The 57,671-nt window shown below is 66.8% G+C and carries 46 protein-coding genes and 1 riboswitch (1 of these 47 running past the window's edge); of the genes, 17 read left to right on the top strand and 29 right to left on the bottom strand.

Annotated features, from left to right (window positions below; translation table 11 throughout):
• Positions 1-214: 214 nt before the first annotated feature.
• Both ABIA73_RS12600 and ABIA73_RS12605 read right to left on the bottom strand, forming a co-directional pair.
• Positions 215-1,357 carry a DUF3103 family protein gene (locus ABIA73_RS12600; RefSeq protein WP_354275873.1) on the bottom strand — a complete coding sequence of 381 codons (1,143 nt, stop codon included), beginning with the start codon at positions 1,355-1,357 and terminating at the stop codon, positions 215-217.
• A 173-nt stretch (positions 1,358-1,530) separates the two neighbouring features.
• On the bottom strand, positions 1,531-2,781 hold the full coding sequence (locus ABIA73_RS12605; protein ID WP_354275874.1) for a DUF819 family protein: 1,251 nt from the start codon (positions 2,779-2,781) through the stop codon (positions 1,531-1,533).
• Between the two features lie 156 nt (positions 2,782-2,937).
• Here ABIA73_RS12605 and ABIA73_RS12610 point away from each other — a divergent pair, with 156 nt between their 5' ends.
• The gene (locus tag ABIA73_RS12610) at positions 2,938-3,327 is read left to right on the top strand and encodes a VOC family protein (RefSeq protein ID WP_025877085.1); all 390 of its coding nucleotides are present in this window, start codon (positions 2,938-2,940) and stop codon (positions 3,325-3,327) included.
• A gap of 87 nt (positions 3,328-3,414) precedes the next feature.
• Here the strand turns inward: ABIA73_RS12610 and ABIA73_RS12615 are convergent, their stop codons facing one another.
• Together ABIA73_RS12615 and ABIA73_RS12620 are read right to left on the bottom strand one after the other, a co-directional pair.
• The gene (locus ABIA73_RS12615; protein WP_354275875.1) at positions 3,415-4,695 is read right to left on the bottom strand and encodes a sensor histidine kinase; all 1,281 of its coding nucleotides are present in this window, start codon (positions 4,693-4,695) and stop codon (positions 3,415-3,417) included.
• The gene (locus tag ABIA73_RS12620; protein ID WP_025877081.1) at positions 4,685-5,395 is read right to left on the bottom strand and encodes a response regulator transcription factor; all 711 of its coding nucleotides are present in this window, start codon (positions 5,393-5,395) and stop codon (positions 4,685-4,687) included. The genes ABIA73_RS12615 and ABIA73_RS12620 overlap by 11 nt, the downstream gene beginning before the upstream one ends.
• A 132-nt stretch (positions 5,396-5,527) precedes the next feature.
• Here ABIA73_RS12620 and ABIA73_RS12625 point away from each other — a divergent pair, with 132 nt between their 5' ends.
• The 4 genes from ABIA73_RS12625 to ABIA73_RS12640 all read left to right on the top strand — a co-directional run bounded on the left by ABIA73_RS12625 (position 5,528) and on the right by ABIA73_RS12640 (position 12,244).
• Positions 5,528-7,231 carry an ArnT family glycosyltransferase gene (locus ABIA73_RS12625; protein WP_354275876.1) on the top strand — a complete coding sequence of 568 codons (1,704 nt, stop codon included), beginning with the start codon at positions 5,528-5,530 and terminating at the stop codon, positions 7,229-7,231.
• Between the two features lie 112 nt (positions 7,232-7,343).
• A complete protein-coding gene (locus ABIA73_RS12630; protein ID WP_431602308.1) occupies positions 7,344-8,096 on the top strand; it encodes a phosphatase PAP2 family protein in 753 nt (250 codons plus the stop codon).
• On the top strand, positions 8,093-9,742 hold the full coding sequence (locus ABIA73_RS12635) for a phosphoethanolamine transferase (protein ID WP_218787831.1): 1,650 nt from the start codon (positions 8,093-8,095) through the stop codon (positions 9,740-9,742). Before ABIA73_RS12630 ends, ABIA73_RS12635 begins: the two co-directional genes overlap by 4 nt.
• A gap of 537 nt (positions 9,743-10,279) precedes the next feature.
• Positions 10,280-12,244 carry a M2 family metallopeptidase gene (locus tag ABIA73_RS12640; protein WP_032976622.1) on the top strand — a complete coding sequence of 655 codons (1,965 nt, stop codon included), beginning with the start codon at positions 10,280-10,282 and terminating at the stop codon, positions 12,242-12,244.
• Between the two features lie 121 nt (positions 12,245-12,365).
• On the opposite strand, the gene ABIA73_RS12645 is transcribed toward ABIA73_RS12640, so the two are convergent.
• The 3 genes from ABIA73_RS12645 to ABIA73_RS12655 all read right to left on the bottom strand — a co-directional run bounded on the left by ABIA73_RS12645 (position 12,366) and on the right by ABIA73_RS12655 (position 15,100).
• Complete coding sequence (locus ABIA73_RS12645; protein WP_025877073.1) at positions 12,366-12,758, bottom strand: hypothetical protein; 393 nt, start codon at positions 12,756-12,758, stop codon at positions 12,366-12,368.
• Positions 12,759-12,835: 77 nt separating this feature from the next.
• A complete protein-coding gene (locus tag ABIA73_RS12650) occupies positions 12,836-13,732 on the bottom strand; it encodes a siderophore-interacting protein (protein WP_354275877.1) in 897 nt (298 codons plus the stop codon).
• 141 nt (positions 13,733-13,873) lie between these two features.
• Positions 13,874-15,100, bottom strand: coding sequence for a multidrug effflux MFS transporter (locus tag ABIA73_RS12655; RefSeq protein ID WP_025877069.1), 1,227 nt, complete (start codon positions 15,098-15,100; stop codon positions 13,874-13,876).
• A gap of 299 nt (positions 15,101-15,399) precedes the next feature.
• A riboswitch (glycine riboswitch) is annotated at positions 15,400-15,502 on the top strand.
• A gap of 61 nt (positions 15,503-15,563) precedes the next feature.
• Here ABIA73_RS12655 and gcvP point away from each other — a divergent pair.
• Complete coding sequence (gene gcvP / locus ABIA73_RS12660) at positions 15,564-18,431, top strand: aminomethyl-transferring glycine dehydrogenase (protein ID WP_354275878.1); 2,868 nt, start codon at positions 15,564-15,566, stop codon at positions 18,429-18,431.
• A 100-nt stretch (positions 18,432-18,531) separates the two neighbouring features.
• Here gcvP and ABIA73_RS12665 read toward each other — a convergent pair whose 3' ends face one another.
• From ABIA73_RS12665 to ABIA73_RS12675, 3 genes are all read right to left on the bottom strand, one after another.
• Entirely contained in the window at positions 18,532-18,942 is a 411-nt protein-coding gene (locus ABIA73_RS12665) for a VOC family protein (RefSeq protein WP_025877065.1), read from the bottom strand.
• 105 nt (positions 18,943-19,047) lie between these two features.
• Positions 19,048-20,418, bottom strand: coding sequence for an amino acid permease (locus ABIA73_RS12670; protein WP_032951979.1), 1,371 nt, complete (start codon positions 20,416-20,418; stop codon positions 19,048-19,050).
• An 81-nt stretch (positions 20,419-20,499) separates the two neighbouring features.
• The gene (locus ABIA73_RS12675) at positions 20,500-21,222 is read right to left on the bottom strand and encodes an AraC family transcriptional regulator (protein WP_025877061.1); all 723 of its coding nucleotides are present in this window, start codon (positions 21,220-21,222) and stop codon (positions 20,500-20,502) included.
• A 118-nt stretch (positions 21,223-21,340) separates the two neighbouring features.
• On the opposite strand from ABIA73_RS12675, the gene ABIA73_RS12680 reads away from it, so the two are divergent.
• On the top strand, positions 21,341-23,437 hold the full coding sequence (locus ABIA73_RS12680) for a catalase (RefSeq protein ID WP_354275879.1): 2,097 nt from the start codon (positions 21,341-21,343) through the stop codon (positions 23,435-23,437).
• Positions 23,438-23,458: 21 nt separating this feature from the next.
• A complete protein-coding gene (locus tag ABIA73_RS12685; RefSeq protein WP_279208812.1) occupies positions 23,459-23,935 on the top strand; it encodes a hypothetical protein in 477 nt (158 codons plus the stop codon).
• Here ABIA73_RS12685 and ABIA73_RS12690 read toward each other — a convergent pair.
• Positions 23,932-24,666 (bottom strand): alpha/beta fold hydrolase, encoded by a 735-nt coding sequence (locus tag ABIA73_RS12690; RefSeq protein ID WP_256993980.1) that lies wholly within the window; start codon positions 24,664-24,666, stop codon positions 23,932-23,934. The two genes, ABIA73_RS12685 and ABIA73_RS12690, sit on opposite strands and share 4 nt — an antisense overlap.
• 151 nt (positions 24,667-24,817) lie before the next feature.
• Between ABIA73_RS12690 and ABIA73_RS12695 the strand changes: the two genes are divergently transcribed.
• Positions 24,818-25,357 (top strand): hypothetical protein, encoded by a 540-nt coding sequence (locus ABIA73_RS12695; RefSeq protein WP_032976617.1) that lies wholly within the window; start codon positions 24,818-24,820, stop codon positions 25,355-25,357.
• A gap of 14 nt (positions 25,358-25,371) precedes the next feature.
• Positions 25,372-25,662, top strand: coding sequence for a hypothetical protein (locus tag ABIA73_RS12700; protein WP_032951973.1), 291 nt, complete (start codon positions 25,372-25,374; stop codon positions 25,660-25,662).
• Between the two features lie 84 nt (positions 25,663-25,746).
• Here ABIA73_RS12700 and ABIA73_RS12705 read toward each other — a convergent pair whose 3' ends face one another.
• Complete coding sequence (locus ABIA73_RS12705) at positions 25,747-27,873, bottom strand: methyl-accepting chemotaxis protein (RefSeq protein WP_279208813.1); 2,127 nt, start codon at positions 27,871-27,873, stop codon at positions 25,747-25,749.
• Positions 27,874-28,107: 234 nt separating this feature from the next.
• Here ABIA73_RS12705 and ABIA73_RS12710 point away from each other — a divergent pair, with 234 nt between their 5' ends.
• Both ABIA73_RS12710 and ABIA73_RS12715 read left to right on the top strand, forming a co-directional pair.
• Positions 28,108-29,073, top strand: a complete 966-nt coding sequence (locus ABIA73_RS12710) for a L,D-transpeptidase family protein (protein ID WP_279208814.1) — start codon at positions 28,108-28,110, stop codon at positions 29,071-29,073.
• Positions 29,074-29,077: 4 nt separating this feature from the next.
• Positions 29,078-29,734, top strand: coding sequence for a M23 family metallopeptidase (locus tag ABIA73_RS12715; protein WP_059064810.1), 657 nt, complete (start codon positions 29,078-29,080; stop codon positions 29,732-29,734).
• 30 nt (positions 29,735-29,764) lie between these two features.
• Here ABIA73_RS12715 and ABIA73_RS12720 read toward each other — a convergent pair whose 3' ends face one another.
• The 5 genes from ABIA73_RS12720 to hflK all read right to left on the bottom strand — a co-directional run bounded on the left by ABIA73_RS12720 (position 29,765) and on the right by hflK (position 34,402).
• Positions 29,765-30,421 (bottom strand): hypothetical protein, encoded by a 657-nt coding sequence (locus tag ABIA73_RS12720; RefSeq protein WP_032951972.1) that lies wholly within the window; start codon positions 30,419-30,421, stop codon positions 29,765-29,767.
• A 144-nt stretch (positions 30,422-30,565) separates the two neighbouring features.
• Complete coding sequence (locus ABIA73_RS12725; RefSeq protein ID WP_025877044.1) at positions 30,566-31,858, bottom strand: adenylosuccinate synthase; 1,293 nt, start codon at positions 31,856-31,858, stop codon at positions 30,566-30,568.
• Between the two features lie 294 nt (positions 31,859-32,152).
• Positions 32,153-32,338, bottom strand: a complete 186-nt coding sequence (locus ABIA73_RS12730; protein WP_025877042.1) for a DUF2065 domain-containing protein — start codon at positions 32,336-32,338, stop codon at positions 32,153-32,155.
• Positions 32,339-32,405: 67 nt separating this feature from the next.
• Positions 32,406-33,269: a protease modulator HflC gene (gene hflC / locus ABIA73_RS12735; protein WP_025877040.1), complete on the bottom strand. Its 864-nt coding sequence runs from the start codon at positions 33,267-33,269 to the stop codon at positions 32,406-32,408.
• Positions 33,266-34,402: an FtsH protease activity modulator HflK gene (hflK, locus tag ABIA73_RS12740; RefSeq protein ID WP_025877038.1), complete on the bottom strand. Its 1,137-nt coding sequence runs from the start codon at positions 34,400-34,402 to the stop codon at positions 33,266-33,268. The genes hflC and hflK overlap by 4 nt, the downstream gene beginning before the upstream one ends.
• Before the next feature lie 152 nt (positions 34,403-34,554).
• Here hflK and ABIA73_RS12745 point away from each other — a divergent pair, with 152 nt between their 5' ends.
• On the top strand, positions 34,555-35,550 hold the full coding sequence (locus tag ABIA73_RS12745) for a YhdH/YhfP family quinone oxidoreductase (protein WP_032976611.1): 996 nt from the start codon (positions 34,555-34,557) through the stop codon (positions 35,548-35,550).
• Between the two features lie 88 nt (positions 35,551-35,638).
• Positions 35,639-36,010, top strand: a complete 372-nt coding sequence (gene pilH / locus ABIA73_RS12750) for a twitching motility response regulator PilH (RefSeq protein ID WP_005410644.1) — start codon at positions 35,639-35,641, stop codon at positions 36,008-36,010.
• Positions 36,011-36,380: 370 nt separating this feature from the next.
• Here the strand turns inward: pilH and ABIA73_RS12755 are convergent, their stop codons facing one another.
• Positions 36,381-37,271 carry a DnaJ C-terminal domain-containing protein gene (locus tag ABIA73_RS12755; RefSeq protein ID WP_025877033.1) on the bottom strand — a complete coding sequence of 297 codons (891 nt, stop codon included), beginning with the start codon at positions 37,269-37,271 and terminating at the stop codon, positions 36,381-36,383.
• Positions 37,272-37,530: 259 nt separating this feature from the next.
• On the opposite strand from ABIA73_RS12755, the gene ABIA73_RS12760 reads away from it, so the two are divergent.
• Both ABIA73_RS12760 and ABIA73_RS12765 read left to right on the top strand, forming a co-directional pair.
• Positions 37,531-38,013 (top strand): peroxiredoxin, encoded by a 483-nt coding sequence (locus tag ABIA73_RS12760; RefSeq protein WP_025877032.1) that lies wholly within the window; start codon positions 37,531-37,533, stop codon positions 38,011-38,013.
• Between the two features lie 30 nt (positions 38,014-38,043).
• A complete protein-coding gene (locus ABIA73_RS12765; protein ID WP_033831761.1) occupies positions 38,044-38,625 on the top strand; it encodes a ferritin-like domain-containing protein in 582 nt (193 codons plus the stop codon).
• Between the two features lie 487 nt (positions 38,626-39,112).
• Here the strand turns inward: ABIA73_RS12765 and pbpC are convergent, their stop codons facing one another.
• The 9 genes from pbpC to prpB all read right to left on the bottom strand — a co-directional run bounded on the left by pbpC (position 39,113) and on the right by prpB (position 54,975).
• A complete protein-coding gene (gene pbpC / locus ABIA73_RS12770) occupies positions 39,113-41,497 on the bottom strand; it encodes a penicillin-binding protein 1C (RefSeq protein WP_025877026.1) in 2,385 nt (794 codons plus the stop codon).
• Between the two features lie 49 nt (positions 41,498-41,546).
• Positions 41,547-46,454 (bottom strand): alpha-2-macroglobulin family protein, encoded by a 4,908-nt coding sequence (locus ABIA73_RS12775; RefSeq protein ID WP_354275880.1) that lies wholly within the window; start codon positions 46,452-46,454, stop codon positions 41,547-41,549.
• 175 nt (positions 46,455-46,629) lie between these two features.
• Positions 46,630-48,090 carry a bifunctional 2-methylcitrate dehydratase/aconitate hydratase gene (locus tag ABIA73_RS12780; protein WP_088100562.1) on the bottom strand — a complete coding sequence of 487 codons (1,461 nt, stop codon included), beginning with the start codon at positions 48,088-48,090 and terminating at the stop codon, positions 46,630-46,632.
• A gap of 186 nt (positions 48,091-48,276) precedes the next feature.
• Positions 48,277-49,455: a 2-methylaconitate cis-trans isomerase PrpF gene (prpF, locus tag ABIA73_RS12785; protein ID WP_313446585.1), complete on the bottom strand. Its 1,179-nt coding sequence runs from the start codon at positions 49,453-49,455 to the stop codon at positions 48,277-48,279.
• Between the two features lie 3 nt (positions 49,456-49,458).
• A complete protein-coding gene (locus ABIA73_RS12790) occupies positions 49,459-49,821 on the bottom strand; it encodes a type II toxin-antitoxin system RelE/ParE family toxin (RefSeq protein ID WP_313283736.1) in 363 nt (120 codons plus the stop codon).
• Entirely contained in the window at positions 49,818-50,060 is a 243-nt protein-coding gene (locus ABIA73_RS12795) for a type II toxin-antitoxin system ParD family antitoxin (protein ID WP_032976603.1), read from the bottom strand. The genes ABIA73_RS12790 and ABIA73_RS12795 overlap by 4 nt, the downstream gene beginning before the upstream one ends.
• Positions 50,061-50,160: 100 nt before the next feature.
• Entirely contained in the window at positions 50,161-52,779 is a 2,619-nt protein-coding gene (acnD, locus tag ABIA73_RS12800) for a Fe/S-dependent 2-methylisocitrate dehydratase AcnD (RefSeq protein ID WP_315830646.1), read from the bottom strand.
• 109 nt (positions 52,780-52,888) lie between these two features.
• Positions 52,889-54,046 carry a bifunctional 2-methylcitrate synthase/citrate synthase gene (gene prpC, locus ABIA73_RS12805; protein ID WP_354275881.1) on the bottom strand — a complete coding sequence of 386 codons (1,158 nt, stop codon included), beginning with the start codon at positions 54,044-54,046 and terminating at the stop codon, positions 52,889-52,891.
• A gap of 35 nt (positions 54,047-54,081) precedes the next feature.
• The gene (gene prpB / locus ABIA73_RS12810) at positions 54,082-54,975 is read right to left on the bottom strand and encodes a methylisocitrate lyase (protein ID WP_025877008.1); all 894 of its coding nucleotides are present in this window, start codon (positions 54,973-54,975) and stop codon (positions 54,082-54,084) included.
• 153 nt (positions 54,976-55,128) lie between these two features.
• On the opposite strand from prpB, the gene prpR reads away from it, so the two are divergent.
• Positions 55,129-56,712 (top strand): propionate catabolism operon regulatory protein PrpR, encoded by a 1,584-nt coding sequence (gene prpR / locus ABIA73_RS12815; protein ID WP_263929619.1) that lies wholly within the window; start codon positions 55,129-55,131, stop codon positions 56,710-56,712.
• 99 nt (positions 56,713-56,811) lie between these two features.
• On the opposite strand, the gene ABIA73_RS12820 is transcribed toward prpR, so the two are convergent.
• Entirely contained in the window at positions 56,812-57,276 is a 465-nt protein-coding gene (locus tag ABIA73_RS12820) for a DoxX family protein (RefSeq protein ID WP_093818655.1), read from the bottom strand.
• 140 nt (positions 57,277-57,416) lie between these two features.
• Positions 57,417-57,671 carry the 3' portion of a YqfO family protein gene (locus ABIA73_RS12825; RefSeq protein WP_354275882.1) on the bottom strand. The gene runs 138 nt beyond the window's last position, so the window shows 255 of its 393 coding nt (coding positions 139-393); the start codon falls outside the window, past its right edge — the gene reads right to left on this strand; its stop codon occupies positions 57,417-57,419.

Consider the following 57,671-nt stretch of genomic DNA (forward strand, 5'->3'; position numbering starts at 1 on the left):
GTGTGGGCTTGCAGGACACGCCGTAAACCCGTCCATGGGGGCTCGATGGCGCCATCCATGGCGCCAACGGTCCTGCAAGCCCACACCGCCCCACCTTTGACAGATTTCCGGTGACGGTGCGAATCATCCGGGGCCTGATCCGTTTTCCCTGGAGAACGGATCAGGCCCCTTTCTGTTCGTGGATGTCGGCGGTTGCGGGCGCCGCCCGGCGGGACTACTCCGTGAGGGTGATCGGGGTCAGGGTGACCTTGGCGTTGTTGGCCGCTCCCATCCGGTCCTGGTAGGCCTGGCCGCGCTGCAACAGGTAGTAGCTGTCGATATAGTCGATGTCGTTGGCAAACCACGACGTGGGCATGGCCTTGAGGATCGCGCCTGCGATGTCGGCGATGACGGCATACTCAGGGGCGAAGGCGCCCAGTGCGGCTTTGACGCCGTTGCTCAGCGCCACCAGCAGCTCCTGGTAATTGGTATCGCCGTCATCTTCGAACAGCTGCACGTTGGCGGCGTTGAAGCGATAGTTGCCCCAGATGATCAGCGGTTGCTGCGGGGTGTAGTCGGTACCGTCGTAGTCCAGGTACGGCATGTCGACGGTGACCATCTCCGGTGCGGTGGCGCCCACCTGCAGACCGGAAACAACAGCGAACACCTCGGCTGCCCCCAGCGCCCAGGGCTCCTGGTCGTCCGCCAAGCGGATGCGGTCCAGGCGGGTGATATCCAGCGACGCCTGCGTGCCGTCAGCCGACAGCTGGATGCGTTCGGGCGATTGCAGGCCGCGGGCCTTCAGCCCCGCATTGACCAGGGCCATGCCCTCCTGCACGGCACGCCGCGTGTCGACGTCGACGATCAGCACCGGAAAGTCCGGGGCCCGTTTCGCATCCAGTACATGCGCGCGGCCCTGCGCGTCGTAGGCGGTGATCGTGGTCCAGTCGCGATCATTGCCACGCGGCAGACTGGCCACCCACAGCGGATGCGCATTGATGGCCGCCAGCGAGTGCCCCTCGGGCACGTACGCACGCAGCTGCAGCAGCCCCTGCCCCTGTGCCGGGAGCCCCTTGCGCTGGCGCAGCTGGCGATCGCCAGCAGCCAGCGATGCACTGGCCAGCGTATGCGCCTGCGGATCGAAACGGCCCATCAACGATTGCACCGGCACGCCCTGCTCCGGCGCCGCATGCAGCGAGCTGCGCACTGCATCGGCGAACCCTGGCTGGGCGATCAGTGCCGCCACCTCGCGCGCACCGGCATCGGTCAGCATCTGCACATCGGCGCCGCCGGCCCTCACCGGTCCCTGCGCGAAGGCCCCCGTGCTGGCCAGCAACAGCACCAGTGCGGAAACCCGAAACCTCCATTGCTTCGTCATCGACGGCCCCATCGAACGTCGCCGGCAACGCCGGCAGGAGCTTCCCACGCTACGACGCACGCGCCATACGTTCCGGTATGTGCCGCACAGTTCCGGCAGTGTCCCGCGAAAAGCAGCCGAGCGTGGGCTCGGCTCTACCCGTTCCTGATTTCCGTCGCTGGCCGCGAGAGGGCTCAGCCGTTGGCCATCCACTTCAGGATCAGCCCGGTCACATACGCCAGGCCGGTACCGGTGGCATAACCGACCGTACCGAGCAGCACGCCCACCGGCGCCAGCGTCGGATGGAATGCTGCCGCCACCACCGGTGCCGAGGCGGCGGCGCCGATGTTGCCCTGCGAACCGATCGCGAAGAAGAACAGCGGCGCACGCACCAGCTTGGCAACGATCCACAGCACAAGCACGTGGGTGGCCATCCAGATGGCCCCCAGCAGGAAGAGCCACGGACGATCCAGCAGCGACAACAGGTTCATCTGCATGCCGATGCAGGCGATCAGGAAATACAGGAACACGGTACCCAGGCGCGAGGCGCCTGCCGCTTCCAACCGGCGTGCACGGGTGAAGCTGAGCGTCAGGCCCATCGCGGTGGACAGCAGGATCACCCATACAAACTGGCTGTCGAGGCTGAACTGGCTGGCCCAGCTGACATTGGCCTTGAACCAGCCCGACAGCGGTGCGGCGATGGCATGGGCCAGGCCGACGCCGCCCAGTGCCACGCCGACGATCACCATCAGGTCGGTCATGCTGGGGATGCGCGCGTTCTGTGCCTCGTAGGCGCTGATGCGCGCCTTCATCTCATCGATGGCGCGGGTGTCGGCACCGTTGCGTGCATCGATCTGCTGGGCGCGGTTGGCCATGAACAACAGGATCGCCATCCACAGGCTGGCGCAGGCCACGTCGACCACCGCGAACTGGCCGAAGGTGGTGGCATCGGTGCCGAACACTTCGCGCATGGCGACCATGTTGGCGCCACCGCCGATCCAGCTGCCAGCCAACGCGGCCATCCCGGCCCAGGTGTCGCCAGCCACGGTTTCCGGATGGATCAGCTTCATCACCTGGAAGGAGACGATGGCGCCGAGCATGATGCCGGCGGTGCCGGCGCAGAACACCAGCAGCAGCTTCGGCCCCAGCTTGGCGATGCCCTTCAGGTCGATCGACAGGGTCAGCAGGACCAGCGCCGCCGGCAACAGCACATCGCGGGCGACCGGGTTGTACAGCGAGGTGTTGTGGCCATCGATGACACCGACGGTGTTGTAGATGGCGGGGATGAAATAGCACAGCAGCAGTGCTGGTACCCAGGCGAAGATCTTCTTCAGCAGGGGCGTCGGGCCACTGGCAGCCCAGAAGATCAAGGCGAGGGTGGCGGCGATCAGACCAAGGCCAACGATGTCGTTGCTGATCAGGGCAGTAGCGGGTTCGGTCGGCATGGGATCCTCTGTCGATCGAAAGAGCGGAAAAGAAAAGCGCCGCATAAGCGGCGCGGGTCGAAATTAACATAGTCTTCACGCAGGGTCATGCTGCGCTGCTTGCGGCAGCGCGTGGGCCTGCCGAGAATCGCTGCATTCCCTACTGGAGCCTGCCCCATGCAACTCGGCGCTTTTTCAGTCAGCCTGGCGGTGAAGGACCTGGCCACCTCACGTGCGTTCTACGAAGCGCTGGGGTTCTCGGTGACCGGTGGTGATGCGGCGCAGAACTGGCTGGTACTGCGCAACAACGGCATCGTGGTCGGCCTGTTCCAGGGCATGTTCGAGGGCAACCTGCTCACCTTCAATCCCGGCTGGGACCAGCACAAGCAGGAACTGGCATCCTTCCAGGACGTGCGTGAGGTACAGGCCGAGCTGGACGCCAAGGGCATCGCGCTCACGGCGCGTGCCGATCCCGATGGCGAAGGTCCGGCCTATCTGCAGCTGACCGATCCCGATGGCAACGTGATCCTGATCGACCAGCACGTGGCGCGGCCAACGGGGCGGTGACACGGCCAGCGTGCCAACCAGGGTTGGCACCTACCGGAACGCACGCGGCCATTGCCTGGTAGGCGTCGACCTTGGTCGACGGACAGGTCAGCCTGGCCGCGATGTACCAAAGTCGAGCGAGGCCAGGGTGCCGCGCGGTTGGCAGGGCTGCAGCTGCAGGGTCCAGCCCAGGTGCTCGCACAGCCGCGCGATCAGTTCCAGGCCGATGCCGCCGCGGTCGCCGCGCTCACCGCGGGCCATCCGCGCGTGGATCGCTGCGATCTCCTCCGGGCTCATGCCATGGCCGGGGTCCTGCAGGGTCAACACCGCTGCCGAGGTCAGGCGCAGCTCGATATGACCGCGGCCGCTGTTCTCGATGGCATTGCGCAGCAGGTTGCCGATCGCTGCCTGCACCACCGCCAGCGGCGCGACGATGTCGACCGGCGCGGCCTGGATGCCGATGCTCAGGTCCTTGTCACCCAGCAGGTGGCGATGGTCGTCGACGATCTCAGGCAGCAGCTGGTCCAGCGCGATGCGCTCGGCACGGGCAGCCAGGCGAGCGGGATCACGCGCCAGCACCAGCAACAGCTCGATCAGCTGCTCAACGCCCTGCGCGGTACGCAGCACGCGCTGCATCTGCTGTCGTGCGCGCTCAGGCAGGCCGGGCTGCTCCAGCGCCAGTTCGGCGGCACCGGTCATCACGGCGATCGGCGTGCGCAGTTCATGGCTTGCGGTACTGATGAACACCCGCTCGCGCTCGACGAACTGCTCGTTGCGATCAAGGTAATCGTTCAGCGCATCGGCGATGGTGTGCAGCTCGGAACTGCCGCGCGGATCGACGTCAATGCGCTGGCCCTGCACGCCGGGCCGCAGTACACCGATGTGCTGGGCCAGCAGGCTCAAGGGGCGCACCATGCGCTCCATGCCGAAGGAGGCCATCAACACGGTGACGAAGATCATGATGATGCCGGCCAGCATCACCCAGCGCGTTGCGAATTGTTCAAGATCGTGGAAATCGGAGATGTCCAGGGCCAGCGCAACCCGCCCCAGCGAGCCGGTATCGCGCACCATCACCGCCGTCTCGCGCTCGCCGATCATCACCCCGTCATGCAACCCCGGATGCAGGGTGCGCAGGCTGGCGGGCATGTTGGCTTCATTGAAGCGGAACAGGCTCAGCGTGTCCGAGTCCTGCCAGCGATAGTGCGGCTCGTGCTCGGTGTGCTCGACGATGCTGTCCAGTTCGGAATTGAGCAGCGCGCGCCACGCCGCGTGCTCGGCGTGTTCGTGCACGTAGTTGCCCACACTGAACACCGCCAGCGAAATCAGCGCCAGGTAGCCCAGCAGCCACCACACCACCCGCCGATACAGCGGCCCGGGTTTACGCGCCATCGTCATCGTTCCGTGCGTCTGCGCCTGCGGTGGACGCCAGCCGGTAGCCCACCCGTGGCAGGGTGTGGATCAGCTTGTCGGCAAAGGGGCCATCCACGCTGCGGCGCAGTTCGTACACATGCGAGCGCAGCAGGTCGCCGTCCGGTGGTTCGTCACCCCACAGGGCGAATTCCAGCTGCTGCCGGGTGACCGCGCCCGGGCTGGCGCGCATCAGCACTTCCAGCAGCTTGCGGCAGGCCGGGTACAGGTGCAGCACCTGGCCGGCGCGCTGAGCCTCCAGGCTGGCCAGGTCCAGCACCAGGTCGCCCACCTGCAGGCGCTTGCGCGGATTGCGACCCTGAGCGCGCAGCAGCAGCGCCTCCAGGCGCACTTCCAGTTCCGGCAATGCGAATGGCTTGGTCAGGTAATCATCTGCGCCGGCGCGGAAGCCGGCGATCTTGTCCGGCAGTTCGTCGCGCGCGGTCAGCATGATCACCGGCACTTCCGAGGCGTGCTCGGAGCGCAACCGCCGCAGCACCTCCGGGCCTTCCATGCGCGGCAGCATCCAGTCCAGGATCACCGCGTCATACGGGTGGCTGCCGGCCAGGTGCAGGCCGGTGATGCCATCCGGGGCCACGTCGAGCACATGCCCGCGCGACTCGAAATAGTCGAACAGGTTGGCCACCAACTGGCGGTTGTCCTCGATCACCAACAAGCGCATGCACGAAACATCCACGGAAGTTCATGCCATGGTAGCGCTGCGGATGTCGGAATGCGGTCGCCATGCCGGCCGCTCCGACGGCTTTCCCACGTGCCCCTCATCAGAATGGCCGTTTTGCTCCCGGAGCCTGCCGTGCCCGTTGCCCTGCCCCGCCGTTGGCACCTGCCGCTGCTGTGGTTGTTGATCGTGATGGCGCTGGCGGCCGGGCTTGGCATGCGCCAGCCGCAGCCACCGGACGAACCACGCTTCGTGCTGGCCGCACGTGCCATGGTGGAGAGCGGCGAGTGGCTACTGCCACACCGGGGCAGCGAGCTGTACGCCGAGAAGCCGCCGGTGTTCATGTGGCTGCAGGCCGCCGCCCACCAGGTGGTCGGCAGCTGGCAGTGGTCGTTCCTGCTGCCGTCGCTGCTGGCCGCGCTGCTCAGCCTGTGGCTGGTGTCTGACCTGGCACGCCGTCTATGGTCGCCACGGCATTCGTTGTACGCGCTTGGCGCACTGTTCTGCACCCTGCAGTTCGGCTTGATGGCCAAGCGCGCGCAGATCGACATGGTGCTGGTGGGCTTGACCACGCTGGCCCTGTGGGGCCTGCTGCGCCACCTCTGCGAGCGCCGCAACCTGCCGGCCCTGTGGCTGGCGGGCTTCGCCGCCGGCGTCGGCACGGTGACCAAGGGGGTGGGCTTCCTGCCCTTGCTGATGGTGCTGCCCTGGCTGGGCTGGCGGCTGTACCAGCGCCGTCGCGGCCAGCCGGTGGACGGCCCCCACCCCGCCAGCCTGCTGTGGCTGATTCCGGCCTTCCTGCTGGGCACGGCGGTGTGGCTGGCACCGCTGGGCTGGGCGCTGCTGCATGAACCCAGTGCATCACTGCAGTCGTACGCCCACGAGCTGTTGTTCAAGCAGACCGGCACCCGCTATGCCAACGCCTGGCACCATCGCCAGCCGGTCTGGTACTACCTGCAGGTGATCGCCACGCTGTGGCTGCCGGGTGCGCTGCTGCTGCCGCTGATGGTCAAACCGTGGTGGCGCCGGCTGCGTCGCGGCGACCAGCGCCAGTGGCTGCTGCTGGGCTGGGCCGCGCTGGTCCTGCTGTTCTTCACTGCCAGCCCGGGCAAGCGCGAGGTGTACGTGCTGCCGATGCTGCCGGCGATGGCACTGGCGGTGGCGCCGCTGTTGCCCGGCCTGCTGCGTCGCCTGTGCGTGCGTCGCTATCTGTTCGGCTACAGCCTGCTGCTGATGCTGGCCACCGGCGCGCTTGGCGTGATGATGCTGACCGACAGCCCCTGGGCGCAGGCGCAGCTGGCCCGGCGGGCGATGCCCGACACCCTGCTGCCCGTGTTCGGCGATGGCCTGCTGACCTTCGCCATCGCCGTGGCGACGCTGGCGGTGTGGCTGCGGATACGACGCGCGGCCACGCTGGTACTGCTCACCCACGGTCTGCTGTGGATGCTGTACGGACTGGTGCTGATACCGGCGCTGGACCCCTACGCCTCGGCGTCGGCGGTGATGCGCCGGGTGGGCACACGGATCGGCCCCGATGCGGAGCTGGCGCTGGTGGCCTGGCGCGAACAGAACCTGCTGCAGGCCGACCGGCCGGTGCGCGAGTTCGGCTTCAAGCGGCCGTGGGCAGAGCAGTGGCACGACGCCGGTCCATGGTTGGCCGAGGCGCCGGACAAGCGCTGGTTGCTGGTGCTGGACAAGGCCATGAGCCCCTGTGTCGATCCGGCCCAGGTCATCGAGATCGGTGTTGCCAATCGCAATCGTTGGCAGTTGCTTCCGGGCACCGCCTGGGATGCGGCCTGCCATGCCGAGCGTGCAGGCGCCAACGACGAAGAAGACTGAATGATGATTCGCACCGCGCATGGATTAACCCGGCGCAAACGCGTGTACGACCCTTCTCCGACATGCCAGTGACGAGCATGGCCGCGGATCCCCGTAACGGCCCCTTCCCTGCATGCCCGCTCGCCCTCTTGTCCCGGCAGTCTCCTTTGCGCCCTCGCTGCTGGCGTCGCGTTTTGCCGCTACCCATCTTTGGCTGCCTTCTGTCATCGGCATTGCGTTGTTCACCGTGTTGATGGGCCTGGGTGGCGACCAGTGGCTGGCCGACCATCTGTTCCGGCTGGAAGGCGGCCGCTGGGCGCTGCAGGATGCATGGCTGACGCGTTCGGTGGTGCACAAGGCCGGCAAGTGGCTGAGCACCGCTGCGGCACTGGTGGCGATGCTGCTGTGCTTCCACCACTGGCGCCGCGGCCGCGATCGCACGCTGCGTTGGGCGCTGCTGTATGTGGTGGTGGCCGTGGCACTCGGCACCGGGCTGATCTCGCTGCTGAAGTCGCTGGTGCCGATGGACTGCCCGTGGGATCTGCTGCGCTATGGCGGACACGACCCGTTCGTCGGTCTTCTCAGCAGCCGCCCGACCGGCATGGCCGCCCGCGCCTGCTTCCCCGCCGGCCACGCAAGCGCGGGATACGCATGGATGTGCCTGTACTTCTTCGCGCTGCTGTGGCGCCCCGCCTGGCGTTGGGCCGGGCTGTGGATCGGCCTCGGCAGCGGCCTGGTGTTCGGCATCGGCCAACAGCTGCGCGGCGCCCACTTCCTTTCGCATGACGTTGCCACCGCCTTGATCTGTTGGCTGCTGTCGCTGGGCCTGTATCTGGTGGTCCGCCGCCAGCTGGATCGCTCGACCCGCCAGGAGGCGGTTGCATGAACGCATCGGTCCAACGTTCCTTGCGGCTGCCGACACTGGCCAGCATCCGCGCATGGCGGCCACAGCTGTCCACCGAAGCACTGATCGTGCTGACCAGCCTGTTCTTCGCTGTGGCCGGCAATGGCCTGTTCTGGCACAGCGCCATGGCCAGCCATCCGGGCAGCCTGCGCTATGCGCTTTCACTGTTGTTGCTGCTGCTGGGTGCGCACGGTGTGCTGCTGGGCATCCTGGTGTGGCGCTGGAATGCCAAGGTGGTGATCAGCGTGCTGCTGCTGGTCACCGCGTTTGCCGCGCACTACATGAGCCGTTACCACATCTATCTGGACGCGGACATGCTGCGCAACGTGCTGGCTACCGACCCCAAGGAAAGCCGCGAACTGATGACGGTGTCGCTGCTGTGGCCGGTCCTGCTGCTGGCTGTGTTGCCGATGGTGGTGCTGTGGCGCGTTGACCTGCGCCGCCGCAGCTGGGGCCGCAGCCTGCTGTGGCGCATCGGCTTCCTGCTGGTCGCTGCGGTCACCGCACTCGGTGGCGCGCTGGTGTCCTTCCAGGATGTGTCGGCGCTGATGCGCAACCAGCGCGAAGTGCGCTACCTGGCCACGCCGGCCAATGTGCTGCTGGGGCTGCCGCGTGCCCTGCGCGGCGACAACCCGGTGCAACGCGCGCCGAAGCTGCCGATCGGTACCGATGCCAAGGCGACCCCGCGCGCAGCGACCAGCAAGCCACGCCTGCTGGTGATCGTGATGGGCGAAACGGTGCGTGCGCAGAACTGGGGCCTGAATGGTGGCCGCAATACCACGCCGGAGCTGGCCCAGGCGGCGGTGGTCAATTTCCCGGACATGCACTCCTGCGGCACCAGCACCGAGGTTTCGCTGCCCTGCCTGTTCTCGCCATGGGGACGCCACGAGTACGACGAGAAGAAGATCCGTGCGCACCAGTCGCTGCTGCATGTACTGAACCGCGCGGGCATCGTGCCGCTGTGGCGCGACAACCAGTCCGGCTGCAAGGGCGTATGCGAGGGCCTGGACTTCCAGTCGCTGTCGGACGCGACCACGCCGGGGCTGTGTGCCGATGGCCGTTGCATGGACGAGATCCTGCTGCAGGACCTGGCGACGCAGGTGCGTGCGCGCCCGGGTGATCGGGTGGTGGTGCTGCACCAGCTGGGCAACCATGGCCCGGCCTATTTCGAGCGCTACCCGGCCGCCTTCCGTCGCTTCACCCCGACCTGTGACACCCAGGACATTGGTCGCTGCTCGCGCGAAGAGATCACCAACAGTTACGACAACGCCGTGCTGTACACCGATCACTTCCTGAGCAAGACCATCGGCACGCTGCAGGGCCTGCAGGACTACGACACGGCGATGATCTACCTGTCCGACCACGGTGAATCGCTGGGCGAAAAGGGCCTGTACCTGCACGGTGTGCCGTACGCGATCGCACCGGCCGAGCAGACCCGGGTGCCGATGACGATGTGGTTCTCGCCGGGCTTCGCCAGCAGCCGTGGACTGGACCTGCAGTGCGTGCGCAAGCGCTCGGCCAGCTACACCGACCACGACAACCTGTTCCCGTCGGTGCTGGGGCTGATGCAGGTGAAGACCTCGCTGTACGAACGCGATCGCGACCTGTTCGCCAACTGCGAGAGTTAGGGTTGTTCGGCAGGGCTTGCAGCCCTGCACCTGCTGCAAGCAACAGCAACAGCCGAAGCAAACGCAGAAGCGGGTTTCCTGAGGGATGGCGGGGTGGGTCCGGTGGCGGGAGACGCCGTAAACCCGTCCATGGGGGCTTGGCCGCGGCATCCATGCCGCGGACACTCCCGCCACCGGACCCACCCCGCCTTCGACAGATTTCCGCTGCTGTTGGTGGGTGCCGACCGTTGGTCGGCACGGGGTCGGATCCGAATTTGAGTCTCGATTTCTGACAGATCTCATCCACGCATGGCGTGGATCTACTGCCATCACCGAATTGCGTCTGGGGCAGAGCCCCCTGAGTCAGGGGGCGGCCGCGAAGCGGCGGGGGTCTGGGAGCTGGTAAGTGGGGCCCACGTTTCGCGCAGCGAAGCGTGGGAGCGACAGCGCGCATGCGATGTCGCGGTCCCCGGGCGCCGCCCGGCCGACTTCCGCCACTTGCGGTGGCAACGCCTGCCCACTAGCCTTCGGCGGTCGTTCACCACCCAAGGATCGCCCGTGAAACACCGTCATCTCCTGCTGGCCTCGGCAATCGCCGCCGCCACGCTGGCCCTGGCCGCCTGCAAGAAGGAAGCCGCCCCAGGCACCGAGACCGCCAGCAGCAGCGCAGCGGCCGGCGAAACCGCTGACCAGTTCGTGGCCCGCATCAATGCCGAATTCAAGGCGGCCTACCCGGAGATGACCTCGGCGCAGTGGCTGTCCTCCACCTACATCAACAGCGATTCAGAGCGCATCGCGGCCAAGGCCAACGAGCGTTCGCTGACCCAGCTCAACAGCTGGATCGAGCAGGCCGGCAAGTTCGATGGCAAGCCGATGAGCGAAGACAGCAAGCGCGCGATCCACCTGCTGAAGCTGATGTCGTCGATGCCGGCACCGCGCGACCCGGCCAAGCTGGCCGAACTGACCCAGATCGCCACCCGCATGGAAGGCAGCTACGGCGCAGGCAAGTACTGCACCGACGCCAACGATCCCAACTCCTGCCGCCAGCTGGGCGAACTGGAGCAGGTGCTGGCGCGCAGCCGCGACTATGACCAGCAGCTCGATGCCTGGCAGGGCTGGCACAGTACCACCAAGAGCATGCGCGGTGATTACCAGAAGTTCGTCGGCCTGGTGAATGAAGGTGCCAAGGGCATGGGCTTCACCGATGCCGGACAGATGTGGCGCAGTGGCTATGACATGCCGCCGGAGCAGATCGGACCGGAAACCGATCGCCTGTGGGAGCAGGTCAAGCCGATGTACGAGCAGCTGCACTGCTACGCGCGCGGCAAGCTGGACAAGACCTATGGCAAGGACAAGGCCGAGGTGGGCAACGGCCTGATCGCCGCGCACCTGATGGGCAACATGTGGCAGCAGGACTGGTCCAACCTGTGGGACCAGCTGGAACCGTACCCGGGCGCCGGCAGCCTGGACATCACTGCAGCGCTGGAAAAGCAGTACCAGACCAACCTGAGCGCGGCGCTGGCCAAGGCCGGCAAGGATGCGAACGTGGCCGCGCAGTACAAGGCGCAGCGCGAGGCCGAACTGCGCACCGCCAAGCAGATGACCGAGCGTGCACAGGACTTCTACGTATCGCTGGGCATGCCGTCGTTGCCGCAGTCGTACTGGGACAAGACCCAGTTCATCAAGCCCGATGACCGCGACGTGGTCTGCCACGCCAGTGCGTGGGACATGAACATGGAAGGCGATGTGCGCACCAAGATGTGCATCAAGCCCAACGAAGAGAACTTCACCACCATCTACCACGAGCTGGGCCACATCTATTACGACCTGGCCTACAACCCGCTGCCGCCGCTGTTCCAGGGCGGTGCCAACGATGGCTTCCATGAAGCGATCGGCGACACCATCGTGCTGGCGATGACGCCGAAGTACCTCAGCTCGATCGGGCTGGTCGACGCGCCGACCGAGAGCCGCGAAGCGGTCATCAACAACCAGATGCGCATGGCGCTGTCAGGTGTGTCGTTCCTGCCGTTCGGCCTGATGATCGACCGCTGGCGCTGGGGCGTGTTCGATGGTTCGATCACCCCGGACAACTACAACAAGGCATGGTGGGACCTGAAGGCCAAGTACCAGGGCGTGGCCCCGGCCAGCGCCCGTGGCGAGGAATTCTTCGACCCGGGTGCCAAGTACCACGTGCCGGGCAACACCCCGTATACCCGCTACTTCCTGGCGCGCATCCTGCAGTTCCAGTTCTACAAGGGCCTGTGCGATGCCGCCGGCTTCAAGGGCCCGCTGCACGAGTGCACCTTCTACGGCAACAAGGAAGCCGGCCAGAAGTACTGGGCGATGCTGAGCAAGGGTGCCAGCCAGCCGTGGCAGGCCACGCTGAAGGAACTGACCGGCTCGGACAAGCTCGATGCCGGCCCGATGATCGAGTACTTCAGCCCGGTCAATGCCTGGTTGAAGCAGCAGAACGAAGGCCAGATGTGCGGCTGGCAGGCCAACGCGGCACCGGCGGCGAAATGAAAAAAGGGCGGATCCGCGAGGATCCGCCCTTTTCCGTTTCGGTAGCGCCGGGCCATGCCCGGCGAGCGCAGCGGCGTAATGAAAAGCCGCCGGGCATGGCCCGGCGCTACCGCGATGACGATCAGTTGCTCTTCTTCGCCGCCAGCTGCGCGGCCAGCGCGGCCTTGAATTCCTCGAAGGTCTGCCCCTTCTCGTTGGCTTCGGCCTGCGCCGCATCGCGCAGCGCATCCGAATAGATCAGGCGCACCGGCGTGCCCTGCCGTTCGTGCAGTTCACCGGCCTGCATGATCAGCGCCAGTACCTGGGCCGCACTCTCGCTTTGGCCGGCGATGCGGCCATCCATGCCCAGCACCCATTCGCCATCGCGACGGACGATGCCGGCCAGCAGCGTGCGCTGCGTGTCGCGCAGCTCGGCGTGCGGCTCGACGGGCGAGGCGGTGGCGGCGGCCTTGTTGGCAGCCTGCTGTTCCTGGCGACGGCGCTGGTCGCGGCGGGATTTGGAAGAGGTCGACATCAGTGGGGCTTGCATTGCGGGGGCGCAAGGATAACCCACACCCCCTGCATGCCGGTTCACGCCCGTGCGGTAGCGGCTCAGTCCAGTACCCGCCCCTGCCGCCAGTACCCCATGAAGGTGATCGCGCGGCGATCCAGGCCGCAGTCCTTCAGCAGGTGCCGGCGGATCGCCATCACCGCGCCGGCCTCGCCCGCTACCCAGGCATACAGCGCGCCGTCCGCGTTGGCGTCAGCCTGCTCCCACAGGATCTGCGCATCAACGTCGATGTCGTCCAGCTCGGCAGCCCCGGCGACGGTCGCGGCCGCCGCCAGCCGCGCCTGTACTGCCTGCAGCAGCCGCTGCCCATGGGCCTGCTGCCCGCGTGGCAACCACACCATTTCGGCCGTGGCCGGGGCCTTCAACGGCACCGCATCACCGGCCTGGGCGATCTCCAGCAGGGCCAGCGTGCGCGGCGGATCGGCCAGCCCGGCCAGTTCCTCGAGGATGCCGGCCACCGCCGGCAATGCGGTCTCATCGGCCACCAGCAGCACCTGGCCTACCCCGGCTGGCGGCTTCCATTCCCAGCCCTCGCTGCTGTCCGCACAGTCGGCATCGGGGGCCAGCAGCACCACGCGGTCGCCCGGCCGTGCATGCGTGGCCCAGCGCGAGGCCGGTCCGGTCTGGCCATGCAGCACGAAGTCGATGTCGACCTCGCACTCGCCGGCACGCAGCTGGCGGAGGGTAAAGGTGCGCATCGGCGGCCGCGCCTCATCGGGCAGTGCCCGGTAGCGGGCATACCAGTCTTCGCCGCTGGGCACGTCCGGCGCGTCCTGGCCGGGCAAGGGGAAAAACACCTTGATTCGCTGGTCCGGGCCTTCGGTCTTCATGTGCGCCACGTCGGCGCCGGTGAACACCATGCGGTCCAGGGAAGGAGAAAGAACGCGGCGCTCCTTCAGCGCCACCTCGAACAGGCGGTAGGTCTGCTGCGCAGCCATGCGGGTACCTCATGCGACGACATCGGAATGGCTGGCTGTCGTGCACCCACGAACCGGCTCGCTGGAAACCCCAGCCTAATCCCTGCCCGCAGCGCCGCAACGGATCCGCGCGTGATGACGCGCCCTACCCCTGCACGACGCTCAATGCGCCGTGCTGGCTGCCTCTGATGCGCGCTCGCGCTGGTGCTCCCAGTACCAGAACACGAAGCCGGCCGCGAAGAAGCCCGCCTGTCCCAGTGCCAGGTGCAGCGGGTTGTTGTGCAGCAGCGGCGATACCACGCCGGCCACCACGGTGCTGATCATCAGCTGCACGAACGCCTGCAGCGACGACGCCAGGCCGCGCTGCAGCGGATACATGTCCAGCACCGCCAGCGCCAGGATCGGGAAGATCAGCGCCATGCCCATGCCGCCAAGGAAGATCGGCATCACCGCCCACGGCAGCGCGAACTGCGGCGCCAGGGTGACGTAGCCGATGTTCAACACGGCAGAGACCGCACACAGGGTGAAACCGAGCGCGACCTGCCGGGTCGGTGTGCTGTGCCCGGCCATGCGCCCGGACAGGAACGAACCGGTGGTCATGCCGCCGATGGTGGGAATGAACAACCACGCAAAGCCACCTTCACCCAGATGCAGGTGCTGCATCACGATGGCCGGCGCCGAGGAGATGTACAGGAAGATGCCGCCGAACCCGATGCTGCCGGCCAGGGCCAGGCGCAGGAACCGCGGGTTGAAGCCGATGCGCACGTAATCGCGCAGCAACGTGCGTGGCGACAGGGCGATCCGCGCCTCCACCGGATGGGTTTCCGGCAGGAAGCGCGCGGTGGCCGCCAGCAGCACCAGCGCGAATACCACCAGGAACCAGAAGATCAGCGGCCAGCCGGCACCGCTGAGCAGGATCCAGCCACCGATGATCGGCGCGATGGCCGGGGCGATACCGAACAGCATCGACACCTGGCTCATCAGCCGCTGCGCGTCGTGGCCGTGGTACAGATCGCGGATCACCGCGCGGCCGACGATCATGCCCACGCCGGCGGACAGGCCCTGCAGTGCGCGGAACGCCAGCAGCGTGGTCAGGTCGGTAGACAACGCACAGCCCACCGAGGCGCCGACGAAGATCACCAGGCCGCCGAGGATCACCCGCTTGCGTCCCCACGCATCGGACAGCGGGCCATGGGCCAGGCTCATCAGGCCGTAGAACAGCAGGTAGACGCTGATGGTCTGCTGCACCGCCACTTCGTCCACCGCCAGGCGCTGGGCCAGCTGCGGAAACGCGGGAAAGATGGTGTCGATCGAGAACGGACCGAACATGGCCAGGCCAGCGAGCAACAGGGCCATGCGGCGGGTGGAAGGAGCAACGGCGGCGGTCATCGGGCAAGCGTCCGGCAGGGCCATGCATGACACGCACGGCGGGCGCCGATCCCCTGCAGCAGGGACGGCGCCAGATGAATACGAGAATCCCACCATCATAGGTGGGGAATGCGCGCGATGCCATGCACGGATGCACAGAACGCACGCCCGGGCCATCGGCCATTCAGCCCCGTGAGGCCAGCCCGGGCCACCGTCAGGCGGCGGCAACGAGCTATAATCGGCGGGCAACACGGTGGGAGAAGCAGGTCACCGCTGCCGAAGGCGCAACGCCCGTAATCGCTCAGGCCCGATACCACCCGTAACAGAACTCTGGAGAGACCGGTTAGATCCGGCGCCGAAGGGGCACGAAGCTGCGGTTTTCCGCGCTTTTAAACTCTCAGGCAAAAGGACAGAGGGGCGCCCGCAGACCGCCGACCGGCGGCTTGTGCCCGTGCGTGTGCCCTTTCCTGACGGATCCTTCGCCATGTCCCAGAACACCCCTTCCCTGCGTGAGCTCGAGCACCATTCGGCGTTCGTCGAGCGCCACATCGGCCCCAACGATGCCGAGATCGCGCAGATGCTCGGCGTCATCGGCCACGCCTCGCTGGATGCGATGACCGATGCCATCGTGCCGGCCAAGATCAAGTCGCCGGCACCGCTGGCGCTGCCGGAGTCGATCACCGAAGTGCAGGCGCTGGCGAAGATCCGCGCGATCGCCGACAAGAACACCGTGCTGCGCAGCTTCATCGGCCATGGCTACTACGGTACCCACACGCCGAACGTGATCCTGCGCAACATCCTGGAAAACCCGGCCTGGTACACCGCCTACACCCCGTACCAGGCGGAAATCTCGCAGGGCCGCATGGAAGCGCTGATCAACTTCCAGACCCTGTGCGCCGACCTGACCGGCATGGAAATCGCCAACGCCTCGCTGCTGGACGAAGCCACGGCCGCCGCTGAAGCGATGACCCTGGCCAAGCGCTCGGCCAAGTCGAAGTCGGACACCTTCTTCGTGCACGACGCCGTGCACCCGCAGACGCTGGAACTGCTGCGCACCCGCGCCGAGCCCATGGGCATCGTGCTGCGCGTGGGCACCCCGGCCGAAGCGCTGGAAGCGGAAGCCTTCGGCCTGCTGCTGCAGTACCCGGACACCTTCGGCCAGGTGGGCGACTACAAGGCGCTGGTCGATGCCGTGCACGCGCGCGGCGGCCTGGTGGCCGTGGCCACCGACCTGCTGGCACTGACCCTGCTGGCCGCCCCGGGCGAATGGGGTGCGGACATCGTGGTCGGCAACAGCCAGCGTTTCGGCGTGCCGTTCGGCTTCGGTGGCCCGCATGCTGCGTTCATGGCCTGCCGTGACGCCTACAAGCGTTCGATGCCGGGCCGCCTGATCGGCGTCTCGATCGACGCACAGGGCAACCCGGCCTACCGCCTGACCCTGCAGACCCGCGAACAGCACATCCGCCGCGAGAAGGCCACCTCCAACATCTGCACCGCACAGGTGCTGCTGGCGGTGATGGCCTCGATGTATGCCGTCTACCACGGTCCGGAAGGCCTGACCCGCATCGCCCGCCGCACCCATCGCCTGGCCGCCATCCTGGCCAGCGCGCTGCGCACTGCCGGTGTGCAGGTCGGTGCCGACTTCTTCGACACGCTGCACGTCACCGGTGTCGACGCCGACGCGATCCATGCCAAGGCCCGTGCCGCCGGCTACAACCTGCGTGCGATCGACAGCAGTTCGGTCGGCATCAGCCTGGACGAGACCGCCACCCGCGCCGACATCGTCGCCGTAGGCGCGCTGTTCGGTGCCACCGTTGATGTGGACGCGCTCGATGCCAGCACCGCCGATGCGCTGCCGGCCGGCCTGCTGCGCCAGTCCGCGTTCCTGACCCACCCGGTGTTCAACACCCACCACAGCGAGCACGAACTGCTGCGCTACCTGCGTTCGCTGGCCGACAAGGACCTGGCGATGGACCGCACGATGATCCCGCTGGGCTCGTGCACCATGAAGCTCAACGCCACCGCCGAAATGATCCCGGTGACCTGGCCGGAGTTCTCGCAGATCCACCCGCTGGTGCCGGCCGAGCAGGCGCTGGGCTACAAGGAACTGATCGATTCGCTGGAAGCGATGCTGGTCGAGTGCACCGGCTACGACGCCGTCAGCCTGCAGCCGAACTCCGGTGCGCAGGGCGAGTACGCCGGCCTGCTGGCGATCCGCGCCTACCACCGCTCGCGTGGCGAAGATCACCGTGACATCTGCCTGATCCCGGATTCGGCGCATGGCACCAACCCGGCCTCGGCGCAGATGTGCGGCATGAAGGTCGTGGTCACCAAGACCGATGCCAACGGCAACGTCGACGTCGAAGACATCCGCCTCAATGCCGAGAAGTACAGCGACCGCCTGGCCGCGATCATGATGACCTACCCGTCCACGCACGGCGTGTTCGAGGAAGAGGTGGTGGAGATCTGCGAGATCATCCACAAGCATGGCGGCCAGGTGTACACCGACGGTGCCAACATGAACGCCCTGGTCGGCGTGGCCAAGCCGGGCAAGTGGGGTTCGGACGTTTCACACCTGAACCTGCACAAGACCTTCTGCATCCCGCACGGCGGCGGCGGCCCGGGCGTTGGCCCGTGTGCGGTCAAGTCGCACCTTGCCCCGTTCCTGCCGGGCAAGCTGGGTGACAACGGTCCGGTCGGCATGGTCAGCGCCGCCAGCTTCGGCAGCGCCTCGATTCTCCCGATCAGCTGGATGTACATCGCGATGATGGGCACCGAGGGCCTGCGCAAGGCCACCCAGGTCGCCCAGCTCAACGCCAACTACATCGCCAAGCGCCTGGCCCCGCACTTCAAGACCCTGTACACCGGTCGCAACGGCCTGGTCGCGCACGAGTGCATCCTGGACGTGCGTCCGCTGGAGAAGACCAGCGGCATCGGTGCCGAAGACGTGGCCAAGCGCCTGATCGACTTCGGCTTCCATGCCCCGACCCTGAGCTTCCCGGTGGCCGGCACGCTGATGGTCGAACCGACCGAAAGCGAATCGCTGCACGAGCTGGACCGCTTCATCGACGCGATGATCCAGATCCGCGAAGAGATCACCGCGATCGAAGACGGCCGCCTGGACCGCGAGGACAACCCGCTGAAGAACGCCCCGCACACGGCCACGGCCGTGACCGCCAGCGAGTGGACCCACGCCTACCCGCGCGAGCTGGCCGCCTTCCCGCTGCCGAGCCTGAAGCTGCAGAAGTACTGGCCGCCGGTAGCCCGCGTCGACAACGTGTACGGCGACAAGAACGTGATGTGTGCCTGCATCCCGGTCGATGCCTACAAGGATGATGAAGTCGAGGCGTAAGCCATCGCGGCATCGGAAATGAGAACGGCCCGCGCAAGCGGGCCGTTTTTGTTTTCCCGTAGCGCCGGGCCATGCCCGGCGAGCGCAGCGGCAGAACGCGTCACGGGTCGGGCATCTGCCCCAGGCTCAACTGCCACGACACGCCGAAGCGGTCCTGCACCCAGCCGTAGCGGCTGCTGAAATCCTGCTCGCCCACCGGCATCAGCCAGTGCCCGCCGTCACCCAGCACGCGCGCGGCACGCTCGAATGATTCGGCGCCGGAACACTCGACGAACAGCGACATCGAGGGCGTGAAGGTGAAGTCGTGCACATCCAGGCTGTCAAAGCACAGGTAGTGGGTGCCGCCGAGCAGGAAAATGGCCTGGCGGACCTGCCCGGGCACGCCCGCGCCCGCCCCGTCCGGGTGGCGCTGCAGGGCCAGCAGGCGGAATTCGGCGAAGGCTTCGGCGTACAGGGCCAGCGCCGCTTCGGCCTGGCCGGTGAACATCAGGAAGGGACGGCTGCGCAGCATGCGGTGCTCCCGTTCGTCGGGCCGGTGATGGCCCACCCGATCAGGATGGCACGCGGAATGTGGGCGCGGCGTATCGGTAGCGCCGGGCCATGCCCGGCGGCCCCATCACGCCTCGCGCATGCGCCGGGCGATGGCGCTGCTGGCCGCGATGGTCGCCGTCAGCGCCACCATCGACAGGAACTGCAGGCGCGTATGCGCTTCACTCAGCAGCAGGCCGAAGATCAGCGCCAGGATCGCCAGCGCACAGACGGTCAGCCACGGGAAGCCTGCCATGCGGAACGGCAGGCGCGTGCCCAGGCGGTCGGCGCGACGGCGCAGCACCAGCTGCGAGACCAGCGACAACGTCCACACCAGCAGGCAGGTGGAGCCGACGATGTTCAGCAGCACCGGCAACACCTTGTCCGGGAACAGCAGTTCCATGATGGTGGCAGCAAAGCCGAACAGGACGCTGGCCAGCACCGCGATCACCGGCACCTGGCGCGGATCGGTCCAGCCCAGCACGGCCGGTGCTTCGCGGCGTTGCGCCAGCGAATACATCATGCGCGAGGCGCCGTAGAGGTTGGCATTGAGCGCTGACAGCAGGGCGATCACCGCGATCAGGGTGATGGCGGTGGCCGCGCCCGGAATATTGGCGACATCGAGAACCGCGGCAAACGGCGACTTCAGCGCTTCGCTGGTCCACGGCACCACGGCGATGATCACGCTCAGCGAACCGATGTAGAACACCAGGATGCGCCAGGCCACGGTGCGGATGGCACGGGCGATGCTGCGCTCGGGGTCTTCGGTCTCCGCCGCAGCGACGGCCACGATTTCGGTGCCACCGAAGGCGAACACCACCACCAGCAGCGCCGCGCCGATGCCGGCCAAGCCCTTCGGTGCGAAGCCACCGTGCTCGGTGAAGTTGCTCAGGCCCGGCGAGGCCACCTGCGGCAGCCAGCCCATCAGCAGCGCCACGCCCACGGCAATGAAGGCCAGGATCGCCGCCACCTTGAGGATGGCGAACCAGAATTCGAACTCGCCGAAGTTCTTCACCCCGAGCAGGTTGATCGCGGTGAAGAACAGCATGAAGGCCAATGCCGCCATCGGTACCGGCACCACCGGCCAGACCGTGGCCAGCAACCCGGCCGCACCCACTGCCTCGGCGGCAATCACGATGACCAGCTGCACCCACCACAGCCAGCCCACGGTGGCACCGGCGGTGGCGCCCATGGCATCGGCCGCATACACCGAGAACGCACCGCTGGTCGGCTTGGCCGCGGCCATTTCACCCAGCGCGTTCATCACGATGATCACCAGCGCACCGGCCACCAGGTAGGACACCAGCACCGCCGGGCCGGCCGCCTGCACGCCCACGCCGGAGCCGAGGAACAGGCCGGCGCCGATGGCGCTGCCCAGCCCCATCATGATCAGCTGGCGTGGCTTGAGCGAATGGCCGAGGCGGGAGGGCGAAGCGGTCGTATCGGGGGTGGCGGGCATCGGCAGGGCTGGCGGCGGCTACAAGGGCGACACCTTACCGTGTCCAGCCGCCGCGGGGATAGGCACAGCGCAGCAGGAAACTCAGGCCGGTACCGGCTCGCCGACATTGCCGCCGATACGGGCGCGGTAGGCGCGCGGGGAGAAACCGGTTTCAGCCTTGAACTTGCGGGTGAACGCGCTCTGGTCGCTGAAACCGCAGGCCTGGCCGATGCAGGCAATGCTCTCGTTGCCATGCAGCAGGTGCATGGCCATCTGGATCCGCAGCCGGGTCAGCACCTGCTGCGGCGTCATCTGGAACACCTTGCGGAAGCTGCGCTCCAGCTTGGACAACGAGAACCCGGTGATGTCCAGCAGCGTCTGCATCCGCACGTTCTCGGCGTAGTGCGTATTGAGGTGGGCCAAGGCCAGACGGAGCTGCTCGTACTGGGTCCCCAGGCTGTCCTTCTGGCCGAGGTCGCGGGAAATGCCGATCAGCCCCTCGACCTGCCCGTCCACCAGCAGCGGGCGTTTGCAGGTCAGGCACCAGCCCGGTTCGCGGTTGGCGAACAGGTGCAGCTCCATCAGGTTCTCGATCACCTCGCCGGACAGCACGCGTGCGTCCTGGTCGACATAGTCCGCACTCAGGCCGGTGGGGTAGATCTCGGCCGCGGTGCGTCCGATCACGTCCTTGCGCGCACGCAGGCCCAGCCGTCGCAGCATGGTCTGGTTGACGTAGGTGTAGCGGCCCTGGCGGTCCTTCATGAAGAACAGCACGTCCGGAATGGCGTCGAACAGGGCTTCGATGTCGGCGGGTTCGACTCGCATGCGGCAAGCATACCCGAGCCGCCGATTTGTCTGCGCGTTCACTCCTACGGGACCGTGCATTAACGCCGGCGGCGCCACTGTCTGGAGTCTGCCCCCTACCCGCTCCAGGAGATCCTCCATGGCCGCCAGCAAGCCGACCGGCAAGCGCGCTCCCGCCACCACCTCCGCCGACCGTGACAGCCGCGGCCAGGGCGATGAACTGCATCAGCTCGCAGGAGGCGCCCATCTGGTACTGACCAGCAACCAGGGCATTCCGGTTGCAGACAACCAGAACTCCCTGCGCCAGGGACCGCGTGGACCCACCCTGCTGGAAGACTTCCTGCTGCGCGAGAAGATCACCCACTTCGACCACGAGCGTATTCCCGAGCGCATCGTCCACGCGCGCGGTTCGGCCGCCCACGGCTTCTTCGAACTGACCCGCTCGCTGGGCAAGGTGACCCGGGCGAAGATCCTCACCGAGGTCGGGGTTAAGACGCCGGTGTTTACCCGCTTCTCCACGGTTGCCGGCGGCGCCGGCTCGGTCGACACCCCGCGCGACGTGCGCGGCTTCGCGGTGAAGTTCTACACCAGGGAAGGCAACTGGGACCTGGTCGGCAACAACATTCCGGTGTTCTTCATCCAGGACGCGATCAAGTTCCCCGACCTGATCCATGCGGTGAAGATGGAACCAGACCGCGCCTTCCCGCAGGCGGCCAGCGCACACGACACGTTCTGGGATTTCGTCTCGCTGATGCCCGAATCGATGCACATGATCATGTGGGCGATGAGCGATCGCACGATTCCGCGCTCGCTGCGCACCATCGAAGGCTTCGGCATCCACAGCTTCCGCCTGCTGGATGAGGAAGGGAACTCCACCTTCGTCAAGTTCCACTGGCGGCCGAAGCTGGGGCTGCAGTCCACCGTCTGGGACGAGGCGCTGAAGCTGCAGGCCGCCGACAACGATTTCCACCGCCGCGACCTATTCGAGGCGATCCAGCGCGGCGATTTCCCAGAGTGGGAGCTGGCCGTGCAGCTGTTCACCGAAGAACAGGCCGATGGCTTCCCGTTCGACCACCTGGACCCGACCAAGATCATCCCCGAGTCGCTGGTGCCGCTGCAGGTGATCGGACGCATGGTGCTGGACCGCTGGCCGGACAATTTCTTCGCCGAAACCGAGCAGGTCGCCTTCTGCCCGGCCAACGTGCCGCCGGGCATCGATTTCAGCAACGACCCGCTGCTGCAGGGGCGGCTGTTCTCCTATCTGGATACCCAGCTGATCCGCCTGGGCGGACCGAACTTCAACCAGATTCCGATCAACGCACCGAAGTGCCCGTTCGCCAACCATCAGCGCGATGGCCACATGCAGATGCAGGTGCCGAAGGGGCGCGTGGCCTACGACCCCAGTTCGCTGCAGGAAGACAGCCCGCGCGAGACGCCCGCCGGTTTCCGCAGCCACGCCAGCGCCGATGATGGGCGCAAGGGCCGCACCCGCGCGGAGAGCTTTGCCGACCACTACAGCCAGGCGCGGATGTTCTTCCGCAGCCTGGAAAAACCGGAACAGGCGCACCTGGCCTCGGCGCTGGTGTTCGAGCTGTCGAAGGTGGAAACCGAGAAGGTGCGCGTGCGCACCGTCAGCCATCTGCGCAACATCGACGAAGGCCTGGCCAAGCGCGTGGCCGACGGGCTGGCACTGGGCACGCTGCCCGCCCCGGCACCGACGGCAACCCCTGCACAGGACCTGCCCGCCGCACCCGAGGTCCGCGTGATCGGCCGCAACAAGCCCCTGCTGCAGGGGCGCTGCATCGGCATCCTGTTCGACGAGGGCTCCGATGCACGGGTGATCGCCAATCTGCGCAAGTCCGCCGAAAAGGCCGGCGCCAGCGTCAAGCTGGTCGCGCCGAAAATTGGCGGTGCCACGCTCAGCGACGGCAAAATGCAGGCCGCCGATGGACAGCTGGCCGGTACCCCGTCGGTGGTGTTCGACGCAGTGGCGGTCGTGCTGAGTGCCGACGCCGGCAAGGCCTTGGCCAAGGAAGCGGCAGCCGTGGGCTTTGTCAGCGATGCCTGGGCGCACCTGAAAGCCATCGCCAGTGACGAAGGCGCACAGGCCCTGTTGAAGGCAGCGCGCGTCGGCAACGATGCCGGCACCGTGGAGGCCGAAGACAGCAAGGCCTTCCTCGCCGCTGCCGCCACCCGCCAGTGGGCACGCGAGCCGAAGCTGCGCCTGCTGGCCTGACCATCCGACAGGAGAATCCCCATGCCCCGTGGTGACAAATCCGCCTATACCGACAAGCAGAAGCGCCAGGCCGAGCATATCGAAGAGAGTGAGCGCGAACGCGGTGCCAGTGAAGGCACCGCCGAGCGCATCGCCTGGGCCACCGTGAACAAGCAGGATGGTGGTGGCAAGCGCAGCGGCAGCGCGCGCAAGGCAACGAAGAAGGTGGCCAGAAAGACAACGGCGAAGAAGGCTTCCGCAAGCAAGGCGCCGGCGAAGAAGGCCGCTGCGAAGAAGACGCCTGCGAAGAAGGCCGCCACCAGGAAGACTGCTGCAAAGAAGGTGGTGAAGAAGGCGCCTGCGAAGGTCCCTGCAAAGAAGGCGGCCGCCGGGAAGGCAACGCAGAAGAGCGCCTCACGCAGCACCGCTGCGAAGAAGGCCGCAAAGACCCGTGCAGCAAAAAAGGCGGTACGCAAGACCGCGGCGAAGAAGGCCGCACGCACCCGCGCCAGCAGTTAGCCGGTGGCGGGCAGCGCCCTCACCCAACCGGCCACCACCGCGGCGGCCGGTTCGGCACGGGCCTGCAGCAGCAGATGCGGCCCTTCCAGGGTCACGTGCCGCGCGTCCGGCAGCAGGGTCTGCAGCTCGGCTACGCTCGGTGGCCACAGCAGCCGGTCATGACCCGCCTGCAGGCACAGCGTCGGCACCCCGATCTGCGGCAGCAATGCGCGTACGTCCACCCGCAGGGTCGCTGCGGCGCGTTGCCGCAACGTGGTCGCTGGAATCTGAGCCAACGCAGCGCGCAGCATCGACATGTGTTCACCGGTGCGCCAGCGCCCCAGCAGCAGGCGCGCCAGCAACGCCACGGGAGGCACCGGCCAGGCCGGTGACAGCAGTGCCGCGCCGGCTGCCGGCAATGGCACGGGCCGGCGCGCAAAGGTCGCGGCCAGCACCAGTCCGCGCAGCGCTGCGGGCTGGCGCGCGGCCAGCTCGACTGCCAACGGCCCCGAGAAGGACTCGGCAAGCAGGATGAAGGGGTGGCGGGGCAGCTGCGGCCACAGCCATCTGGCAAGCGTGGCGTAATCCTGCCCGCCCTGCGCAGGCAGCGCGATCGCCTGCGTCGTCAGCCCATGAGCCTGCAGTGCGGACAGCAACGGGGTCGACATGCTGCCGGTGCCATCCAGGCCTGGCAGCATCAGTACGTGCAGCGGCGCGGCCGACGCGGCATCACAGCCCTGTTTTTTCCTCACGTCCCGTTCCCATGCCAGCTCCTTTGCTGGCAAGCATCGCCCGGATCGGCAGGCGAAGGAACCTCTTCCTGGCTCTCCCTCTGCTGTGCCGGCCAAGGTTGCGCGATACTGCCGGCTCTGCCGCAGGATGCGGCTACCAAGGAGAGCGTTGATGCGAGGGACCTACGCACTGGCCATGATGGCCCTGATGCTGCCACTGACCACCTTTGCCAGCGATGGCTGGATAAATGGCGACGGCAAGGCGGTGCCGCAGACCGATGCCATGAAATCCAGCGATGGCTTTGCGGCATCCCTGCTGGTCACCTCCGACGCCGACTGGCGGGCCAAGTGGGAAACTCCACCGGAGAGCACTCCCAGCTTTACCGAGGCCAGCGAAGTCCACCTGGGCGGAGAATTGTTCCTGCTGACATTCCTGTCCAACCCGCAACTGGATGAGAACCGCGTACCCAAGGTGCACTGCGATCTGCGCATGCTTCGCCCGGACGGCAGTACCAGTGTCGACGAACGCGATGTTCCCTGCTTCACTGCCGCCCTGCCCGGCCCGCCAACCCTGCTGTACATGACCAGTGTGCAGCTGAAGTTCGTCGCCGAGGCAGGTGACCCGAAGGGCACGTGGACCGCGCAGGTGGTGGTCAGGGATCTGTTGCGGAATGTAAGCCTGCCCCTGCAGGCCCGCTTCGACGTCCGTTGACAGGAGGCCTGCAGATGAAGATGCGACGACTGCTGAGCTGGACAGGCCTTGCGCTGTGCGTGGTCTACCTGCTGTTGACCGCGTGGCTGGTCCACGGCGCGCAGACAGACGCCGACCCGAAGGGTACCTACATCCTGATGGCACTCCCCATCACCCTGCAGTCCGCCGCGCTTGATGCCATCGGCGCAGGCAGCCTGTTGTACGGCAAGCCCTGGTCGACCGCGTATGCGGTGCTGGTTCCGCCAACCCTGCTGTTGCTGTACGCGGCCGGTTGGTTGATCGAACGCTCGGCACGCGGGCGCTAGCGGCCCTCAACCGTTGCGTGCATCGACGCCCTGCATGCGGGTCATCGCATGCAGGGCGCCATCCAACATCGCGCTGTCGTTGGCTTACGCCGCGCGTGCAGGCAGGCTGGGCATGCGTGCCCCCTGCTCCAGCTGGAACACCGACACCGACGTGGTCAGCGCATGCGCCTGCTCTTCCAGCGCGCGGCTGGCAGCGGTCGCCTCTTCCACCAGCGCAGCGTTCTGCTGGGTCACCTGGTCCATCTGCACCACCACCTGGTTGACCTGCTCGATGCCGGCCGCCTGTTCCTTGCTGGCGGCGGCGATATCGCTCATCAGCTGGGTGGTACGCGAGCTCGCCTGGGCCACGCGGGCAATGGCGGCTTCCGATTCCACGGTCACGGCCAGACCACTCTGCACCTTGGCAGCGGCGTCCTCGATCAACTCCTTGATCTCCTTGGCAGCGACACCGGCACGCTGTGCCAGCGTACGCACTTCGCTGGCCACCACCGCAAAGCCGCGGCCCTGTTCGCCGGCACGCGCCGCTTCCACTGCAGCGTTCAGCGCCAGGATGTTGGTCTGGAAGGCGATGCCATCGATCACCGTGGAGATTTCCGAAATGCGCGCCGAAGACTGGTCGATCTCGCCCATCACCGTGGCCATCTGCGCCATGGCCTGCTCGGTCTCGCGCACGGCAACGCCGGCCGCATGCGCTTCGCTGTCGGCCTGGCGTGCCAGCTCGGCGTTCTGGCGCACGGTCGAGGTCAGCTCTTCCATCGAGGCGGCAGCCTCTTCCAGATTCGCGGCCTGTTGTTCGGTACGGCGCGACAGATCGTTGTTGCCGGCCGCCAGTTCCTGTGCCGCGTTGTTGATGCTGTCGGCGGCCACCTGGATACCACGCACGATACCGGTCAGCTGCGTGGTGGTGGCATTGGCATCGTCACGCATGCGCGCGAACACGCCCTCGTACTCGCCCTCCATGCGCGCGGTGAGGTTGCCATGCGAGATGGCCCGCAGCACGTCGGAGACATCGGCGATGCTGGCCTGCGAACTGGCCATCATGCCGTTGAGGTGGTTCACCATCGCCTGGAACTGGTACTGGAATGCCGCAGCGTCGCCACGCACGCTGAAATCGCCAGCGCGCGCGGCACGGGCCAGTTCATCGATCTGCGCGTTGATCGCCATCAGGCTCTGCTTCACCGCCGCCAGGGTACGGGTCAGCGTGCCCTTCTCACCCGGGTACTCGGGCAGATCGCGGCTGAGGTCGCCGATGGCATAGCGCTGCATCACCTCGGCCATCAGCAGCTGCACCTGCACGTGCGATTCGACCAGGTGATTGGTGGCCTGCACCATGCGACCGAAGTCGCCGGGGAACGCACTGGCGTCCATCCGGTAACGGATCGCGCCGGCTTCATGCTGCTCGGCCATCTGCAGCTGCGCGCCGATGGCGGCCTGCACGCTCTGGCGCACGCTGGCCATGGCCTCGCCGAGCTGGGTCAGCTCGTCACGGCCACCCAGGCGGAATTCCTGGTCCAGTTCACCCTTGGACAGGCGCTCGGCCAGCTGCACTGCACGCGCCAGCGGGCCGGTCATGCTGCGACCGATCAGCACCGATGCGGCGATGCCTGCCAGCAGCGCCACGCCACCCAGCACCAGCAGCTGCAGCAGGCTGCGCTCGCCCAGGCGGATCGCCTCGGCAGCGGCCTCGCGGCTTTCCTTTTCTTCATAGGCCACGCCATCGGCCAGCGCCTTGTTCCAGCCATTGGCCGCTTCCTGCACCGGGCCCAGGGTCAGCGCCACGGCGCCGGGGAAATCGCCCTGTTCCATCAGTTCGCTGGTCTGCTTGTTGAGCGGACGGGCGAGCGCGCGCTTGGCGGCGATGGTCTCGCCGATCAACTTGCCTTCGGCATCGCCGGGCAGGGCCTGGTAGGCCGTCCAACTGGCCTCGTAGCGCTTGACCAGAGCGGCGATGCGCTGCTCGTCGTTGGCACGGTCTTCGCCCTGGCGGATCAGCATCTCGCGGCGCACGACCATCATCTGGTTGTTGGCATCAAGCATCTCCGACAGCAGCCGCACCTTGGCTACGCCAACCTCGACCACCTGCTCCATCGCGCGCTTCTGCACCATGGTGGCGGTGGCACCGGTAGCGACCACGGCGGCAACCAGCAGCAACAACAGGCCAAAGCCAAGCCCAAGACGCCAGGCGACCCTGACGTTCCTCAAGTAGTTCATGGGGTGAATCCAAAACGGGGGGGATGCGCCCATATCGGCCCGCCAGCCGGGAATCTTGATCGCCTCCCGCTCGACTGCGTCGGAAGCCGTTCACCTTGGTGAGACCCGGCCTCCCGCTTCTGCCGCGGGAGGATGGCCCGGCGGCCCGGCCCCACTGCTCATGCTGGCATCAGTTTTCTTTCACGGCGGCTGCGCAGCGTCTACGGGCAGGGTGGAGGCGTGTTCTGCTTGGAGATGCCCATGCCCGTATGCCGCCCCGCTCTGCTCGCCCTGTCGCTGCTGATGTCGCCCGCCTTTGCGCAGACGCCCCCGCCCGCCGGCCTGCCAGCACCCATCGCCGAAAAGGCCGGCCCTGATACGGCGGCGCACTCGCCCCTGCACGCTCAGGTACTTCTGGACCGCGCCAATTTCTCTCCGGGCGAAATCGATGGCGAAGTGGGCAGCAATCAACGCCGCGCGGTGTCCGGCTTCCAGGCAGCGCACGGGCTGACGGTCAGCGGCGAACTGGACGACGCCACCTGGAAGGCCCTGCAGGCCGACTCGGTCGGCCCCCTTGCCAGCTACACGCTGACCGCAGAGGACGTGGCCGGTCCGTTCGTTGCGGTTCCCAAAAAGCCCGCCGACCAGGCCAAGCTGAAGGCACTGGGCTTCAGCAGCGTGGAGGAATCGCTGGGCGAGCGCTTCCATGCCGCACCGGAGCTGCTGAAGGCGCTCAATCCCGGTGTGGATCTGAGCAAAGCCGGCAGCCGCATCCAGGTGCCCAACATTGCGCCCGCTGCATTGCCCAAGGCCACCAAGCTGGTGGTCGACAAATCCGACTCCACCCTGCAGCTGCTGGACGCGCAGGGCAAGGTGATCGCGCAGGTACCGGTATCGTCGGGCAGCGAGCACGACCCGCTGCCGATCGGGGAGTGGAAGATCCTCGGCGTCTACCCGGACCCGCCATTCCACTACAACCCGAAGCTGTTCTGGGATGCCAGGAAGGGCGATCGCAAGGCCACGATTCCGCCCGGCCCGAACAATCCGGTCGGCCGGGTCTGGATCGACCTGTCCAAACCCCATTACGGCCTGCACGGTACGCCGGTGCCCGGCCATGTCGGCAAGACCGAATCGCACGGCTGCGTGCGCATGACCAACTGGGATGCGCTGCGCGTGGCTGCAGCCGTGGATACGTCGGTACCGGTCGTCATGCAGGAGTGAGCCGATGCGACTAGCGCAACTGATCGTACTGGGGCTGGTGATGGGCGTGGCAGCCGGATGGTGGTTGCAGCGTGATGGCGAGCCGCCCGATGACACGGGTGGCCGCCCCCTTGCAGTGGCGCAGACCTCCGCTGCAGCCGACAGCGCCCGTGCCGTACCCGTGGAGCAGGCGACAACGGCAATCGCTGCGCCCGCCCCAGCAGCAACGGGCGAAACACCCTCCGGCCTGCTGCTGCCGGTACAGGGCATCACGCCCTCGCAACTGCAGGACACCTTCACCGACGCACGCAGCGAAGGCCGCGTGCACGATGCGATCGACATCATGGCTGCTGCCGGCACACCGGTGCTGGCGGTGGCCGATGGCCATGTCGAGAAGCTGTTCGACAGCGAACGCGGCGGCCTGACCATCTATCAGTTCGAACCCAGCGGCCGCAGGTGCTACTACTACGCGCACCTGCAGCGCTACGCCGACGGCCTGGCCGAAAAGCAGACCATCAAGCGCGGCGATGTGATCGGCTACGTCGGCAGCACCGGCAACGCAAACCCCGAAGCCCCGCACCTGCATTTCGAAGTGCACGTGCTGGGCCCGGAGAAGCAATGGTGGAAGGGCGAGTCGATCAATCCCTATCCATTGCTGAAAAAAGGGGACGGAGGGGATTAAGTCGCAACCCGCGCGGTCTGGTCGTGGCGGCTAGGCAGCGCGTGGACGCTGCCTGCGCAGCGCGATGGTGAAGATCACCAGTGCGATGCCTGGAACCAGCAGCAACAGCGCTGCCAGTTTCCAGAAGAAGAACGGCCACAACCAGAGGTAGTCCAGGTCGGTCAGTTTCAGAAGATCCAACGGCGGCTGCACTTCGATCGTTGCCGGCCTGCCGGCCAGCGCCGGCTCCACTTCCAGCACGGTCACCCGCAGCCAGGAGCGGCCACGGGGCAATGAATCACCGCGGCCATAGCCGAAGTACGCGGCGGTAAAAACAGCCGTTTCAACGGTTTCCAGCCTGCGCACAACATCCGTTCCGGCTGGGCCAGAACGCACGCCCGCACGGAAGTCCGCATGCTCGTTGGGGGTGTCGACACGCATCAGCACGTCGGGGTCGAGGGCTGGGTCGGCGGCGTTGGGCGGGTAACGCAGCCGCAACCGCAGACGATCATCAATGAAGCGGTAGACCGTGATCTCCGCGCTCGCACCGGGGCTCAGCACCAGCGGCAGGGTCTGCGTGCGTGACGCCAGGTGGTTGGCCACGGCGCCCACCGCCAACACCACACAGGCGACTGCCCACAGGCCCCAGAACACCCAGAGGGTGATCCGCAGCACCCGCGTCCCTTTCGCGCTGACATCGCCGGTCATCGATCCGCTTCCCTGCTGGCACTGCGTACACACTAACGAAAAAGCCCCGCTTTCGCGGGGCTTCTTCTTTCAGCGACGCCGGGCATGGCCCGGCGCTACCGGTGCGGCAGCGTTGCCAGGCAGCGTCTGGCATCGCCGCATCGCTCAGGCGAACGGATCCTGCAGGACCATGGTGTGGTCGCGGTCCGGGCCGGTGGAGACGATGCTGATCGGGCAGCCGGCCAGCTCTTCCAGCGAACGCAGGTAGGCGCGTGCGGCAGGCGGCAGGTCGTCCCAGTTGGTGATGCCGTGGGTGTTTTCGGTCCAGCCCGGGAACTCCAGGTACACCGGGGTGCACTCTTCCCAGCCCTGCGCGTCCAGCGGCGCGTACTCGGTACGCTTGCCGTTGTATTCGTAGGCGATGCAGACCTTCAGCTTTTCCATGCCGTCCAGCACGTCCAGCTTGGTGATGCACAGGCCGCTGATGCCGTTGATGGCCACGGCGCGCTTCAGCGCGACGATGTCCATCCAGCCGCAGCGACGCGGGCGGCCGGTGGAGGCACCGTATTCGGCGCCGCGGTCGCGGATGCCCTGGCCGATTTCATCGTCCAGCTCGGTCGGGAACGGGCCGCCGCCAACGCGGGTCGCGTAGGCCTTGGCAATGCCCAGCACGTAGTCGATCGCATCGGCGCCGACGCCGGCACCGGCCAGCGCACCACCGACGGTGGTGTTGGAGCTGGTGACGTACGGGTAGGTACCGTGGTCGATGTCCAGCAGCGCGCCCTGCGCACCTTCGAACAGCACGCGCTTACCCTGCTTGCGCAGGTCATGCAGGATGCCGGCAACGTCCGACTTCATCGGCTGCACGTACTCGCCGAAGGCCAGCGCCTCGTCGAAGGTCTTCTGGAAATCGACCGCGTCGGTGTTCAGGTACTTGGTCAGCACGAAGTTGTGGTAATCCAGCGCGGTGCGCAGGAGTTCTTCCAGCTGCTTCGGATAATGCAGGTCGGCGATGCGGATGCCGCGACGCGCCACCTTGTCTTCGTAGGCCGGGCCGATGCCACGACCGGTGGTGCCGATCGCCTTGCCGCCGGCAGCGCGTTCGCGCGCCTGGTCCAGGGCGATGTGGTACGGCATGATCAGCGGCGCGGCCGGGGAGATCTTCAGGCGCGAACGCACTTCCACGCCGGAGGTTTCCAGCTCAGCGATTTCCTTCTGCAGCGCGGCCGGCGAGATCACCACGCCGTTGCCGATCAGGCACAGCGCATCGTCACGCAGGATGCCCGACGGGATCAGGTGCAGGACGGTCTTCTTGCCGTTGATGACCAGGGTGTGGCCGGCATTGTGGCCGCCCTGGAAGCGCACGACGGCGCCGATTTCCTCAGTGAGCAGATCGACGATCTTGCCCTTGCCTTCATCGCCCCACTGGGCACCAAGCACTACGACAGACTGACCCATGACGGGTTCCTCTATTTGTTGCGGCCATCGGGGCCGCGGACGGGTAAACCGCAGCGGGGCTGGCCAGCGCTTGGGTGGCGGCTCCAAACGGGGAGCGGCCGGCGATGGAAGGCCCAGACACGGAAAAAGCCGAACGGGGAGGCCCGTCCGGCTTTTGTGCATTATCCGGGTTTCCGGGGTCCGGTGCCACCTTTCCGACGGGCGGCTTCACCAGCCGGTCAGCCACCCCGCCCCGGTAGTGCCGGCCGCTGGCCGGCAGTCCCAGGTTGCCGGCCAGCGGCCGGCACTACCCTTCTAATGCCGTACCCACCACAGCAGGCTCAACCCGGCCAGCAGGACCAGGCCACCGAAGCTGCGCAGGGCCGGGCTGGGCAGGTCCAGCAGGCGTTCGGCCATGCGCTTCCAGGCCACGGGGGCCACGAACAGCAACAGGCCTTCCAGCACCGCGACCAGACAGACGGCGGCGAACAGATCTTTCATGGGGGAACTCCGGAAAAGCACGAGGCCCGGCGTATGGCCGGGCCCCGTGAGGTACTACCGTGCGGACTCAGCGATCGTTCTTGAGGTACTGCAGGAACGGGTCGTTCTTGTCCAGCACGATCACGCCGTTGCCGTCGGTCATCGAGCCGCGGTAGGCCTCGAGGCTGCGATAGAACGCGTAGAACGACGGGTCAGCCGAACCGGCCTTGCCGTAGATGCGCGCGGCCTCGGCATCGCCTTCACCACGCAGGCGCTGGGCATCGCGTTCGGCTTCTGCGATCAGCACGGTGCTGTCACGGTCGGCCTGGGCGCGGATGGTCAGCGACTGCTCCTCGCCTTCGGCGCGCAGCTTGGCGGCTTCCTGCTTGCGCTGGGCGCGCATGCGCTCGTACACGTCATTGATCACCTGGCTGTCGGTGGGCAGGTCCACCTGCTTGATGCGCAGGTCGATCATCTGCATGCCCAGCCCGGCAACGGCTTCGTTGATGCCCTTCAGCTGCTCGGCGATCAGCTCGCTGCGGTCGCCGGAGACCAGCTGCTGCAGGGTGCGCGAGTTGATCTGGTTACGCAGCGAGTCGGTGATGATCGGTGCCAGGCGGGCGTTGGCGATACGCGGATCGCCACCGGTGGCACGGAAGTAATCACCCACGTTGGAGATGTAACCGATGGCAAAGAAGTCGACGCTGACGTCCTTCTGCTCGGCCGTGAAGTAACGGGCCGGCGCGGTGTCCAGCACCTGGAAGCGGCGGTCGAACACCCGCACCGTTTCCACCACCGGCAGCTTGAAGTGCAGGCCCGGCTTGATGTCCGAACGCACCACCTTGCCCAGGTTCAGGACCATGGCGGTCTGGTCCTCACGGACCACGTACACCGAGCCGAGCAGGCCCAGCAGCACCGCTACGACAACGGCGATCCAGATTGAATTTCTCATCGGCTGCCCTCCTCACGGCCGCTCGAACGCCCGGTCGGACGGCCCACCGGCCGGCCCGGATCACGGGAAGCTTCCACCGCAGTGGTACCCGGCAGCGACGGCATTACCACATCGGGGTTCGGAACCGGCGCCGGTGCCGAGGTGCTGGCACGGGTATCACCGGTCATCGGCACGTAGATCAGCTGGCGGCCATCGCCACCAATGACCTTGCGGTTCTCGCTCAGCACCTGCTGCACCGTTTCCAGCCACAGGCGCTTGCGGGTGACTTCCGGTGCGTCCTTGTACTGGGCCTGCAGCAGGCTGAAGCGCTGACCATCACCCTCGGCCTTGGACACCACGGCCTGCTTGTAGCCCTCGGCGGTGGTACGGGCACGCGAGGCCTGGCCGCGCGCTTCAGGCACGACCTTGGCCGCATAGGCCTGGGCTTCGTTGATCAGGCGCTCCTTGACCTGCTGGGCACCGTTGACCTCGTCGAAGGCCGGCTTGACCTCCTCCGGCGGACGGGCGTCCTGCAGGGTCAGGCCGGTCACGGTCAGACCGGTCTTGAAGGCACGCAGCAATGTCTGCAGGCGCTCTTCGGCGGCCACGGCCAGCGGGCCACGGTTGTTCAATACGGCGTTGAGGTCGGCGCGACCGACTTCCTCGCGCACCGCGCTCTGCGCCGACTGTTCCAGCACCTGGTTGGCATCAACGGTGCCGAACAGGTACTGCTGCGGGTCATCGATGCGGTACTGGACGTTCAACGAGACATTGACGATGTTCTCATCGCGGGTCAGCACCGGCACCTGGATCGAGAAGGTCTTGATCTCGGTGGCGTTGACCTTGGTGACCGATTCGATCGGCCAGGGCAACTTGAAGTTCGGGCCTGGGGTCAGGACGCGCGAGAACTGGCCGAAGCGCAGCACCACGCCACGCTGCTGTTCGCCGATCAGCTGGAAGCTGGAGAACAGCACCAGCAGGACCACTGCCGCCACCACCCAACGCAGGATGCCGCCGTCGAACAGGTCCTTCAGCGGTCCGGGCAATCCGCCCCAGCCGCCACCATTGCCACCGCCGCGCGACCCGAACGGCCCGCGTCGATTGTCCTCGGGGCCTTGTCCGCCCTTGTTGCCGCCGGGTGTATTCCAGGCCATGCACGCTCCATCAAGATGTGGGCTGCGACGCGGGCCCTTCCCGCAACGCCAGCCGTTAACCACTACCGATCATACAAGATGGGGCGGACCGGCAGGATTGAAAGGGGCCGGAGCGGGTAAGGTGGCGTTTTCCTCGAAGTCAGGCAACGCCGATGGCCCCCACCACCCCGTTCACCGCCTTCCGCATCGAAAAAGACGACGCCGGCTACCGCAGCGGCCTGGTCCCGCTGCGTCTGGACGACCTCAACCCCGGCCAGGTGCTGATCCGCGCCCACTGGTCCTCGGTCAACTACAAGGATGCCCTGGCCGGCACCGGCAAAGGCCGCATCCTGCGCCGCTTCCCGCTGGTGGGCGGGATCGACGTGGCCGGCACGGTGGTCGCCTCCACCGATCCGGCCTGGCGCGAGGGCGATGCGGTACTGGCCACCGGCTGCGGCCTCAGCGAAACCCGTGATGGCGGCTACAGCCAGTATGTGCGACTGGAATCGAGCGCGGTCATCGCCCAGCCGGCGGGCTTGAGCCCACGCGAGGCGATGGTACTGGGCACCGCCGGCTTCACCGCCGCGCTGGCGCTGCTGCGCCTGCAGGACAACCGGCAGACGCCCGAGCTTGGGCCACTGGCGGTTACCGGCGCCAGCGGTGGGGTCGGTGCTCTGGCCGTGGACATCTTCAGCCGCGCCGGCTATGCCGTGCACGCGATCAGCGGCAAACCGGAACAGAGCGACTTCCTGCGCGGTATCGGTGCTGCCGAGGTGCTGCCGCGTGACGCCCTTGCCGACACCGGTCCGCTGCAGTCGGCACGTTTCGGCGGTGGCCTGGACAACGCCGGCGGGCCGATGCTGGCCAGTCTGCTGGCCCAGACCGTGCCTTACGGCAGCGTGGTCAGTGCGGGACTGGCCGCCAGCCCGACGCTGGACATGACCGTGATGCCCTTCATCCTGCGCGGTGTCTCGCTGCTCGGCGTTTCGTCCGCCAATGCCCCCCGCGCGCTGCGCGAAGAAGTGTGGGCACGCTTGGGTGACGCGTGGAAACCGCAGCACCTGGACCGCATCTGCACCGCCGAAGTCGGTCTGGACGGTCTGCCTGCGGTGTTCGATCGCATGCTGGCGGGCGGCTCGCTTGGCCGCACGGTGGTGCGGATCGACTGAACGTCGCAGGCAGGCGACGGACGGCAGCTGTCGCCCTCCCGCCAACAGGATGCCGGCACTACACTTCCGGCATCACATGGGGAACAACATGGCACGCATTCTGATCGTCGACGACTCACCGTCGCAGCTGTTGGGGATACAGCGCATCGTCGAGAAGCTCGGGCACCAGATCCTGACCGCCACCGATGGTGCGGCCGGGGTGGAGACCGCCAAGGCCGAGCTGCCCGACCTGGTGCTGATGGACGTGGTGATGCCCAACCTCAATGGCTTCCAGGCGACCCGCACGCTCGCCCGCGATGAGGCGACCCGGCATATTCCGGTGATCCTGGTGACCACCAAGGACCAGGACACCGACCGCATGTGGGGCATGCGCCAGGGCGCCAAGGCCTACATCACCAAGCCGTTCTCGGAAGACGAACTGTCCGAAGTGCTGGAGCGGGTGTTCGCCGGTCAAGGCTGACGCCGCTCTGGTAGGTACCAACCTTGGTTGGCACACCTCTGCCGGCCAGCAGCCGGCACTACCGCAAGACGTGGGGGTCAAGGCTGACCCACCGCTCCGGTAGGTGCCAACCTTGGTTGGCACACCTCTGCCGGCCAGCGGCCGGCACTACCGCAAGACGTGTCGGTCAAGGCTGACCCACCGCTCCGGTAGGTGCCAACCTTGGTTGGCACGCCTCTGCCGGCCAGCGGCCGGCACTACCGCAACAGGTGCCGGTCAAGGCTGACGCCGCTCCGGTAGATGCCAACCTTGGTTGGCACGCCTCTGCCGGCCAGCGGCCGGCACTACCGCAAGGCATGCGGACCGTGGTCCGCACCCACCGAAGCAGATTTCAGATCGTTTCGCCAAACGCCTTGGCCAGATTCCGATAGGCCTTCTTCTGCGCGTCGTCCGTCGCCGCCGGGGCGACAATCTCCAGCTCGACGATCTGGTCGCCCTCCGGGCTGCCCGGCAGGCCGCGCCCACGCAGCCGCAGCTTGCGACCGGCATCGGAATCGGCCGGAATCTTCAGTTCCACCGCGCCGCCCAGGGTCGGCACGCTGATGCTGGTGCCCAACGCCGCCTGCCACGGGGTGACCGGCAGCGTGTACAGGATGTTGCGGCCGTCGACCTCGAACTGCGGATGCGCGGCGTACTCCACTTCCAGCAGCAGGTTGCCGCCGTGATTGCCCTGCCCGGCCAGGCGGATCACCTGCCCGGGACGGATGCCCTTGGGCACGCGCACGTCCAGCTGCTTGCCGTTGACGGTGATGCGCAGGCTGTCGCCGTTGTAGGCCGCCTCCAGCGGTACCGACAGCTTGGCCCGGGTATCGCGGTTGGGCGCATGGCCATGGCTGCTGAAGCCCGGGCCGGGGCCTGCGCCCTGGCCGCCGCGCTGGCGCGCGAACAGGCTCTCGAAGAAGTCGCTGAAACCACCGTTGGGGCCACCGCCGCCGAACACTTCCTCGAAATTGAAACCGCCACCGCCGTAGTTCGGCGGCACGTTGAATTCCTCGCCCGGACGATAGCCCTGCGCACGCAACTGGTCATAGGCCGCGCGCTTCTCGGGATCGCGCAACGCCTCGTAGGCCTCGTTGATGGCCTTGAACTTGTCCTCGGCCCCGGCCTCCTTGCTGACGTCCGGGTGGTACTTGCGTGCCAGCCGGCGATAGGCGGTCTTGATTTCCGCCTCGCCCGCGCTCGGTTCCACCCCCAGGGTGGCGTAATAATCCTTGAATTCCATCCAGCTACCTCGATTCGCTTCGGCCGCGCCGGTGGGCGCCGCCCCGGGTTCATTCTACGCGCCGGCGATGCTACGCCGCCGGTCGTGCGGCAACGGTGAGGCCGACTGATCCAGCGCAATGCGCCTGCCATCGCCCGGCCCCATGCTGTGGCTGACCGCCCGCCTTGGACGACGGAGATGGGGTGTATACATGGGTTTTCCAATGTCTTGACGCGTCCGTCCCCTCCTGGCCCCTACCCTCACCCAGCAAGGAGTTCCCATGACCATCCATGTCGGCGACCGTATTCCGGAAGTCACCCTCAAGCGCATCCGCGAAGGCATCGAGACCCTCGATACCCACGCCCTGTTCGACGGGCGCAAGGTGGTGCTGTTCGCCGTGCCCGGTGCGTTCACCCCCACCTGCTCGGCCCGCCACCTGCCCGGGTACGTGGAAAAGTTCGAGGCGTTCCGCCATCGCGGCATCGATGTCTACTGCGTGGCGGTCAACGACCCGTTCGTGATGAAAGCCTGGGCCACCGACCAGCACGTACCCGACGGTCTGCTGATGTTGTCCGACGGCAATGCCGAACTGACCCGTGCACTTGGCCTGGAACTGGATGCAAGTTCATCCGGCATGGGCACGCGTTCGCGTCGCTTTGCCCTGTACGTGGTGGACGGCACGGTGCGCGCGGCCTGGATCGAGGAGCCCGGCCAGTTCGAGGTGTCGTCAGCCGACTACGTACTGGATCACCTGCCCACCTGAAACCCTGACTGCAGAGGAAACCGGCCAGCCATGTCCAACAAGCCAGCCAAAGCCAGCAACACCTCCCCTTCCGCCAAGGTCGCTGGCATCAGCGATCGCCAGACCCTGCGCGAGCGGGCACGGAAGAACATCGAAGACGGAGCGATCACCGACAGCTACAGCGCCGACCGCAAGGTGGTGATCAAGCTGCTCAACGACGCGCTGGCCACCGAATATGTATGCGTGCTGCGCTACTACCGGCACTACTTCATGGCCAAGGGCATGCTGGCCGATGCGGTCAAGGGCGAGTTCCTCGAGCACGCACAACAGGAGCAGGCGCACGCCGGCAAGCTGGCCGAACGCATCGTCCAGCTAGGCGGCGAGCCTGACCTCAATCCGGATACGCTGACCGCACGCTCGCACGCCGAATACAAGGAAGGCAGCGACCTGCGCGACATGGTCCGCGAGAATCTGGTGGCCGAGCGCATCGCCATCGACAGCTACCGCGAGATGATCAACTTCATCGGCGACAGCGATACCACCACCAAGCGCATCCTGGAGGAGATCCTGGCGCAGGAGGAGGAGCACGCCGATGAGTTCGCCGACCTGCTGGATGGCTGGATCGGGGAGTAGCGCCAGGCCATGCCCGGGCGAACGCCCTGGTAGTCGCCCACCTTGGTGGGCGGCTTCCGCGCGTGCCAACCAAGGTGGGCACCTACCAGGTCATGGCGGATCGGTAGCGCCGGGCCATGCCAGCGAACGCCCTGGTAGATGCCCACCTTGGTGGGCGGCGTCTGCGCGTGCCAACCAAGGTTGGCACCTACCGGGTCATGGTGGACCGGTAGCGCCGGGCCATGCCCGGCGAACGCCCTGGTAGTCGCCCACCTTGGTGGGCAGCTTCTGCGCGTGCCAACCACGGTTGGCACCTACCGGGTCATGGTGGATCGGTAGCGCCGGGCCATGCCCCGCTAACGCCCTGGTAGTCGCCCACCTTGGTGGGCGGCGTCTGCGCGTGCCAACCAAGGTTGGCACCTACCGGGTCATGGTGGACCGGTAGCGCCGGGCCATGCCCGGCGGGTTGGTGCCCGATCACGTGACATCCGCCGGGCATGGCCCGGCGCTACCGCAGCACGTTGAACCGTACCTGCGTCCAGGCGCCGTCAGCAGCCAGCGCGGTCAACGTATGCGCCCCCGGATCGGCGAACTCGCGCTGCATCAGCTGCGCACCGCGCGTCTGCGCGATCCATCGACCATCCAGCAGCCAGTCCACGGCCTGTTCGCTGCCCAATGCGCGCAGCTGCAGGCGTACGCCGTGTTCGGCATTGGGTGCACGCGCCAGCGTCGCGCCTTCGTTGAGGCCATCGATATGCAGGGCCACACTGGCCTCGCGGCCATCATCGCGACAGTCCGGCGACAGCGCGGGAAGCTGTGAGGCATCGCGGGTGGCCTTGGGCAGCCAGGGTGACAACAGCGCTGGCCATCGCGCGATTTCCCGCGCGACCTCCTCATGCGGCGCGCTGCAGTCAGCCGATACGCGCAGTCCGGTGCGCGCGTCAGCCAGGTAGCGTTGGCGGCCAGGCTGCCATCGCCGTGCCTCGCGTTCGGGGAACGTCGGCGGTGCCGCACCGTCCAGCAGATAGGCCGACAGGCGTCGCTGGCAGAGTGCCGCTGGCAACCCTTCGGCCAGTTCTCCAGTTGGCCAGCAGATGTCTGCCTGGGTCACGCTGGCCGGCATCGGCGCGGCCGCCGCATCGCCGCGTTGCCGCGGCAGGCTGTCGACCACCTCGAACATCAACGGCAAGGCGGTGACCGCGCCATACTGCCCCGGCAACGGCGTGCCATCGGGGCGCCCCACCCACACGCCCACGGTGTAGTGGCGGGTACTGCCGATCGCCCACGCATCGCGGTAGCCATAGCTGGTTCCGGTCTTCCAGGCCACGCGCGGCCGCCCGCCAACGTCGAACGTGCCAACGCCGTATCCCGGGCGCGGATTCGATTCCAGCATCTCGCGCACGATCCAGCTGGCACCGGGCGAAGCCAGCCGCCGCTCGATCATCGGTTCGTCATCGGTGTAGCGCACGCGGCCGGCAATGCCGTTGCGGTTGAGCGCAGCGAACGCACCGACCAGGTCTTCCAGCCGCGCGCCGGTGCCGCCGAGGATCAGCGACAGATTGGGCGAACTGCCCGGCGGGAAGCGCAGCTGGATGCCGGCGTGCGACAGGCGCGCGGCGAAGCGTGCCGCACCTACCCGCTGCAGCAGGTCGACCGACGGCACGTTCAGCGACAGGCGCAGCGCACTGGCAGCACTGACCGGGCCGTTGAAGGCCATGTCGAAGTTGCCCGGCCGATAGCTGCCGAAGCTCTGCGGCGCATCCACCAGCAGGCTCTCGGAATGGATCAGGCCATCATCGAGTGCCATCGCATACAGGAACGGCTTCAGCGTGGAGCCCGGCGAGCGCCAGGCCTGCACCATGTCCACGTGGCCCAGCCGTTGCCGATCACCGAAAGACAGCGTGCCGACATACGCACGCGCCTGCAGGGTCTGGTTGTCGACCACCAGCAGTGCGGCTGACGTGCGCTCGGGCAGCGTGGAGAAATAGCTGGCCACGCGCTCTTCAAGGGTGCGCTGCAGGCCGATGTCGATGCTGCTCTGGATCCGCGCCTGCCCCGGATGCGCCGAGTGCAGGCGCTGGGCCAGCAGTGCCGCATGCAGCGGTGGACGCAGCGAGCGTGCGACCACGTTCTCGATGCGCGCATCTTCCACTTCCTCCGGCGTCCATGCGCCGAGCTCGGCCATGCGCGCCAGTACCTTGTCGCGAGCCTTCTGCGCAGCTTCGGGATGACGATCCGGGCGCAAACGGCTGGGTGCCTGTGGCAGCACCGCCAGCAACGCGGCCTCGGCATGCGAAAGCTGCGCGGCCGGCTTACCCAGGTAGGCCCAGCTGGCCGCCTCCACGCCTTCGATGGTGCCACCGTAGGGCGCGCGCTCCAGATACAACGCGAGGATCTCGCGCTTGGACAGGTGCACCTCAAGCTGCACCGCACGCAGCATCTGCTTCAGCTTGCCCCAGGGCGTGCGCGTATGCGGATCGAGAATGCGCGCCACCTGCATGGTCAGGGTCGAGCCTCCGGAGACGATGCGGCCACCCCGCAGCAGCTGCCCACCGGCACGCAGGATCGCCAGCGGATTGATGCCCGGGTGCTGCCAGAACCAGCGATCCTCGTAAGTCAGCAGCGCCTGCAGGTACAGCGGCGACACGCTGTCGACCGACGCCGGATAGCGCCACACGCCCTCGGCATCGGCGAACGCCCGCATCGGGCTGCCGTCAGCGGCGACCACCAGCGTGCTGGTGTCGCGTTGCCGGGGCAACGGCGGCGGGAAGGCGAAATCCAGTACCAGCAGCAGCGCCAGCAACGCCGCCGTGCCCCAGCGCAGCCACGGCCACAGCGGTTGCAGCCGCTGCCGCAGGCGCGGCAGCCGCGTTTTCAGCGATCCCACCTTCATCCACGGCATCCAGTGGGACGGGCCGCGCCGTCGCGGCCCGTCCGCACGGTCACGGCTGTACCACCGTCAACGTGGTCGGGTTGCTACGGCCGACGCCACGCAGCTGCGGCCGGTACATGTCCTCCACCAGCGACGGCGGCACCGTGTAGGTACCCGGAGTGACCGCACGCACCAGGTAGAACACGTTGGCCTTGCTGCCACGCGAGAGCTTCAGCGCCGCCACGTAGCGGTCATCGCGGAACTCTTCGTGCTTGGTATCGGCCGCTTCGCTGCGGTCGCTGATGGTTATGCCATCGACCACCACATCGGCCCACTGCTTGGCATCGCCCAGGTTGAGGTTCTCGATCTCCAGGCCTGCCGGCAGCAGGTCGGTCAGCAGCGCATCGGGCATCTCGCTGTCGGCGGTGATGGTGACCCGCACGATCAGCGCTTCACCTTCCTTCAGCGGACGCGGCGACCACGGCTTGCCATCGGTGCCGAAGTAGCTTCGCTCCACGCCGATCACGCTGTTGTCCGGCGCCGGCGCACTGCGCGGAATGCCGGCCACGTCGATGCTGGCGAACATCGGCGGCTGTCCCTGCGGGGTGAAGCGCACGCCCGCGGCCAGCTGCCCTGCATCGAAGTTGCGGCCAAACAGCTTGCGTTCGCCGATGGCCTCGCTGTTGCCACCGATCACCAGCTCACCGGCCACCAGCGCCTTCTGGTTGGCGGCCAGTGCCTTGCCGAGGCGGGCGATGGCCACCTGTTCCTGCGTGCTCAGCCACATCCAGCCACTGTTGCGGCGCGCATCCAGGCCACGGCCAAGATCAACCGCGCGTGCATCCCATGCCGGCTTGGCCAGCTTGTTTTCGTGGGTCAGCGCGATCATCAGCGCATCATCACGAACGGCACTGCCGTAGTCGCCGAAGTAGGACGGGCGCTCGCTGCTGGACTTGGCAAAGCCCGCCGCAAGGGCCGCCTGGCCGCGCTTGGCATCGCCCTGCAGCGACAGCGCCACGCCCAGGTGCACCAGCGACAGACCACCCACGGCCTTGCTGCGTTCGTTGTCGTACAGCGTGCGCAGGGTACCCAGCGGCGCGCGGTTGACGCGGGCCAGCACGTAACCCGAGTACGCCTGGTTGGCGAACTTCAGGCTTTCGCGTTTTTCCTGGCCGTAGAACTGGTTGCCACCGGACAGCAGGTCTTCGCTCAGGCGGTTCAGCGCCTTCTGCAGCACGTTGTCCGGCACCGCGAAGCCACCGTCCTTGGCATCGAGCAGGAACTCGGCGATGTACGGGGTCAGCCACGGGTTCACGTAGCCGTCGTCACCCCACATCGAGAAGTTGCCGTTGGCCACCTGCATCGATGCCAGGCGACCGAACGCACCTTCCATGCGCTCGCGACGGGTCTTCGCGTCCAGGCCGTCAGCGCCGAGCATGGACGACGTGGCCTGGTCCAGGATCAGCGCGGCGTAGCCCTTGCTGGTGGTCTGTTCGGCACAGCCGTACGGGTAGTTCAGCGCGCCCTGCAGCGCGCTGGCGAACGGGATCGGCGGCAGCGGGCTGACCAGCAGGCGGGCATTGACCGATTCGGACATCAGCCCGTCCATCAGGCTGCCATCCAGGCTCACCGCCGCCAGCGGATCGAGCGTGCGCACCTGCGAGCGCAGTACCTGCGGCCACGCCGCACGTACCGGCAGATCGTAGCGGCGGTCGGCCTTGAAGCCGTTGCCATCCACACGCACGCGCACCTTGGCCACGCTGTGGCCCTCGCGCGCCGACAACGGGAAGCTCAACGTGGTCTTGGCATCGGCATTGAGCTGCACGCTGCGCGTGCCTTCGCCCAGGCTGAGCGGGCCTTCGCTGTCCACGCGCACGTTGAACTGACCGGGCTTGCCGGTGAAGTTCTGCACGTCCAGCGTCACCGTGCTGCGGTCGCCCGGGGCGAGCACGCGCGGCATGCTGGCCTCGGCCAGGATCGGTGCGCGCACCACGGTTTCCACATCGCGCTTGCCGTACTGGTCATCGCTGTAGACCAGCGCCGACACCCGCAGGGTGCCATTGAAATCCGGCACTTTCAGGCGGATGCGGGCAATGCCCTTGGCATCGAGCTGCACCGGGCCGGAGAACAGGTCCACGGTCTGCACGCGCGCGGTCGGCCGCTTGGCCTGCGGCAACGCCTGCAGCGCCATGTCGCCGCCGAACTTCAGCTTGCCGCTGCCGCCGTCGAAGCTCTCGATCACCCGGCTGTAGATGTCATAGGCATCGATGCCGAGGCGGCGCTGGGCGAAGAAGTGCGCGCCGGCATCGGGCACCGGGAAGCGGGTGATGTTGAGAATGCCCACGTCCACGGCCGACACCGTGACGTGCGCGACCTTGCCGGCCAGCTGCGGTGCGCTGACCGTCACTGGCAGGTCCTGCTCCGGTCGCATCTGCTTGGGCGCGGCCAGGCCGACGGCCACGGTGCGGCCCCTGCGGTCCATCGGCACGTGCACCACGCCCACCGCGCGGGCCGGGGTGATCTTGCTCGGCGCACTGCCACCGCGGAACACCAGCGCGGTGATGTAGACGTCGTGGCGCTCCCAATCGGCGGTGACCGGGATCTTGTAGGTGGCACCGGGCTTTGCGTCGATGTCCTGCACGTACAGCATGCGGTCGGTCTCGACCATCAGCACGCCCTTGCCGGCGTGCGGCGGGGTCACCGTCACTTCCAGGGTATCGCCGGCCTTGTAGCCGGTCTTGTCCAGGCCCAGCTTGACCTTGTCCGGGCGGGCATCGAGGCCACGGTTGTCATCGCCCCAGCTCCAGCCGGCGCGGAACGGATAACGGCTGGTCAGGCCGGTGGACGGATCGAACACGTCCACCCGGTACTCGCCCCACTCCACCGGGAAGTCGAAGGCCACCGCGCTGCCGCCGGCATCGACGGTACGGGTTTCCTTGTTTTCGAAGCGGCGGGTGAAATCGTAGTCCCAGCGGTTGTCGTTGAAGGTCCAGTGGTAGTCGCGCAGCTCGCGTACCAGGGTGATCTTCAGGCCCTTGGCCGGCTGCGGCTTGCCGGCCGCATCCACGCGCATCAGTTCAAACCGCGCGTTGCCGTTGGAATCAGCGCCGTCGTCCGGATTGAACAACGGGCGCACGCCGACCAGTGCGGCGGCCGGCCATACCACCCGCTTCAGGGTGCGGGTGACCGTGCGGCCACCGGTTTCATACAGACTGCCGGACAGCACCACCGCGATCGGCGCCTTCGCCTTGGTCGCCTCTTCCGGCAACGACACGTCTTCGCGCAGCTGGCCATTGGCCGGCAGCGTGGTGTCGATGACATCCTTGGCTTCGCGCGGCAGCTGCAGGGTCGGGTCGCCGAAGAAGTAGCCCGGCAGGCCCTCCACCGGCTTCTGCTCGGCGGCCACCGCCATGCGCGCGGTGAAGCGGTTGCCGTCGGCCGGGGCACCGTACAGATAGGCACCGTTGGCCTGCAGGCGCAGGTCTTCACCCGGCTTCAGCGTCTTCTGCGCGCTGTCCAGGTCCAGCTTCATGCGCTCCGGCAGGAACTCTTCGATGCGCAGGGTCATGCCCTGGATCGCTTCCTTGCTGGCCGGATCGGTGCGGAACTCCACCTGCCAGCGCCCGGTCGGCGCCTCGGCGGGAATGGTCTGCTCGAAGTTGATGTAGCCCTGTTCGCCCGGCTGCACGCGGGTTTCGCGGAAGGTCTTGCCATCGGGCTGCTTCAGGCGCAGGAACACCGGCTGGCTCTTGATCGGCTTGCCGTCGTTGTCGCGCAGCAGCGCCGACAGGCGCACCGTCTCACCCGGGCGGTACAGGTCGCGGCCCGACCAGGCATAGACATCGAACCAGGCGTTGTCACGGCCGGCCACGGCGAACTCGCTCAGGTCCAGCGCCGGCTGGTTGAAGGGCAGGAAACTGGTGTCCTTGCCGCTGCTGGCCACCAGCACGTGGGTGGCATCCAGGGTGTAGTTCAGCAGCGCATTGCCGTTGCTGTCGGTACTGCCCTTCAGCACCACTTCGCCCTTGGCATCGAGCACGCGCAGGTCGATGCCCTTCAGCGATGCACCGTCCTTCAGCGCGGCGGTATGGACGAACAGCTTGTCCTTGTACGCGCGGGTGTGCAGGCCGATGTCGCTGACCGAGAAGAATGCGGTATCGAACTCGCCCTCGTAGTCACCGGTGCGCTTGAGCAGGGCGAAATACAGCCCCGGCTCCTGCAGTTCCTTGATGTCCTGGGTCGGCAGGTAGGTCAGCACCCGCTCGTTCTGCTTGCCGCCCAGGATGAAGCGATTGACGTAGACCGGTTCGGCCAGCTTGTTGATCGGGCTGCGCTCGTAGTCGCTGCTCAGTTCCCAGCTGCCACGGCGACCACCGCGCTGGTACTGGCTGAAGAAGGTCGGCAGATCCTTTTCGCGCACGCGCAGGAACTCGACATCGACCTCCGGCACGTTCACCGACACCACCGGCAGGCCGCGGCTGTCCTTGGCCGGCAGCACGCTGCCCTGCGAGGCAAAACCGGCCACCGGCTTCAGCTCGCCGCTGAAGACCTTCTGCTTCAGTTCCTTGCCCAGGCGGCTGCCATCGGCGGCCAGCAGGTCCGGCGAGACCACCAGGCTGAATTCCTTGCCGGCTTCGACGAAGGGATAGCGCAGGGTCAGGCCGTCATCGGACAGGGTCCAGCTGCTGTCATCGTTGCCGACCTTCTCTTCGAAGCGCACCAGCTTGTCGAAGTCCTGGGTGCCGACCAGCGGGCGCGAGAACTCCAGCGCCAGCGACAGGCCTTCACTCTTCTGGTCCGGGTAGGCACGCAGCAGGGTGAACTCCTTCACCTGCTCGGCCTTGGTGGCGATGGCTTCGCCGCTGGCCTTTGGCAGCTGCCCGCTGTCGTTGCGGCAACCGGCCAGACCCAGCAACAGCCCTCCTGCCAGCAATGCTGCCGTCCATCCCCACCGCATCCGCCGTGCCGGACCGCTCATGTCGTCACTCCTTGATCGAGGTGGCCATTATAGGCGCGTCGCGTCAAGGCGTTGACGCGGATTCGGCAGGAATGCATCGGAACGGTAGCGCCGGGCCATGCCCGGCGCGGTAGCCGCCAGCCCCGGTTGGCGTTGGGCCCATGCCAACCAAGGTTGGCACCCACCAGAGCGCTTCCTACCCCGGCAGGTACAGGTCCACGTAGTCGGTCACCGGCATCGCCGCCAAGGCCACCGGGTCCAGCGAGGCGGCCAGGATGCGCTGCTGCTGGGCGGTGGGGAAGCGGTGCGCCAGGTGCCGACGGAACTTGTCCATCAGCAGCGGGATACCCTCTGCGCGCCGGCGTGCGTGGCCCAGCGGGTACTCCACCAGCACCTCCGGCAGCGCGCTGCCGTCGTTGAAGCGCACCGTCAGCCCGTTGGCGATGCTGCGCTTGTCCGGGTCCAGGTAGTCGGCGCTGAGCTGCGGGTCTTCATGGCAGGTCATCTTCGCGCGCAGCGCGTCGATGCGCGGATCGGCCGCCATGTCGTCCTCGTAATCCTCGGCCACCAGCCGCCCATGCAGCAGCGCGATGGCCACCATGTACTGCACGCAGTGATCGCGGTCGGCCGGGTTGTGCAGCGGCCCCTGCTTGTCGATGATGCGGATGCAGGCTTCCTGGGTACGGATCGCGATGTGTTCGATGTCCTCGGCCGTTCGCCCCTGCGCGCGCAGCTGCTGGTGCAGGATGATCGCCGCCTCCACCGCCGTCTGCCCGTGGAATTCGGCCGGGAAACTGATCTTGAACAGCACGTTCTCCATCACGTAGCTGCCGAAGGGGCGGCCGAGGGTCAGCGCCTGGCCATGCATCGATACCGCTTCGAAGCCCCAGGTCGGTGCACTGAGCACGCTGGGGTAGCCCATCTCGCCGGTGGCGGCCATCAGCGCCAGGCGTACGCCACGGCTGGTCGCATCACCGGCCGCCCAGCTTTTGCGCGAACCGGTGTTGGGCGCATGCCGGTAGGTGCGCAGCGCCTGTCCATCCACCCAGGCCAGCGACACCGCATTGAGCATGCGCTCGCGGTCCAGACCCAGCATCTGTGCGACGACGGCGGTGGTGGCCACCTTGACCAGCAGCACGTGATCCAGGCCGACCCGGTTGAAAGAGTTGCGTAACGCCAGCACGCCCTGGATCTCGTGCGCCTTGATCATCGCCAGCAGCACGTCGTGCACGGTCGGCGGCGGGCGTCGCAACGCCGCCGCGTTGCGGCCAAGCCAGTCGGCCACGGCGAGGATGCCACCGAGGTTGTCCGAGGGGTGGCCCCACTCTGCGGCCAGCCAGGTGTCGTTGAAATCCAGCCAGCGCACCATCGCGCCGATGTTGAAGGCTGCCTGCACCGGATCGAGCACGAAGTTGGTGCCGGGGACGCGCGCGCCGTTGGCCACGCTGATACCCGGCACCAGCGGGCCCAGCAGCTTGCTGCAGGCGGGGAAGGACAGCGCCTCCAACCCGCAGCCCAACGTGTCGAGCAGGCAGTGATGCGCGGTCTGGAACGCCAGCGGCGAGTCGATGCGCGTGTCACGCACGTAGTCGACGATGTCCACCAGCAGCGCATCCCAGGCTGCACGGGCGTTGGATGGGGTGTGGCTGTCGGACATTGTTCGGTCTCCACGTGGGGTTGCACGCTGCGACAAACCCGGTAGTCGCCAACCTTGGTTGGCGCTGGGCCTTACCCGCGCGATGCCGGCGCCATGCCAACCAAGGTTGGCGACTACCAGAGCAGGTGCAGCGCCACCCGCGCAATGCCGGCGCCATGCCAACCAAGGTTGGCGACTACCAGGCCATCACCCGGCCGGCACGCGCACCTTGCCTTCCATCAGCACGCGGGCGCTGCGGCTCATGATGGCCTTGGACACCGTCCACTGGCCGTCAACGAGTGCGGCCTGCGCACCCACGCGCAACGTGCCCGACGGATGCCCGAAGGTCACGGCCTCGCGCTCGCCGCCGCCAGCAGCACGGTTGACCAGCGTGCCGGGGATCGCCGCGGCGGTACCGATCGCTACTGCAGCGGTGCCCATCATCGCGTGGTGCAGCTTGCCCATCGACAGCGCGCGGGCATGCAGATCGATGTCCGCGGCCGGGATCGCCTTGCCGCTGGACGACACGTAATCCTGCGCGGGGGCGACGAAGGCTACCTTCGGCGTGTGCTGGCGGGTCGCCGCGTCTTCCAGTTTCTGGATCAGGCCCATGCGCAGCGCGCCGTAGGCACGGATCTTCTCGAAACGCTCCAGCGCCGCTTTGTCTTCATTGATCGCCGGCTGCAGTTCGGTGCCGGTGTAACCGAGGTCGGCGGCGTTGAGGAAGATGGTCGGGATGCCTGCGGTGATCATCGTCACCTCGAAACTACCCACGCCCGGCACGTCCAGCATATCGACCAGGTTGCCGGTGGGGAACATCGCACCGGCGTCACCATCGTCGGACGGATCGAGGAATTCCAGCTGGATCTCGGCAGCCGGGAAGGTCACGCCATCCAGCTCGAAATCGCCGATCTCCTGCACCTGCCCATCGCGCATCGGCACATGGGCAATGATGGTCTTGCCGATGTTGGCCTGCCAGATGCGCACGGTGCACAGGCCATCGCGCGGCACGCGGGCCGGATCGATCAGGCCGTTGGCGATCGCGAACGGACCAACGGCGGTGCTGAGGTTGCCGCAGTTGCCGCTCCAGTCCACGAATGCGGTATCGATCGACACCTGGCCATACAGGTAATCCACGTCGTGATCCGGCACCGAGGCGGTGGAGATGATCACGCACTTGCTGGTGCTGGAGGTGGCCCCACCCATGCCGTCGGTCTGCTTGCCATACGGGTCGGGCGAGCCGATCACGCGCATCAGCAGCGCATCGCGTGCGGCACCCGGCACCTGTGCGGCCTCGGGCAGGTCCTGCAGGCGGAAGAACACGCCCTTGCTGGTACCACCGCGCATGTAGGTAGCGGGAATACGGAGTTGCGGGAGAAAGGTCATGGATCAGTATCCTGGATGCGACGAACCAATATCGGGGTTGAGCTCCTCGTCTTCGAACAGTGCCTCCATGCCCCGCGAGGCATTCCAGATACGCACAATGAAAACGTGCGCAGGTAGCTCCACGTAATAGACCAGATAGCCGTCGAAGCGACGAACCGGATGAAAGCGCAACGGCGCTGAGAGGGTCGGCAGCAGATCCGCATGCAGTGTGGAGCCGGCACCGGGGTGTGTTTCGATCAGTCTCACCACCGATTCCACCGCATCGACGAAGCCGATCTCCAATGCTTCTCCGCCTTGATCTCCATACCAGCTTGCAGCGTGGTCAAGATCTAGAACCGCTGCAGGGGACCAGTGCGAGGGTTTCACTTGCGGTTCCGTGCACGCTCACGCAGCTTGTCGAAGTGATCGGGCGGCAGAGGCGCAGAAGGGCCAGATGCCAGCCCCTCGGCGATCAGCTTCTTGAGCAACTCCTCGGCCTTGCTCCGCTGGCGTTGCCGGATCAGGTCGCGCACGTAATCCGACGTACTGGAGTAACCGCCTTCGCGCACTTCCTCGTCCACGAACTGCTTGAGCGGATCGGTCAGCGAAATGTTCATGGTGGCCATGAGACTCTCCATTGGCAGTTTTTGCCAAGTCAGTGTGCGCCCTGCCCTGATGTCGGACAAGCCTGCCCCCCACCTCCGGGGGCAGGCATTCAGCCCGGCATCACGCCACCTTGGCGCCTTCCAGGAAGTCCTGGGCGAAGCGCTGCAGGACGCCGCCGGCCTCGTAGATCGCCACTTCCTCGTCACTGTCCAGGCGGCAGGTGACCGGCACGATCACGTCCTGGCCGTCGCGGCGGTGGATGACCACGCGCAACTCGGCGCGCGGCGTGCGTTCACCGATGACGTCGAAGGTTTCGGTGCCATCGATGCCCAGGGTCAGGCGGGTGGTGCCCGGCTTGAACTCCAGCGGCAGCACGCCCATGCCGATCAGGTTGGTGCGGTGGATGCGCTCGAAGCCTTCGGCAACGATGGCCTCCACGCCAGCCAGGCGCACGCCCTTGGCAGCCCAGTCACGCGAAGAACCCTGCCCGTAGTCGGCACCGGCGATGATGATCAGCGGCTGCTTGCGCTCCATGTAGGTCTCGATGGCTTCCCACATGCGCATCACCTTGCCTTCCGGCTCGACGCGCGCCAGCGAACCCTGTTTCACGCTGCCATCTTCATTGCGCACCATCTCGTTGAACAGCTTCGGGTTGGCGAAGGTGGCACGCTGCGCGGTCAGGTGGTCACCGCGATGGGTGGCGTAGGAATTGAAGTCCTCTTCCGGCAGGCCCATCTTCGCCAGGTATTCGCCAGCCGCACTCGAGGCCAGGATCGCGTTGGACGGCGACAGGTGGTCGGTGGTGATGTTGTCGGGCAACACCGCCAGCGCACGCATGCCGGCCAGCGAGCGCTCACCGGCCAGTGCACCTTCCCAGTACGGCGGACGACGGATGTAGGTGCTCTGCGGGCGCCAGTCGTACAGCGGGCTCACCGCTGCGCCGTGTTCGACGCGTACGTTGAACATCGGGTTGTAGACGCTGCGGAACTGCTCCGGCTTCACCGCCGCCTTCACCACCGCATCGATCTCGGCATCACTCGGCCAGATGTCCTTCAGGCGCACCTCGTTGCCGTCGGTGTCCACGCCCAGCACATCCTTCTCGATGTCAAAGCGGATGGTGCCGGCGATGGCGTAGGCGATCACCAGTGGCGGCGAGGCCAGGAACGCCTGCTTCGCATATGGATGGATGCGGCCGTCGAAGTTGCGGTTGCCCGACAGTACCGCCGTGGCGTAAAGGTCACGGTCGATGATTTCCTGCTGGATCTTCGGATCCAGCGCGCCGCTCATGCCATTGCAGGTGGTGCAGGCGAAGGCAACGATGCCGAAGCCCAGCTTCTCCAGGTCCGGCAGCAGGCCCGCTTCTTCCAGGTACAGCTGCACTGCCTTGGAACCGGGTGCCAGCGACGACTTCACCCAAGGCTTGCGCAGCAGGCCGCGCTCGTTGGCCTTGCGTGCCAGCAGGCCGGCGGCGATCACGTTGCGCGGGTTGGAGGTATTGGTGCAGCTGGTGATGGCAGCGATGATCACCGCGCCATCCGGCATCAGGCCCTGTGCCTGCTCGGCCTTGCCGGCTTCCAGCTTGGCGGCATCGGCGATGCCGCGCTCGACCAGTTCCGATACCGGCAGGCGGCGATGCGGATTGCTCGGGCCGGCCATGTTGCGCACCACCGTCGAGAGATCGAAGTGCAGTACACGCTCGTACTCCGCAGTGGCCAGGTCATCGGCCCACAGGCCGGTGCTGCGCGCGTAGTTTTCAACCAGTGCGACCTGCTTTTCCTCGCGACCAGTCAGGCGCAGGTAGTCGATGGTCTGGCCGTCGATGTAGAACATCGCGGCGGTTGCGCCGTATTCGGGGCACATGTTGGAGATGGTGGCGCGATCACCGATGGTGAGTGCAGCGGCACCTTCGCCGAAGAATTCAAGCCAGGCGCCGACCACGCGCTCCTTGCGCAGGAATTCGGTCAGGGCCAGCACCACGTCGGTGGCGGTGATATCCGGCTGCGGCCGACCGGTCAGCTCGACACCGATGATGTCCGGCAGGCGCATCCACGACGCACGGCCCAGCATCACGTTCTCTGCTTCCAGGCCACCCACGCCGATGGCGATCACGCCCAGCGCATCCACATGCGGGGTGTGGCTGTCGGTGCCCACGCAGGTATCGGGGAAAGCGACGCCATCCTGCACGTAGATCACCGGCGACATCTTCTCCAGATTGATCTGATGCATGATGCCGTTGCCCGGCGGAATCACGTCCACGTTCTCGAAGGCCAGCTTGGTCCAGTCGATGAAGTGGAAGCGGTCCTCGTTGCGACGGTCCTCGATGGCGCGGTTCTTCTCGAACGCCTGCGGATCGAAACCACCGCACTCCACTGCCAGCGAGTGATCGACGATCAGCTGCACCGGCACCACCGGGTTGACCTTGGCCGGATCACCGCCCTTGTCGGCGATCGCATCGCGCAGGCCGGCCAGATCCACCAGCGCGGTCTGGCCGAGGATGTCATGGCACACCACGCGCGCCGGGAACCACGGGAAATCCAGGTCGCGACGGCGCTCGATCAGCTGCTTCAGCGAGTCGGTCAGCGTGGCCGGATCGCAGCGACGCACCAGGTTCTCGGCCAGCACGCGCGATACGTACGGCAGCGTGGCGTAGGCGCCGGGCTGGATCGCGTCGACGGCGGCGCGCGCATCGAAATAGTCCAGCGAGGCGCCGGGGAGGGACTTGCGGTAATCGGTCTTCATGGGCTGGCGGAATGCTCGTGGCGGGCCGGGTGCCGGCAATACGGCGGTGACGGCATCCGGCCGGCACGGGGCCGGCCGGATGCATGCAGCAGTGCAACAGTGGCGATGATCAGGAACGCTTGTCGATGGCCACGAAGTCGCGATCTTCCGGGCCGATGTAGTTGGCGCTCGGGCGGATGATCTTGCCGTCGATACGCTGTTCGACGATGTGCGCGCTCCAGCCGGCGGTACGGGCGATCACAAACAGGGGGGTGAACATCGCGGTCGGCACGCCCATCATGTGGTAGCTGACGGCGCTGAACCAGTCCAGGTTCGGGAACATCTTCTTGATGTCCCACATCACCGTTTCCAGGCGCTCGGCGATGTCGTACATCTTCATGCTCGACTGCTCTTCGGACAGTTCGCGGGCGACGTCCTTGATCACCTTGTTGCGCGGATCGGACACGGTGTAGACCGGGTGGCCGAAACCGATCACCACTTCCTTGCGCTCCACGCGGGCCTTGATGTCTTCCTCGGCTTCGTCCGGATTGTCATAGCGCTTCTGCACTTCGAACGCCACTTCGTTGGCGCCGCCGTGCTTGGGGCCACGCAGCGCGCCGATGCCACCGCAGATCGCGCTGTACATGTCGCTGCCGGTGCCGGCGATGACGCGGCAGGCGAAGGTCGAAGCGTTGAACTCGTGCTCGGCGTACAGGATCAGCGAGGTGTGCATCGCCTTCACCCACGAATCCTGCGGCTTCTCGCCGTGCAGCAGGTGCAGGAAGTGGCCACCGATGGAGTCATCATCGGTTTCCACGTCGATCGCGCGGCCGTTGTGGCTCCAGTGGTACCAGTACAGCAGCATCGAACCGAGGCAGGCCATCAGCTTGTCGGCGATGTCGCGCGCGCCCGGATGGTTGTGGTCATCCTTCTCCGGCGCCACGCAGCCGAGCACGGACACGCCGGTGCGCATCACATCCATCGGGTGCGCCGACGGCGGCAGTTCTTCCAGCGCGGCCTTCACCGCGGCCGGAATGCCACGCAGCGACTTCAGCTTGGCCTTGTAGGAGACCAGCTCGGCGCGGGTCGGCAGCTTGCCATGCACCAGCAGGTAGGCGATTTCCTCGAACTCGCTGGTGTTGGCCAGGTCCAGGATGTCGTAGCCACGGTAGTGCAGGTCGTTGCCACTGCGGCCGACGCTGCACAGCGCGGTGTTGCCGGCAGCGGTGCCGGACAGGGCGACGGACTTCTTCGGCTTGAAGGCCGGGGTTGCGGTCGTATCGTTCATGTTTCCCTCCGAAACTTGATGGTGCAGGGTAATGCTTATTTCTTGGCGGCGAACAGCGCATCGAGCTGCTGCTCGAAGGCGTGGTAGCCGATACGGTCATACAGCTCCTCGCGGGTCTGCATGCTGTCGATCAGGTTGCGCTGGTGGCCCTCACGGCGGACCGTCTGGTAGACGTTCTCGGCGGCCTTGTTGGCGGCGCGGAAAGCGGACAGCGGGAACAGCTGGATGGCCACGCCGGCCGAGGCCAGCTCGTCGCGGCTGAACAGCGGGGTCGCGCCGAATTCAGTGATGTTGGCCAGCACCGGCACCTTCACCGCATCGACGAAGCGGCGGTAGGTATCCAGGTCATAGGCGGCCTCGGCGAAGATGCCGTCGGCACCGGCTTCGACGCAGGCGATGGCACGCTCGATGGCCTTGTCCACGCCGTCCACCTGGATGGCGTCGGTGCGCGCGATCAGGAAGAAGTCCGGATCGGTCTTGGCATCGGCAGCGGCCTTCACGCGGTCGACCATTTCGCCCTGCGAGACGATCTCCTTGCCCGGGCGATGACCGCAGCGCTTGGCGCCGACCTGGTCTTCGATATGGCAGGCGGCCGCGCCGGCCTTGATCAGCGACTTCACCGTGCGCGCGATGTTGAACGCGCTCGGGCCAAAGCCGGTGTCGATGTCGACCATCAGCGGCAGGTCGCAGACATCGGTGATGCGGCGCACGTCCACCAGCACGTCTTCCAGGGTGTTGATGCCGAGGTCCGGCAGGCCCAACGAGCCGGCGGCCACGCCACCGCCGGACAGGTAGATGGCACGGAAACCCGCGCGCTTGGCCAGCAGCGCATGGTTGGCGTTGATCGCGCCGATCACCTGCAGCGGCGATTCGGCAGCCAGCGCCTCGCGGAAGCGGGCACCGGCGGAAGAGAGGGTCGAAACGGTCATGCGGCGATCCAGGTTGAAGGACACAGGGGTAAGCGCAAACACCGTGCCAACCTGCAAGCGGTTGATTTCACGGGGATGACCGGCCCGCAACACTGAAACATATGAAACACTGAAACAGATGTATCATGAAACATCGCCTCCCGGTATCCGTGCATGTACCTGCCCCGCTCGCCCCTGCGCCACGCTGATGCCGACCCCGGCCGCCCGGTGATCTGGACGGTCAGCGTTTCGCGCCTGACTGGCCTGCTGGGCGATGTCATTCCCGAATTCGACCGCCGCGCGCGCATCGAGCAGATCAACCTGGGCTTCGAGGAGGCCGTGGAAGTGATCGGCCAGCGCCTGCGCCGCGAGCACTGCGACGTGGTGATTGCCGGCGGCTCAAACGCGGCCTGGTTGCGCGGTCGCCTGGACCTGCCGCTGGTACCGATCCACGCCAATGGCTTCGACCTGATGGAAGCGCTGGCGCGCGCCCGCCGCATCGCCCCACGCATCGGCCTGGTCACCCATGCCAGCGACGTGCCGGTGTTCAGCAGCTTCCAGCAGAGCTTCGGCCTGGACATCGAGCACCGCCGCTTCGTCACCCGCGAAGATGCCCGCGACTGCATCGCCGACCTGCGCGCCAACGGCATCGAAGTGATCGTCGGCACCGGCATGGCCATCGACCATGCCGAACAGGCCGGACTGCCCGGCGTGCTGCTGTACTCGGCTGATTCGGTACGGCAGGCGTTCGAGCATGCGCTGGAGCTGACCCAGGCCATGGCCCGCTCCGGCGGCAGCCGGCCGGCTCCGCGCCGCCGCACCGCCGCACGCAACGATGCGCATGCCCTGCTCGGCGACAGCAATGCGATGGCCGACGTGCGCGCGCAGATCGCGCTGTACGCCCCGCACGACAGCACCGTACTGGTTACCGGCGAGACCGGCACCGGCAAGGAACTGGTTGCACGCCAGCTGCACGCCGCCAGCGGTCGTCGCGGTCGCTTCGTTGCGCTGAACTGCGGTGCGATCAGCGAATCACTGCTGGAAGCGGAGCTGTTCGGCTACAGCGACGGCGCCTTCACCGGTGCGCGTCGCGGGGGGCGCGTCGGCCTGGTCGAGGCGGCCGATGGCGGTACGTTGTTCCTGGACGAGATCGGCGAACTGCCGCTGCCGCTGCAGACCCGCCTGCTGCGGGTGCTGGAAGAACGCGAAGTGCTGCGCGTGGGCGCCACCGAACCGACCCCGGTCGACCTGCGCGTGGTCGCCGCCACCCTGCAATCGCTGGAGCAGCGCGCGGCGGCTGGCAGCTTCCGCCGCGACCTGTATTACCGGCTGGCCGCGCTGCGCATCGCACTGCCCACTTTGCGTGCGCGTCGAGGCGATATCCCGCTGCTGACCACGCACTTCTTCCGCGAACTGCGCGGCATCGATGCACCGCTGGATGCAGAAGCGCTGGCCCTGCTCAGCGCTGCCGACTGGCCGGGCAACGTACGTGAACTGCGCAACCTGGTGGATAGGCTGCGCATCCACTGGCAGCCCAGTGAAGGGCTGATCGATGCAGCGCGCCTGCTGCAGCTGGCGCCGGAGCTGGTGAACGAAGGCGCCGCCACACTGCCAGTGGAAAACAACGGCAAGCGCCCGCCGCGTGCGCAGCTGCAAGCGCTGCTGCAGGAACACCGCAATGACCGCGAAGGCATGGCGCAGGCACTGGGTGTGTCACGCACCACGCTGTGGCGATGGCTGCGCGCGGAGGGGTTGTAACGTCCTGCCGTCTGGTTGGTGCAGAACCGATGCCTGGTGGGTGCAAACCTTGGTGCGCACCGCATTTTCTCAAGCACCCCATCCACGCATGGCGTGGATCTACTGGAGCGCCGCGCGCGCTTCGATGGCGAACCGTCCACTGCCCACGGCCGCAACCCATAGCAGCAGCACGCCCAGCGGCACTTCGCTCAGGTAAAAGAACCAGCTCAGCCAATCTGGCACGCTCAGCCCCGCAGGGATACGCGCGATGCCATCGGTCAGCGCCGCCACCGCGCAGATCGCCGCCAGCAGCAGTGCCGATGGGCGGCTGAGCAGGCCCAGTACAAGCAGTCCACCTGCGATCCATTCAATGCCGCCGAGCACCGGCGCACTGACTACTGGAAATGGAATGCCCGCATCGACCAGGGTGTGCACCATGCGCTCGCGCCCGGCGTCGGTGAATACCTTGTTCCAGCCCGATACGCAGAACATCACCCCGGCGACGACACGGGCGAGCAGCAACAGGAGCGCTTCCACGCCCTGGCGCGGCGGTGGCACGGTAAACAGGCAACGCCAGGAGGGCATGGCGACTCCGGATTTCGAGGGCATCGGTCGGAGTGTGCGGTTCGCTGACCTGCTCGCACATGAAGCGGGCCGGTCCGTTCGCGACAAACGGCTCTCGCAGTGGTACGCGTTGGAACAATGGCAGTCGTACAGGCTCGACCCTACGATGCAGGTGTACCGACCTTTCCATCCACGCATGGCGTGGATCTACCGGCCAGCAGCAGCTCGATCTCTTCCACCTGCACCACCGGCACCTGCCACGGGTGATGCGGCACGATGCCGTGCTCGAGGATGCGCTGTAGCCGCTGCGGATCGCGCGGCAGGCAGAACTCCAGCCGCACGCTGTCGACCACCTCGGTCTGCCCCGCCTCGCCCTGCGTGGGGATCGCACCCACGCGTGGCCGGAACTGTTCGAA

Origin of the sequence: Stenotrophomonas sp. 2694, from assembly GCF_040548715.1 — a bacterium.
Classification (GTDB): domain Bacteria; phylum Pseudomonadota; class Gammaproteobacteria; order Xanthomonadales; family Xanthomonadaceae; genus Stenotrophomonas; species Stenotrophomonas indicatrix.

Coding starts and splice junctions, on each gene's coding strand:
- ABIA73_RS12730 (WP_025877042.1), bottom strand. CDS start 32,338: ATGAAAGATCTGTTCGCCGCCGTCTGTCTGGTCGCGGTGCTGGAAGGC.
- prpR (WP_263929619.1), top strand. CDS start 55,129: ATGTACCTGCCCCGCTCGCCCCTGCGCCACGCTGATGCCGACCCCGGC.
- prpC (WP_354275881.1), bottom strand. CDS start 54,046: ATGAACGATACGACCGCAACCCCGGCCTTCAAGCCGAAGAAGTCCGTC.
- ABIA73_RS12780 (WP_088100562.1), bottom strand. CDS start 48,090: ATGTCCGACAGCCACACCCCATCCAACGCCCGTGCAGCCTGGGATGCG.
- pilH (WP_005410644.1), top strand. CDS start 35,639: ATGGCACGCATTCTGATCGTCGACGACTCACCGTCGCAGCTGTTGGGG.
- ABIA73_RS12710 (WP_279208814.1), top strand. CDS start 28,108: ATGCCCATGCCCGTATGCCGCCCCGCTCTGCTCGCCCTGTCGCTGCTG.
- acnD (WP_315830646.1), bottom strand. CDS start 52,779: ATGAAGACCGATTACCGCAAGTCCCTCCCCGGCGCCTCGCTGGACTAT.
- ABIA73_RS12745 (WP_032976611.1), top strand. CDS start 34,555: ATGGCCCCCACCACCCCGTTCACCGCCTTCCGCATCGAAAAAGACGAC.
- ABIA73_RS12685 (WP_279208812.1), top strand. CDS start 23,459: ATGCCCCGTGGTGACAAATCCGCCTATACCGACAAGCAGAAGCGCCAG.
- ABIA73_RS12610 (WP_025877085.1), top strand. CDS start 2,938: ATGCAACTCGGCGCTTTTTCAGTCAGCCTGGCGGTGAAGGACCTGGCC.
- ABIA73_RS12775 (WP_354275880.1), bottom strand. CDS start 46,454: ATGAGCGGTCCGGCACGGCGGATGCGGTGGGGATGGACGGCAGCATTG.
- ABIA73_RS12620 (WP_025877081.1), bottom strand. CDS start 5,395: ATGCGCTTGTTGGTGATCGAGGACAACCGCCAGTTGGTGGCCAACCTG.
- ABIA73_RS12695 (WP_032976617.1), top strand. CDS start 24,818: ATGCGAGGGACCTACGCACTGGCCATGATGGCCCTGATGCTGCCACTG.
- prpB (WP_025877008.1), bottom strand. CDS start 54,975: ATGACCGTTTCGACCCTCTCTTCCGCCGGTGCCCGCTTCCGCGAGGCG.
- ABIA73_RS12635 (WP_218787831.1), top strand. CDS start 8,093: ATGAACGCATCGGTCCAACGTTCCTTGCGGCTGCCGACACTGGCCAGC.
- ABIA73_RS12725 (WP_025877044.1), bottom strand. CDS start 31,858: ATGGGTCAGTCTGTCGTAGTGCTTGGTGCCCAGTGGGGCGATGAAGGC.
- ABIA73_RS12705 (WP_279208813.1), bottom strand. CDS start 27,873: ATGAACTACTTGAGGAACGTCAGGGTCGCCTGGCGTCTTGGGCTTGGC.
- hflC (WP_025877040.1), bottom strand. CDS start 33,269: ATGAGAAATTCAATCTGGATCGCCGTTGTCGTAGCGGTGCTGCTGGGC.
- ABIA73_RS12675 (WP_025877061.1), bottom strand. CDS start 21,222: ATGCGAGTCGAACCCGCCGACATCGAAGCCCTGTTCGACGCCATTCCG.
- ABIA73_RS12665 (WP_025877065.1), bottom strand. CDS start 18,942: ATGCTGCGCAGCCGTCCCTTCCTGATGTTCACCGGCCAGGCCGAAGCG.
- pbpC (WP_025877026.1), bottom strand. CDS start 41,497: ATGAAGGTGGGATCGCTGAAAACGCGGCTGCCGCGCCTGCGGCAGCGG.
- ABIA73_RS12655 (WP_025877069.1), bottom strand. CDS start 15,100: ATGACCGCCGCCGTTGCTCCTTCCACCCGCCGCATGGCCCTGTTGCTC.
- ABIA73_RS12760 (WP_025877032.1), top strand. CDS start 37,531: ATGACCATCCATGTCGGCGACCGTATTCCGGAAGTCACCCTCAAGCGC.
- ABIA73_RS12670 (WP_032951979.1), bottom strand. CDS start 20,418: ATGCCCGCCACCCCCGATACGACCGCTTCGCCCTCCCGCCTCGGCCAT.
- ABIA73_RS12755 (WP_025877033.1), bottom strand. CDS start 37,271: ATGGAATTCAAGGATTATTACGCCACCCTGGGGGTGGAACCGAGCGCG.
- ABIA73_RS12700 (WP_032951973.1), top strand. CDS start 25,372: ATGAAGATGCGACGACTGCTGAGCTGGACAGGCCTTGCGCTGTGCGTG.
- ABIA73_RS12630 (WP_431602308.1), top strand. CDS start 7,344: ATGCCCGCTCGCCCTCTTGTCCCGGCAGTCTCCTTTGCGCCCTCGCTG.
- ABIA73_RS12650 (WP_354275877.1), bottom strand. CDS start 13,732: ATGGCTGCGCAGCAGACCTACCGCCTGTTCGAGGTGGCGCTGAAGGAG.
- ABIA73_RS12795 (WP_032976603.1), bottom strand. CDS start 50,060: ATGGCCACCATGAACATTTCGCTGACCGATCCGCTCAAGCAGTTCGTG.
- ABIA73_RS12600 (WP_354275873.1), bottom strand. CDS start 1,357: ATGACGAAGCAATGGAGGTTTCGGGTTTCCGCACTGGTGCTGTTGCTG.
- ABIA73_RS12820 (WP_093818655.1), bottom strand. CDS start 57,276: ATGCCCTCCTGGCGTTGCCTGTTTACCGTGCCACCGCCGCGCCAGGGC.
- ABIA73_RS12615 (WP_354275875.1), bottom strand. CDS start 4,695: ATGGCGCGTAAACCCGGGCCGCTGTATCGGCGGGTGGTGTGGTGGCTG.
- prpF (WP_313446585.1), bottom strand. CDS start 49,455: ATGACCTTTCTCCCGCAACTCCGTATTCCCGCTACCTACATGCGCGGT.
- hflK (WP_025877038.1), bottom strand. CDS start 34,402: ATGGCCTGGAATACACCCGGCGGCAACAAGGGCGGACAAGGCCCCGAG.
- ABIA73_RS12720 (WP_032951972.1), bottom strand. CDS start 30,421: ATGACCGGCGATGTCAGCGCGAAAGGGACGCGGGTGCTGCGGATCACC.
- gcvP (WP_354275878.1), top strand. CDS start 15,564: ATGTCCCAGAACACCCCTTCCCTGCGTGAGCTCGAGCACCATTCGGCG.
- ABIA73_RS12680 (WP_354275879.1), top strand. CDS start 21,341: ATGGCCGCCAGCAAGCCGACCGGCAAGCGCGCTCCCGCCACCACCTCC.
- ABIA73_RS12605 (WP_354275874.1), bottom strand. CDS start 2,781: ATGCCGACCGAACCCGCTACTGCCCTGATCAGCAACGACATCGTTGGC.
- ABIA73_RS12715 (WP_059064810.1), top strand. CDS start 29,078: ATGCGACTAGCGCAACTGATCGTACTGGGGCTGGTGATGGGCGTGGCA.
- ABIA73_RS12645 (WP_025877073.1), bottom strand. CDS start 12,758: ATGTCGACCTCTTCCAAATCCCGCCGCGACCAGCGCCGTCGCCAGGAA.
- ABIA73_RS12765 (WP_033831761.1), top strand. CDS start 38,044: ATGTCCAACAAGCCAGCCAAAGCCAGCAACACCTCCCCTTCCGCCAAG.